Here is a 57,671-nt window from a genome sequence, read left to right as displayed (position 1 = left end):
AAAAATGGGAGAACGCTTTCTCCCAACCTTGTTAACCTTAAATCTAATACTATGAAAAAAATCACTTTGCAAATATAGTCATTCAGCTTGATTCTTCCAACATTATACAAGGATATTACAAATAGTTTAAAATTCTTTTGCATAGCTCCCGGACATTCATAAAAAACGAGTTGACAAGAAGACTTGGATTTAAATCCTTATCAACTTGTCAACCCGCCAAATATTCAGTGCCTGGTACCTAGTATCTAGTACCTAGTCACCTAGTACCTAGTCAACTAGTCACCTAGCCTCTGGCACCTAAAAATCATCAGTCTTTCAGTTTTGCCTTGATGAAGTCGCGGTTCAAACGAGCGATGTTGCTGATTGAAACGTTCTTCGGACATTCAGCTTCACAAGCACGGGTATTGGTACAGTTGCCGAAGCCCAGTTCGTCCATCTTGGCAATCATGGCTTTCGCACGGCGCAAAGCTTCCGGTTTACCTTGCGGCAACAGATTCAGCTGGCTAACCTTTGCTGATACGAACAGCATTGCCGAACCGTTCTTACAAGCAGCTACACATGCGCCACAACCGATACAAGAAGCAGCATCCATCGCTTCGTCAGCCACTTGTTTCGGAATCAGGATAGCATTGGCATCCTGAGGAGCGCCTGTACGTACACTGATGAAACCACCAGCCTGCATAATCTTGTCGTAAGCCGTACGGTCTACCATCAAGTCTTTGATAACCGGGAAACCAGCCGAACGCCACGGTTCAACGGTAATGACATCGCCATCGTGGAAACGGCGCATATAGAGCTGGCAGGTAGTAGCACCTGTTGCAGGTCCGTGCGGATGTCCGTTGATATACAGAGAACACATACCGCAGATACCTTCACGGCAATCGTGATCGAATACTACCGGTTCTTTACCAGACTCAACCAACTGCTCGTTCAAGATATCCAACATTTCCAGGAACGAAGTATCGCCCGGGATATCTTTCATCTGGAATGTATCGAAATGACCTTTTTCCTTCGGTCCGTTCTGACGCCAAATTTTCAGCGTAAATGATATATTTTTGTCCATTGTTTTTATTTTTAAGGTTACTAGGTACCAGGTACCAGGTAACTAGGTTTAAAATACAAATGACTTACGTTTGTTTATCAAAGCCGTCAACATTTTTATTATTTCACTGTTCATGCTGTCCAGCTCTTGATATTGTGCATCCGAAATATATGCAATATCCTTACAAATAAGAAGCTGCGTTTCCAATTCTTATGCAGATCCTAAAGCCATATATAGGAAATGAATCAACTCTTTATCATACCCTCTGCCGAATCCTTCTGCAATATTTGACGGAATCGATACGGCAGCACGGCGCATTTGGGAAGTGATTCCATATATTTCTTCTTTAGGGAAAGCCTGAGTTACCAAGTAAAGACACTTGACCATTTCCATACTTTTCTGCCAAACGACCAATTCTTTATGGGTCCTCATAAGCTTATACTATTTAAAACCTAGTCAACTAGTCAACTTGTACCTTGTCAACTGAAATTAATTAACTCTTATAATTTCTTGTCTGAACTTTAATAGCTTCGTAAACCAGCGGTTCCTTGTAGAGAACCGGAGCTTTATCATCCGAGCCTTGGTATTCCCAGCAAGATACATAGAAATAGTTGGCATCATCACGTTTAGCTTCGCCTTCTTCAGTTTGATATTCTTCACGGAAGTGACCGCCGCACGATTCGTTACGGTTCAATGCATCGTATGCAATCAGTTCACCCATGGTGATGAAGTCGTTCAAGCGGATTGCCTTATCCAATTCTACGTTCAGACCTTCTTTCTTGCCCGGAATGAACAAGTTGGTTTCGAATTCCTTGCGGATATCTTTCAGCTTCGCAAGAGCAGTCTTCAGTCCGGCTTCGGTACGTCCCATACCTACGTATTCCCACATGATGTGGCCCAGTTCCTTGTGGATAGAATCTACCGAGCGTTTGCCCTGGATTCCCATCAGGTGGTCAATCTTAGCCTGGACAGCCTTTTCTGCTTCCTCAAATTCCGGCAAGTCGGTAGAGAAGCGGGGAACAGTGATTTGGTCTGCCAGATAGTTCTGGATGGTGTAAGGCAATACAAAGTAACCATCGGCAAGTCCTTGCATCAAGGCAGAAGCACCCAGACGGTTTGCGCCGTGGTCGGAGAAGTTACATTCGCCGATAGCAAACAGACCCTTAATGGTAGTCTGCAATTCGTAGTCTACCCAGATACCACCCATGGTGTAGTGGATAGCCGGATAAATCATCATCGGGTTGTAATATTTTACGCCGTTGATTTCGTTTGCCAATTTGCCCGGGTTCACATCGGTGATTTCTTCGTACATATCGAAGAGGTTTCCGTAACGCTGGCGCACTACATCCAATCCCAGACGTTCGATACTTTCAGAGAAGTCGAGGAATACAGCCAAGCCGGTATTGTTGACACCGAAACCGTGGTCGCAACGTTCCTTAGCCGCACGGCTGGCAACGTCACGCGGAACCAAGTTACCGAATGCCGGATAACGGCGTTCCAAGTAATAGTCACGGTCTTCTTCCGGAATGTCACTGCCTTTCTTGGTACCAGCCTGCAAAGCCTTGGCATCTTCCAGCTTCTTCGGAACCCAGATACGTCCGTCGTTACGCAACGATTCAGACATCAAAGTCAACTTAGACTGCTTGTCGCCGTGTACCGGAATACAAGTCGGGTGAATCTGCACGTATGCCGGATTAGCGAAGAACGCACCTTTACGGTAGCAAGCCATTGCAGCCGAGCAGTTACATGCCATCGCATTGGTAGACAAGAAGTAAGTATTACCGTAACCACCGGTAGCGATAACTACAGCATGTGCAGCAAAACGTTCCAGTTTACCGGTTACCAGATTCTTGGCAATGATACCGCGGGCACGGCCGTCGATGATTACCACATCTTCCATTTCATAGCGAGTATACAGCTTGACTGTGCCTGCACCTACCTGACGGCTCAATGCCGAGTAAGCACCCAACAGCAACTGCTGTCCGGTCTGTCCTTTGGCATAGAATGTACGTGACACCTGTGCTCCACCGAACGAACGGTTTGCCAGCAGACCTCCATATTCGCGTGCGAAAGGTACACCCTGAGCCACGCATTGGTCGATGATGTTGTTCGAAACTTCAGCCAAACGATAAACGTTTGCCTCACGTGCACGATAGTCACCACCTTTTACAGTATCATAAAACAGACGATATACAGAGTCGCCATCGTTCTGATAATTCTTTGCAGCATTGATACCACCTTGAGCAGCGATAGAGTGAGCGCGGCGCGGAGAATCCTGAATACAGAAGTTAAACACACGGAAGCCCATTTCGCCCAAAGAAGCGGCTGCAGAAGCACCTGCAAGACCTGTTCCTACCACGATGATATCCAAACGACGTTTGTTGGCGGGGTTCACCAGTTTCTGGTGAGCTTTATAGTTGGTCCATTTTTCAGCTATCGGACCTTCAGGAATTTTAGAGTCGAGTATATTAGCCATAATTGTTTTCTTTTTTAGTTGACTAGGAACTAGTTGACTAGTTGACTAGGTTTTTTCATCCTTAATATAAAGTATCTGTAACCTAGTACCTAGTACCTGTAACCTAGTGCCTACATTATAAATTCTTCACAAAAAATACTACCGCAACCAGCATGAAGCCCAGCACGATAATCGTAGAATAAATGTTAGAGATGCACTTCCAACGGTTGATCCAGATGGTGTTGTTCCAGCCTAATGTCTGCATAGAGCTCCAGAAACCATGAGTCAAGTGGAACCACAAAGCGCACAACCAAACGATGTACAGAACGAAGAATACCGGATTAGAGAAAGTCTGTACAATGTAACCGTAACCGTCGGTTGCTTCCAGACCGCCCATCATCGGATTGCCTATCAATTCGGCAAACATCATGTTGTACCAGAAGTTGAACAAGTGCAACAGCAAGCCCAGGATGACAATCACACCCAAAGCCAACATGTTCTGAGAAGCCCATTCCACAGTTTTAGGCTTTGCACTCACCGCATAACGTTCGTTACCACGTGCGGCACGGTTCAACATCGTCAGCCAGAAAGCGTAAACGATGTGAATTACAAACAAGGCAGCTAACGCCAAGGTACCTATCAAAGCGTACCAGTTAGTACCCAAGAATTCACATACTGTGTTATAACCTTCCGCCGAAAACAGTGCAACAAGGTTCATCAACATGTGAAATGTAAGAAACAGGACAAGGGCGATACCTGTTACACTCATCACCACTTTCCTTCCAATAGATGAATTACTTAACCACATAAATGATTGAATTTAAATTATTTAATTGTTTGAACTAAAATATCCTCCAGTACGGTCTGTTACACGATGCAAAATTAGAAGATTTATTGAGATAACACAAGCGATTACGGAAATAATTCTTTAAATTCAATCAGATAATGTGTATTCTTTCCATAAAATAATCAGTTCATTGAACATTTCGCACTGTTTCTGTAGAGACGATGTGCACATCGTCTCTACTACATGGCATATACAAAATGCACAATTTCATACAGCGCATGGTTAAGAAGGAACCTTCTTCGGAACATTCAAAAAGGATAAGTTAAACTTTATTAATGTCCATTTTTCGTGACAAAATATAGTCCCAAACATTTCCATTAAGGCTGTTTATACATCTTTTTATGCCCGTTTTAGCGCAATTTCCTGACTACAAAACCGGCACATATCCGGCACATTTAGTTAACAAATCCTAATGCAATTCGAATACATTCCTATAAATCAACCGTTTACAAACAATCCGTCAGTAGCCGGCGCGGTTACAAGCCTGAGTTGAAACAGGCAGATACAAAAGGTAAAGCAGGACTTGCAAAGACCTGAGTTAGAACGATTTGAGTTTTTTAATTTATAAATTAAATTTGTTTTATTATGAGAAAAAAGTATTTAAGTGCACTGCTGTTCGGAGCGTTATTGTTCGCTTCGGCAAGTACTTTTACCTCTTGTAAAGACTATGATGATGACATCCAGAATTTAACTGAACGTGTAGATGCGGTAGAAACACTCGTCGACAATCTTCAGTCTCAAATTCAAAGCGGTGCAGTCATTACAGATGTTGCAAGTACAGGCAATGGAGTTGTTGTTACGTTAAGCAATGGCAACTCTTTTACACTTACCAACGGAACCAATGGAACTAATGGATCTGTTGTCGAAATTGGCGAAAACGGCAATTGGTTTATTGATGGTGAAGATACAGGCAGGCCATCACAAGGCGCTGCAGGAACAGGTTCTGATGCACCTACCATTTATTATGAGCCTGGAACTGAAGGCACAGAAGAAGGTTATTGGGTAAAAGTAACAGAAGAAAATGGTCAAACCACACGTGAAACAACTACAATAGCTTGGTTACCGGAAGGTGCAGTTACTGCCGTATGGAACACCAACACCCAAGAATTGATTATGAGCAACGTATTGGATGCAAATGGCGAATTGACTACAGTAATTATCCCACTGGCATCTGAACTGAAATCGCTTGTATTTGATGTAGACCATGAAAATGCGATCTATATGGATGGCGTTGAGTCTATGGAATACAGATGGATTCCTTATCGTGCCATCACTATTAACAATACTGCAACTACCGGAACTATCAATAATAATAGTTATACCGTCTTGGAGGACAATAATAACCATCAGAATCTGGCAACAAATGCAACTTTCATTGAACCGTGGCTGACATATGCTTATCACATGAATCCGACTTCTGCTATCATTAATGATGATGTAACTGTAAGTTTAATCAGTGAAGATAAAGACTTTGTCACTACAAGAGCATCTGAAGCCACTCCTGAAGTGAAATTCAGCACAACAAAAGTTGCTGATGGTATCATGTATGTAGATATTCGTATGGCTGGCTGTGATGTGATGAATCAGGCATGGAATTCAGAACAAAGCAATTCAATAGACGATACAGCAGAGGGCTATTTTGAAGTGACAAACAATAACGATAAAATTACTTCTTTAGCACTGCAGGCAAACTTGAACAAAGATGGTAGCGCAGATACTATTGTCACTTCTGACTATGCAGGAGTTTACTCTTCGCAAATCAAAATAAAGGCCTTGGCTTATCAAGAAAACAATAGCGACTTGAATTATACGATGGATGCCACACAACACAGTGTCCCCAATGTATCCAATGGTTCTCACTTGTATTATCAAGTAAAAGATGCTGTAGAAAATGCCCCAACAGTAAAAGTTGCTTACAATAACATACAAGGTGTCAACTTGAACAATTTGGTTGCTACACACTGGAGCAGCAATTCGGGTTCTTCTTTCGGCAAAAAAGGTGAAGAACAAATTTGGAATACCAGCGAAGAATTGAGCCAATACAATTTAGCATACAATTTTGAGCTTGTTACATTGACAATTGGAAGCAATGAGACTTCTGAAAGCAACAACTGCCAGCTAAGGACTGAAGGAGGAGCAACTTATTTACGTCCATGTGGTGTTAATGCGGACAGCGGTGAGCCGAGTGGCGTGCAAGGCATTGAAACAGTAGGACGTACTCCGTTGGTTCGTGCAGAATTGATAAACACCGAAAACAACGAAATCGTTGCCATCGGTTATATTAAGTTCTTGATTGTTGAAGATATTATGCCGAAATGGACTAGCGATTTCGATATTCAAGACTTGTACTATAGTTGTGCCGAACAAGACGATCAGCTGACATGGGCTGAAACTCAAACCGAATTACTGGGTCTCACAGCACAAACATCAAAAGAAACCTTTGACGCATTGTATCAGCTTGACGTTGATGCTTCGGGCAATGCTAAGCAGTTCGTAAGAAGCGGCGCAGCCGGTGCTTACACATTCGAAGAAGCTACATCATCAGAAATCTTAGGCACCATTGAAGAAATTGTAGATCCGGAACATCCGACAACGACTTGTCTGCAATGGACAGTTGACCAAGCTGATTTCATCCAGTTCAGACCTGCAAACGCATACGAAACTACCGTTGTAAGATGCGTAAGATATGTCGGTAAAATAGGCGGCAACACGAGTGATACAAGACAACCTATCTATGTGCCCATTTCTGTCACATTGCATTATCCGCAAGGAATCTTGAATAATAAGATTAATGAATACTGGTATGCTGAGAACTCACTCAACAACGGCACTCACGAAATCCATTTGAACGTTGAAGTCCCTGGAACTGAAAGCAATCCGGGTACGACTGCAAATGCTGATTGTGAATTCGTCAATGATTTCGACTATGTATTCCAAGTGAACGAGACACTGGGTCATGGCAATTGGAGTACTACTCCGTGGTCGGCTGGTTCAATAGTATACAATGAAAATGCTCCTACTTTCGGTGTCGCTTCAAACTTTGCTGACTTCCAAGATGACAAACTGGCATATATCTATTACTTCTCAGCTGAGAACAATGGCAAGCAAGTTACAGGCAACAGCGGTACAGAATATACTTTGGTAGTAGCCAACACAACACCTGCTGATTACGACCAAGTATACCAAGCAACCGGAGTAGAATATAATAATACCGCATTATATGCAAATACAATTGCTACCAACAACTTGATTGCTGTAATAGACCAAGAAACAGGCAAGGTTACTTATCAAGATACATATGTGGCAAAAGACATTTTGAACTACGTGAGCCATGCTGACTTGGAGAACACCTTCACTGCCAACATTGGTGTCGCAGCATTCAATGAATGTTCTAATCTGCTACCATTGGCTAATGACAAGTTCGACGCTCTCTTCTTGCGTCCGGTTGATGTAGAAGGCGGCGAACGTGACTACTTCGTTGATGGCGTAGATGCCGATGAACCTGAAGCATGGGCATACGTATTAGACTTGGTAAGACTGGAAGATTGGAGAGACCGTGCTTTTGTAAGCGATCACTTGGATTATTTCCACTATTATGAAGTAGAAAATATCAGTATCGATACAGACCAAATCAGGACAAACTTGAATAATCCGAATTTGACTGATGAAAGCCAGGCAGCAACATGGCCATTGCTGAACAGCATTTCTACAGCCGTCGGCTTTACTTATAACGGGCAAACGAGCACTCCTTCAGTTCCTGCAGCAAACGCATCATTGAGTGACTTAAGAACTCACTATGGCACTTTGCATTATTGGAATAATACAGCCAATGTTCAAGAATTCAAGGTTTATATTCCTGTAAAAGTAAGCTATAAGTGGGGTGACATTGACACTTATGTGATTTGCACAGTACAGCGCACAACTCAAAATTAAAAATTGAATTGTAACCATATCTAAAAAAACGGCTGTCTCAAAATAAGGTTTGAGACAGCTGCTTTTTTACATCCGTATCTAAAAGTAATTACACAAATAATCTTTTTCAATTCAAACCGACAAACGGAATATATCACCAAACGCTTACAACAAATGCAACTCTCTCGCCACATCCAGTGCACGGATGGAATTGCCGACATGCAACTTTTCTAAAATATTCTGCCGGTGACGGCTCACTGTATGGATGCTGATAGACAATCTGTCGGCTATCTCTTTGCTCATCTTTCCCTGAGCTATCAACAACAAAACCTCTCTCTCACGTTTCGACAACAAGTTCCCGCAAGACTGACAATCGATGCCGGTACGGCTACCGGTAAGCGAATCAACCAACACGTCAGGCAACAAAGCAGCACACAAAGTATACAGGCACAAGGCAAAAACCACATTACCCGTCTGTGGACTGATGACGTAATACATCCGGTGACAAACCGGCACATAACCTCGGACAGCCGTATGCATCCGCACATACATCTCCAGATAATACCGCCCATTCCTAGAGGCTGCTTTTTCACAAAATGAAAAAAACGGAGTTCCTGGGCATGCTTTCTCACCAGATCATCGGGCTGTATACGGTCGAATATTTCCTTTTCCCATATCGAATCGGTCTCATGACTGGTACCCGACGGTGACACACCCAGCACATCACCCACCCCACCATAATAGATATAGCTACGGTTTGCCTGCAAGTCGCTGAGCACGGCTATCGCAATCTCTATCTGGGCATACATCCGAGCAGCCTGTATGTATGCCGCCAGACTGTCGGACAGCAGTGTGTCGCGTCCGAAATCTTGCCTTTGCAGCGTGCGGTCGAGTTCTTGTTGCGCATCCATTGCAAGAAAAAAATAGTTATTAATAAGCATTGCGTCTCCCAGCCGGAAGCCTTACCTTTGCAAAGGTAAACATTATATTCATTCAAAAACCGATATGAGAACAATCTTCTGCACACTTTTCGTGCTGGCTGCATTGACCTGCCAGGCACAGACACTGGAGAAAATGCAATGGTTCAACGAACCGGAGCAATGGAAAATTGAAAACAAAGCATTGACAATGTCGGTCACTCCGCACACCGACTACTGGCGCATCTCGCACTACGGATTCACCGTCGATGATGCACCGTTTTATTATGCCACCTACGGAGGCGAGTTTGAAGTGAAAGTCAAGATTACAGGAGACTACAAGGTGCGCTTCGACCAGGCAGGGCTGATGCTCCGCATCGACAAGGAAAACTACATCAAGGCAGGAATCGAGTTCGTGGACGGGAAATTCAACCTGAGTACCGTGGTCACACACCACACGAGCGACTGGAGCGTCATCTCGCTCGACAAGCCTGTACCCTACGTATGGATTAAAGCAATACGCCGCAAAGATGCCGTCGAAGTGTTCTACTCGTTCGACGACCAGACCTACACCATGATGCGCAATGCCTGGATGGCAGACAACACCCCGATGATGGTAGGCGTAATGGGTGCCTGCCCCGATGGCGAAGGCTTCAACGTGACATTCGAGCACTTCCAGGTAAAACACCTGCCCGACATGCGGCGTATGGAGTGGCTGAAACAGAACGCCGAGTGATTCTCCGTATCATAGCCGAACGCAGAGGCACTCCTGCACCTCTGCGTTCCGTTTATCGGAGTGCATTTATCCAGTCCGCAATGTCTTTCAGCACTTCCGGAGCGCAAGTCTCTTCTATGCGGTAATAATCCAATGACGTAGCAAGCTGGCAATGCTGGAACAGATGGTTCAGTCCGGGATATTCCTTGATGAGGTTCTGCCGGTTGCCGTCCGCCAAGTATTTCCTGATTGCCCCCAAATTGCTTTCCGCCAGCACCTGCATGTCGTAGGTGCCGTTGATAGCCATTACAGGCACAGTGGTATTCATAATGTCGGATGCCGGGTCGTAATCAGCGAAATAGTCCAGCCAGGCATTCTTGGGCTGCAGCTTCATTTCTTCACGCACCTGCTTTACGGTCCGGTTTGCCGGCTTGCCGTAAAGCCGCAACTGGGCATTCTGCTGCTCTGCCAACAGGCTGTCGCCTTTGATTCCCGGTCCTGCCATGCTGACGATAAAGTCGGCAACGCTATCGGCACCCAGCATGAAAGCAATCATTCCGCCTTCGCTATGCCCCAGCACACCGACCTTGCCGAATCGGCGGCTGTCCTTCAGCCAGGCAATGCCGGCTGCCGCATCATCCGCAAAATCTCTTGAAGTGGCTCCTTTGACGTTTCCTGTAGAACGCCCTACGCCCCGGTCGTCATACCGCAGGGAAGCGATGCCGTTCTTTGCCAGATAATCGGCTATGACCAGAAAGGGCTTGTGCCCGAACACTTCTTCATCCCGGTTTTGCGCACCGCTTCCGGTCACCATCAATACCACCGGCACTTTCTTGCCTTCGGAATAACCTGCCGGACAGGTCAATGTGCCTGAAAGCGTGGCACCGGCTGCATCGTTGGAGAAGCTCACTTCTTCGGTCTTATATTCCAGACTTCCCTTAGGCTCCTGCGGACGAGCAGGAGCATCCTGTTCTCCTGTTGTCAGATTCAAAGGAAAGGACATCCCGTGCTGGACAAAAGTGCCTTCCACCGTTCCCTCCTTCCACTTTCCGGTATAAACCACATTGATTACCGGCACCTGCAGGCTTACGGAATCATCGGCAAGCCAGTCCACTTTTACAGGAATATCCTTGGCACCTTGTGCCGGTACGTCCATCTTCACCACATCTTTTCCAGCCGGGTCTTTTTCGAAATGGAAAACGATGCCGAGTTTCTGAGAACCTGCGTTCAAATCGCCATGCCACGAGCCGGTGATATGCTGGGCACGAACCATACACGTTCCTATCAGGAACATCACAATCAAAGAAATTCTTTTCATAAGATATTTAGTTTAAATTGAATATCCGTAAACATCCCATGTAGGGGTGTATTGCATACGCCCGAATGCGTCCACTTATCCACGCGGATGTCTTCAAGGCGTATGCGATACGCCCCTACAGCCAATTGGACAAATACAGAATTTAGTTTAAAACGTCATCAGTCCACCAGCTGCAGCCCCACCCCCTTCACCGTCTTCAGCTGCACGCTCTCGTCGGCAGCGAGCAGCTTGCGCAGGCGCGACACGAAGACATCGAGGCTGCGCGAGGCGAAATAGTCGTCTTCGGTATTCCACAGGCGCGAGAGGATGACTTCGCGGCGCACCACCCTACCCTTGTTCTCGCACAGCAGGCGGAGCAGGTCCGCCTCGCGCACAGTGAGGGTTTCCGCTTCCCCGTCCGCCTTTAATAAGGTAGAGCGGTCGGCGTTGAACGTGTAGAGCCTGCCTATCGGGAAGAGCGTCTCGTGGGCTTCCGCCTGCCTGCCCTGCGTCAGCCTGAGCAGGGCGGTGACGTGGGCATGCAGCTCTTCGGGCAGGAAAGGCTTCTTGATGTAGTTGTTCACGCCCAGTTCATATCCTTTCACCACGTCTTTGGGCGACACCCTGCCCGAAGTGAAGAGGATAGGCGTGCGCTCGTCCGTCTCGCGGATGCGGCGCACCATTTCGTAGCCGTCCATTACGGGCATCTCGATGTCGGACACGATGACATCGGGCTTCCACGTTTTCCATATCCGCAAGCCCTCCTCGCCGTCTGCGGCGGTCTGTATCTCGTAGCCGCCTATCATGTCTTCCAGCCCGCCGCGGATGATGTAGCACAGGTTGGCATCGTCTTCTACCAATAATAGTCTTGTCATTTGTTTAATTTTAGGAGTTAAGAAGTTAAGGAGTTAAGTAGTTAAGAAGTTAAGCCAATAGTCAATATCGGCAAGTAAATTGCAGAAGTATTGACTTAACTTCTTAACTACTTAACTCCTTAACTACTGTATTAGGAAACACCAGCGTGAACTCGCTGTACTCGCCTTCGATACTCTCCAGCTTCACCGTGCCGCCATGCGCCTCCACGATGCGGAGCACGTAGTTCAGCCCCAGCCCGAAGCCCGGTGCACCTCCGCCCCGGCTCCGGCTTGCCGCCGAGGCACGCTCGTATTTCTCGAATATCTTCGCCTGGTCCTTCAACGGAATGCCAAAGCCGTTGTCGCGCACCGAGACCGCGATGCTTCCGTCGGCACGTTTCGCCGAAGCGAAGGTTATCTCCACCTCACTGCCCGAATATTTCACGGCATTGTCTATCAGGTTGCTCAGTGCCTCGCGCAGAAACTCCTCGTCGGCATACACCGCCGGAGCGTCCAGCTTCCATACATAGCGTATCGGCTTCTCCGCCTTCGCCTGATACTTTGCGGCAAGGTCCTCCAGCATCGGGCGCAGCAGGCATTCCGTCTTGTCGAGCCTCAGCTGGCGGTGCTCCAGTTTGGCGAGCGTCAGCACCTTGTTGGTCAGGCTGATGAGGTGCTCGCCCTCCTCGCGCAGGATGCGGAAATACTGCGCCCGCTTCTCCGGCTGGCTGTCGAGCCGTCCGGTCTCGAGGATGCGCGTGCCCATCACGATGGAGCTGAGCGGCGTCTTCATGTCGTGTATCATCGCGTACGAGAAGTCCTCGCGCAGCTTCGCCACCTTGTCCTGCCGCAGGATGATGCGCACCTGCCACACCACGCACACCACCGCCACGGCGATAATCAGCACCGTGGCTATCAGCACCAGCGTCATGCGCCGCGCGATGACCCAGTAGGGGTTGGTGATGATGCCCTGCACGAAGCGTGCCTCATTGAAGTCGAGCATCAGCGAGTCGGTCTTCAGGATGCCCTCCCGATGCAGCTCTTTCCCCACGGAAGAACGGAGCACCCGCCCCGTGGAGTCGGTGATGCACGAAGCCACCTCGGCACGGATACCGGCGGAGTCGAGCATGTGGGCGTAAATCGAATCGAGCACGGGGAGCGACACGTCCTGGTGTATTTCCGTATAAATATAATCCTGCAGGCCGGTATGGATGCTCGACATCAGCCACCGGTTCGGCATGTTCCGGAAGACGGAAGTGGCGGTGTCCACCTCGAATTTCATCGACAGCGTGGTGTCTTTGCCGAATTTCCGCTCCTTGTATACCGACATCCGGTGGAACGCCTCTTCCAGCGAAGCATCGCGGAACACCTCGTCCGCCTTCATCCGCAGGCTTTCCCTCGCCAGCCGGTAGCTGTTCGCCAGCCACACGTATTGCAGCTCCGCTATCGCCAGCAGGGCGATGAGGGCTATCCAGCGCAAGTGTCTTATCTCTTTCATTGGATTGATTGTTGAAACGCAGATTTTCGCAGATTCACGCAGATTGAAAAATAGAAAATAATCTGCGGAAATCTGCGTGAATCTGCGTTTTGTCTGAAAAGTCAGTTACACTTCCGGTTCCGGTTTTTTCCGCTTTGCCTGCGCGATGCGCTGGTTGTAGAGGGCGTTCATCTCGTCAATCAGGGCGTTGAGGTTGGTGACGAACGTGGCGGTGGCGTCCGTAGGATGCGCCACGCTCTGCACGAACGCCACGGTGGCGATGTAGTCGTACAGCTCGTCCATGCGCAGGCGCACCGTCTTGCTTTCGTCCAGGCGGCTGGCGGCACGCTCCTCGGTGCGCTGCTCGGTCAGCGAGGCATACTCTTCGTTCGCCGTTTCCAGTTCCGTGAGGATGTTGGTCAGCGCGAGCGTCTCCACGTTGGGCGCGTTCTCCGCCTTGCGTGCATCGGTCAGCAAGCCGCATATCTGCACCGTTTCCTGCTGCGAGGGCGAACGGTAGCAGCCCACGTAAGATTTCAGCACATTGTAGAGGGAGGTTGCCGCCGATTTCTCCGCCGCCACGGGCGAAGACTTCTTGTTGCGGATAGAGTTGAAAAGATAGACCACGAGGTCATCGCGCTGCTTGTCTACGTCGGCAAGTTCCGCCGTGCGGTCGCTGATGCGGCTCTGCGCCACGATGTCGTTCATCGTTCCCAGCAGCGTTTCGTATTCTTCCTGCACCTCCGCCTCGATGCCCAGTGCCGAGCCGCCGTCGGGTTCGAGCGTCCCTGCCTGCTCTACGAGGGTGAGGACACGGGTAGAGAAGTTGGTGTATTCGGCGTTGTTCAGTCTTGTAATGCCGAACTCTTTGATTTTTACGATTGTTTTCATCTTCAAAGGGGATTAAATTTGACAATATAGTTGATTAATTCACCTCCAAAGTTAGTTTTATTTTCCGATAAACCGCCTCCAAAGTGAAGAAAAGTATGTTCCGCCTCTTCAAAAACGGCTTTAAAAAACGTGCAAAACATGCGCCGACCCCTCGGCGGAGGCTTTGCAGACGTGTAAAATGCGTGCGGAGGGGTCGGCGGGAACTTTGCAAGTGTTGCAAAACGTGCGGCGAGGGGTCGGCGGAGACTTTGCAGATGTGCAAAATGCGCGCGGAGGGGTCGGCGGGGACTTTGCAAGTGTTGCAAGGTGTGCGGCGAGGGGTCGGCACACGTTTTGCACGTTTTCCAAGGTCGGAGCGGAAAGTAATTGTTGAATATTCATCAGATATAGAAGTCAATCTATTTGATACTTCCGGCAAATCATATTAAATTTGCCAGCATAATTTAATTATCATAAATAAGTCTGTATATGATATTTGTTTTACTTGTTCTATTATTATTCATCGTAGGTTATGTTGTTATTACAAAGAAGAAAAGCAAAAGTAACGTTCCACCTCAATCGAGCACTCCTGTTATTGATGCGAAAGTGAATGCACCAGTAAATGAACCATGCATTGACGACAAAATTGCAGAATCTCCGAATAATGCAGCAACTCAAACAGAAGCGGCAGATATTGTAAAAGAGCCTGTTCCATCATCCGTCATAACATCGGGAGAGAACGAATATTACAAAGAATTGCTTTTGGATAGCAAATGGATACAAAAACGGGACAATAGAAAGAGAATAGATCATTACGTCTGCCAAAATTGTTATAATACAATAAAGTTGGACAATATCGATGAGATATCTAAATACGTAGATTTCCCGGATGTTGCCGACATAGTAATATCTGCGTTTAAATCGCAACAAAATGATGCTGAGAATTTGGAAGAACAATCATTAGGTAGTTATAAGCTTTATAAAATGAGTGAAATGACCAATTACATACCTAAGTATGAAGTCTATCTAAACAATTATCACTTAGGGCTTTTTAGCTGTTCACAAAACAGGAAAACAATAGCTTTAGCCAGTACAATTAATATTATTTCCAACAAAAACTTATCTGATAATGATGTAGATAGGGTCAGCTTTAAAAGCATCAAATGCAAGCCTTTTAAAACTAAGACTAAAAATGGATATAAAGATTGTGATACCATTTTCATACAATATATGAAAGGCAATACAACCAATGATGCTATTTACCTTACCTATTGTTTTGGCTATATCACAGGCGTCGACTATAATCAAGGACTTGCAATGTTGACCAAAAATGATTTTGCAATCATATTTCCCTTATTCAAACTGAATAGTTCCGAGACGTTGGAAGTGCATCATAAAAAATATTCACGCTCGCATTTGCCTTGGGATGTCAAAGATGAAGATTTAATCACGCTTTGCCATAGTTGCCATATGGAAGCCAACAAAAAGGCTATACCTGTAGAGTAATCATTTAGACACCAAAGGCATTACAAATAAAAGGAGGAATATTATGAATACAAACGAAGAAATGCTGACCGACATCAGCGCTGAACTGGATAAGGAGTTCGGTGCGCCCGGCACGCCCGAACGTGCGAAGTTCGACGAAGAAGCGTATGCGTTCTACACGAATTGTGTTTTATCGGATAATGCACGCCCTGGGGATGAGGGTTGAGGTGGTCAAGCCGATTGTGTGACAAATCGTAGGGGCGGGGTCTGCCCGCCCGAATGCATCTACAGCGGATGTCTTCGGGCGAGCGGACCTCGCCCCTACCGTGCTTTCATATCGCATACTCCCCCGTTAACGTTACGTTAACCTTGCGTTAACCACCGATGCGGAGGCGGCTCTTTACCTTTGCGACATCAATCAAAAACGACAGAACGACATGAAAACATTCTTTTTCTTGCTGATGTGCGGACTTTGTACGGCTACACTCTCCGCCCAAAGCCTTACGGGGACGGTGACCGATGCCGACCGCCGGCCCGTGGAAGCCGCTACGGTGGTGCTGCAAACCGCCGACTCTACCTATATCGATGCGACCTTGACCGACAGCTTGGGGGCGTTCCGCTTCGGGCAGCGTCCCGAGAGGTACCGCCTCATCGTGGAACACCTTATTTATAATACCTGCATCCGCGAAGGGAGCGGGACAGACGCGGATACCCTCGTGCTGACGCCGCGCGACTATGCGCTGGACGAGGTGACGGTGCGCGGCGAGCGTCCGCTGGTGAAGGTGGAGGGCAGCCGCCTGACTTACGACGTGGCGCAAATCGCCGCCAGCCGCCTCGTGACCAATGCCTACGAAGCCTTGCTGCAGCTGCCGGGCGTGGTGGAGAAAGACGGCGTGCCTGCCCTTGCCGGAAGCGGAAGCCTGGGCATCGTGCTCAACGGCAAGCCTTCGTCGATGACCGCCGAGCAGCTCATCGCCCTGCTGAAGGCAACGCCAGCCTCGCGCGTGGAACGGGCGGAGGTGATGTATAGCGCGCCGCCCCAATACCATGTGCGCGGCGCGGCGGTCAACCTCGTGCTGAAAGGTTACAAGGCTGGCGAAGGCGGCCTGCAGGGCGAGGTGAACGGCAACTACGTGCAGAAGGACGAAGCCGGAGGCAACGGGGGCGTGACGCTGGCGTGGCTCTCGCCGCGGTGGGACGTGGACGCGATGTACCACCTGAGCGACTATTATTACCGGCAGGGAATGGACTTCCGCGCCCTGCACACCGCAGACGGAGAGACGCACGACATCCGCCTGTCTGAAGATGACAGCGGACGGAGCCTGACCCATACCTTCCGCACCGCCGCCACCTACAAGCCCACGGAGGACGACCGCCTCAGCCTCAGCTATACCGGAAGCCTCAAGCCCGACGGGAAATCGACGGCAGACGCATGGGGCAACGTGACGGACTCGCACAACGGCAAGCGGAGCGATACGCAGCTGCATAACGCCGCGCTGAACTATACCTCCGGCTTCGGGCTGAGCGCAGGCGCCGACTACACCTATTACAAAGACGAGAGCACGCAAGACTTCACCGACACCGAAGCCGAGCCGTCCGCCTTCCGAAGCGACTCGCACCAGCGCATCGACCGCTGGAAAGTATATGCCGACCAAAGCCATTCGCTCGCAAAGGGCTGGACGCTGAACTACGGCACGGCGTTCACCTACGTGAACAACCGCAACTCGCAACGCTACGACCTGCCCGAGATGAGCGGCATGAACAGCGAAAGCCGCATCGATGAATATACCTACAACGTCTATGCCGGATTCGACAAGGCGTTCAGTCCGCAATGGAACCTCAGCGCGTCGGCAGCAGTGGAATACTATAAGATGACGGACTACCGGAAGTGGGCGGTCTACCCCACCCTTTCGCTGAACTACATGCCTTCGGCGGCACACATCTTCCAGCTTTCGTTCAGCTCGGACAAGACCTATCCCGACTACTGGACGCTGAGCGGCAGCACCAGCTACCTGAACGGCTATCAGGTGATAGAAGGCAACGCCAGCCTGCACCCCTACACCGACTATACCGCCACGCTGACCTACATCTGGAAGAGCAAGTACATCGTGCAGGCGGAATACAGCTACGTGCCCGACTACTTTATGCAGATGGCATATCTGGACTCGAACGAGCTGCGTGCCATTTATAATTACCAGAACTGGGACTATCTGCAGCTGCTCACGTTCACCGCCGTCGTCCCCTTCCGCGTAGGCACGTGGTGGGACAGCCAGCTGACGCTGAACGCCCAGCTGAAGCACGACAAGGCGAGCCGCTACTACGACGCTCCCTTCGACAACAAGCGGTGGGCAGGCATCGGGCAGTGGACCAACACCTTCACCCTGAGCAGCCGCCCCAATATCCGTCTGGAAATCTCCGCCTTCGGGCAGACAGGAGCCATACAGGGCAGTTACCGCCTCGGTGCCGTGGGCTATGTGGATGCCGCCCTGCGCTACACCTTCGCCGGCGACAAAGCGATGCTCCAACTGAAAGGCACCGACCTCTTCAACGGGATGAACCACCTCGACATCGAGTCGCGCAACGGCACCCAGCACTTCGACATGCACGTGAAGAACTACGCCCGCAGCCTTACCGTCTCGTTCAGCTACCGCTTCGGCGGGTATAAGAAGAAGGAGGCGAAAGAGGTGGATACGTCGCGGTTCGGGATGTGAGGTTTCAAACAGATAAACAAAAGAGGCTGTCTCTAAATGAAAAACAACTTTCATTTAAAGACAGCCTCTTCCCGAATGATAAAAGAAAGACACGTCACAAACGGACGATATCCATTATTTTGTCCAGCGCACCGGCGTTGTCTTTTACATAATCGCCTGCCGCCTTACCCGAAGCAGAAAGAAAGGCTTCATCGGACAGGAAGCGATCCATCAGGGTTTCGAAACCGGTAGCATCGGTTATCTCAAAACCGCCACGGCAGGCTTTCAATCCCTGAGCTTCAAGGAATTTCTGATTGTTAGGTCCGAAAACAACAGGGATGCCATAAACAGCCGCTTCGAGCGTATTGTGTATGCTCACGCCGAAACCACCGCCAATGTATGCCACCTCGCCATACCGATAGATAGACGAAAGCAGTCCGAAACAGTCTATGATAAGACAGTCTGCACGGCACACGTTCTCTGGCGTCGCCTGCGTGTAACGCACCGCAGTGCGGTGCAGCTTGCTTTCGATTTCGGACAGATGGTTTTCATCAATGACGTGGGGAGCAATGATAAGCTTCATCTCCGGATGGGCATTGAAATAGGGAATGAAAATATCCTCATCGGGTGCCCACGAACTGCCAGCCACCAGCGTATAGCGATTGCTGCCCTTGAATGCTTCTACCAACGGAAGTTCTTTCGCCTGACGGCAGATGTCCAGCACGCGGTCGAATCGTGTATCACCCACAATGGTGGTAGCGGTGACACCTATCCCTGCAAGCAGGCGCACAGACTCTTCATTCTGCACAAAGAGATGGGTAAAACATTTCAGCACGTCCCGATATGCTACACCGTACCACCGAAAGAACACTTGCTGCGGACGGAAGATGGAACTGACGCTGTAGACCGGCACCCCACGGCGATGAAGCGCACCAAGATAGTTTTTCCAAAACTCATACTTGATGAAAAATGCGGCGCAAGGATGTGCTGCATCGAGAAAACGGCGCACATTGCGCGGTGTATCAAGCGGTAAGTAGCACACCACATCGGCACCCCGGTAATCCTTGCGCACCTCGTAGCCCGAAGGCGAGAAAAACGTCTGCAAGATTTTGTATTGAGGATAATTCCGGCGGATAAGCTCTATCAACGGGCGTCCTTGCTCGAATTCACCCAATGAGGCGGCATGAAACCAGATGTACTTCGCCTGCGGATCAATTTTCCGTGCCAGCACATCGAAAGCTTCACGCTCACCCTTTACCATCCGCGCCACTTTCTTATTGAACAGCGCAATCAGACGGACTGCCCCTACGAACAGGCAGATTGCAAAATTGTATATCATCACACCGGTTATTTAAGCACCTCCACCGCACGGCGCATACGCCTGATAGTCTCTTCCTTGCCCAGCAGTTCGGTAATGTCGAACATATGCGGTCCCTTGCATTCGCCTACCACGGCAAGACGGAAAGCATTCATCACATTGCCCAAGTGATATCCCTTCTCTGTAATCCAGGCTATCACAATGTCTTCCGACGGTTTCGAAGTGAAATCACCGATACCTTCCAGCACACCGGCCAGCTCGTCCATAATACGGGGCGTATCGGCATTCCAGCGTTTCTTCACATCTTTCTCGGCATAGGTTTCAGGAGCCACGAAGAAAAAGCGTGCCTGCTCCCAAAGTTCTTTCACAAAATTGACACGGCCTTTCACCAGTGAAACGACCTTTGTCAGATAACTATCGGTATAATCGTGCACTGCCACTCCATGCGCTTCCAGCACAGGTTTGAACAGGGCAGCAATCTCCTCGTCACTCTTGCGCAGAATATATTCATGATTGAACCAGATGCCTTTCTTGTAATCGAATTTAGCCCCCGCCTTGCTACAGTGATTCAAGTCGAAAAGATTCACCAGTTCGTCCATCGACATCAATTCCTGGTCATTACCCGGATTCCAACCCAACAAGGCAAGGAAGTTAATGACCGCTTCGGGCAGATATCCCGATTCACGGTATCCCGATGACACTTCACCAGTCTTGGGGTCATGCCATTCCAGTGGGAATACAGGAAAACCAAGACGGTCGCCGTCACGCTTACTCAATTTTCCATTGCCTTCGGGTTTCAGCAACAAGGGCAGATGTGCAAAACGGGGCATCGTATCTTCCCAGCCAAAAGCACGGTAAAGCAAGACGTGCAAGGGAGCGGAAGGCAGCCATTCCTCACCACGGATAACATGGGAAATTTCCATCAAATGGTCATCGACAATATTTGCCAGGTGATACGTAGGCAGTTCGTCTGCCGATTTATACAGAACCTTGTCATCCAGAATAGAAGAGTTGATTTTCACATCGCCGCGGATGAGATCGTCCACGTGCACATCTTCATCGGGTTCAATTTTGAAACGAACCACATACTGTTTTCCTTCGGCAACAAGACGGTCTACTTCCTCTTGCGGCATCGTCAGCGAATTACGCATCGACATACGTGTAGAGGCATCATACTGGAAGTTAGGTATTTCCTTTCGTTTGGCATCCAGTTCTTCGGGCGTGTCAAAAGCAATGTAGGCTTTTCCACTGTCGAGCAACACTTTCACATATTTCTTATAGATGTCGCGACGCTCCGACTGACGGTAAGGTCCATAATTTCCTCCGAAACTGACCCCTTCGTCAAACTGGATACCCAGCCATTTGAACGATTCGAGTATGTATTCTTCCGCTCCCGGAACGAAGCGGTTCGAGTCGGTATCCTCGATTCGGAAAACCAAGTCCCCCCCGTGCTGACGGGCGAACAGATAGTTGTATAAGGCAGTGCGCACACCACCGATGTGTAACGCTCCCGTAGGGCTGGGAGCGAAACGAACTCTAACTTTTCTTTCTGCCATAGTGATTTTATCTAAAAAATACAGCGCAAAATTAAGGTATTTTTCCCGTTTTTTTCTTATTTTGCAGGCAAAATATCCGAATCTTATGAAAAGTTTCCAAACCGAAAGACAGTTCTCATATAAGAAGTTCTTCTATAAATGCGGCATCTTCCTTGCTGCAGTGGCCATTATCGTATACTTCCTGCCGCGGGAAGGACAATTCAACTATCAGTTTGACATCAATAAACCGTGGAAATACGGCCTGCTCCAAGCCTCGTTCGACTTTCCCATCTACAAGGGAGAAGACGAAGTGCAACGCGAACAGGACAGCATTATGAGAAGCTACCACCCCTACTTCCAGTTATCGGAAACCATGGGTGAACGGATTATCAGCCAGTTCAAGGAAGACTACAACAGAAAACTCCGGCAAATCATCCCCGACCCCACGTATCCACATTACATCGAACAAAAACTGAAGGAAATCTATCGGAAAGGAATTATGCCTGTCGAACAACTGGCGCGTCTGCACAAAGACAGTATCCTGAGCATACAGATTGTCTACCAGAACACTTCCATCCTGCAAAGCATCAGCGAAATCTACAGTACGAAACGGGCTTATGAAGCATTGGTCAATTCGGACACCGTACACTTCAGCAAGACCCTGCTGCAACGATGCAACCTGAACAATTACCTGACCGTAAACCTTATTTACGATGCCAACAAATCGGAAACGGCAAAAAAAGACTTGCTCTCAGGAGTATCATTCGCCAAAGGCTTCGTAATGAACGGACAGAAAATCATCGACCGGGGTGAAATCATCAACCAGCAGACCTATAACATCTTGAAATCCCTGCAACGGGAATGGGACAAACGGAACGAAACCACTACCGAAAAACGCCTGACCCTATTCGGGCAAATCCTGTTTGTATCCATTCTCATCGGATGCTTTATGATATACCTCGCCCTGTTCCGCCGCGATTATTACGACAAGAAAGGAAGCCTTAGCATCCTGTTCTTCCTGATTATCTTCTTCCCTGTCATCTCATCACTGATGGTATCACATCCGTTTATGAGCGTGTACATCGTACCATTCACAATGCTGCCGATGATTGTACGCATCTTTCTCGACTCGCGCACAGCATTCATGGCACACATCCTGTCTATATTGCTTTGCTCCATCTGCCTGCGTACGCCGCATGAATTCATCTTGCTGCAGACCATCGCAGGCATGGCAAGTATTTATAGCCTGCGCGAACTGTCGCAACGCTCACAGTTATTACGCAGTGCCCTGATTGTTGTCGTTGCCTATTCAGTATTATATTTCGCGCTCGACCTGATCCATGTCAACGACGTTTCGCAACTGAACACGAATATCTACATCAATTTCATCATCAACGGCATATTGCTGCTGTTTACCTATCCGTTGCTGTTCATCCTCGAAAAGACTTTCGGGTTTACATCCAACGTCACACTAGTGGAACTCTCGAACATCAACAACAAACTGATGCGTGAAATGTCGGAAGTAGCTCCCGGTACATTCAACCACTCCTTGCAGGTGGCCAACCTCTGCGCCGCAGCTGCCAACCGTATCGAAGCCAACAGCCAACTGGTGCGTACCGGAGCAATGTACCACGATATCGGCAAAATGCTGAATCCTGCCTTCTTCACCGAGAACCAGTCGGGCGTGAATCCACACGACCAGCTAAGTTACAAACAAAGTGCCCAAATTGTAATCAGCCATGTAACCGACGGCGTGAAACTTGCAGAAAAGAACAACCTGCCCGAGGTCATCAAAGACTTCATCCGCACCCATCATGGAAAAGGATTAACCAAATATTTTTACATCTCGTACCAGAACGAACATCCCGATGAAGAAGTAGATAAGGAAGCATTCCGCTATCCGGGTCCGAACCCTTTCACCAAGGAACAGGCGATTATGATGATGGCAGACTCGGTAGAAGCTGCCTCGCGCAGCCTGCCTGAATACACCGAGGAAAGCATCTCGAACCTGGTAGACAAAATCATTGACAGCCAGGTACAGGACGGCAACTTCAAAGAATGCCCCATCACCTTCAAAGACATTGCCACGGTGAAAAGCGTATTCAAAGAAAAACTGAAAACGATGTACCACACCCGTATCAGTTACCCGGAACTGAAGAAATAAGCAAACAAATGCCAATCCATGGTGAGCATGATGTAAGACAACCCCGTTGTCACATCATGCCACCATCAATAGCTGCCTGAAGAAGTTCCACGCTTCAAGAACTCTTCTTCAGGTCTTTCCAGCAATTCGATAGCCTTATTCATACTGTCACTCAAACGATTGATAACCTGGAAATATTCATTCATATCCCAAAGGTCGCGGGCGATAAGGGCTTTCAGCTGGGCTTTGATAAGAGGCATCGCCAACTGATATTCTTTCTCCTTATAAACAACTCCCAATGTCTCTCCCAAAGCTTTCAACTCGTCCAGCATTTCGGGAGTAACTTCAAACTCACGGTCAAAATGACGGAAGTCTTTATACTTCTTCAACCATTCTGTCCGACGAGCATCCACCCATTTCAAATTTTGCTGCACAATGGCTCCTTTATCGCGCAAAGCCAGGTAATAATCAGTATACATCGTGGTATCCACCGGCACAAAATAATCGGGCATAATACCTCCGCCACCATAAACCGTACGCTTCAGGCGCAAAGTCTTATATTTCAACGAATCGGGAAAATGAATACTGTCAGCACTCAGCATTTCACCACGGTTGTAACGGTCTATCAAGTCACGGTTATACTGTTCGATACTTTCATAAGGTTTCTGGATACAACGTCCCGAAGGTGTATAATAACGAGCCACAGTAAGACGAATCATCGAACCATCGGGCAAGTCAATGGGACGCTGCACCAATCCTTTGCCAAATGTACGGCGACCAACCACGACTCCTCTGTCCCAATCCTGTATGGCGCCGGTAACAATCTCGCTTGCTGAAGCCGAAAATTCATCCACCAATACCGCCAGCCGTCCGTCGAGGAAATCTCCGTTTCCTTCAGCATCAAACTCGGCACGCGGATTACGGCGCCCTTCGGTATATACAATCAGTTGTTTCTTGCCCAAAAATTGATTTACGACCTCTATGGCAGCATTCAAGTATCCTCCACCATTGCCCTGCAAGTCGAGAATCAAGTCTTTCATACCCATTTTCTGCAGGCGATGCAAAGCATCTACAAACTCTTTGCCCGTAGTAGCTCCGAAGCGGTTGATACGGATATAGCCGATACGGTCGTTCACCATATACGAAGCATCCAGACTATAGACAGGAATCTTGTCGCGCGTAATGGTAAACGGAAGCAACTCTTTCACTCCACGGCGCATCACCTTCACATTCACCTTTGTTCCACGTTTGCCGCGTAAACGGCGCATCACATCATCTGTACTCATCTTTACACCGGCTATCACTGTATCATTGACTTCGATGATGCGGTCGCCCGCCAAAATACCGACCTTTTCAGAAGGACCTCCCGACACTGGCTGAATAACAAATAAAGTATCGGTAGCCATATTGAACTGAATGCCGATACCATCGAAATTACCCTGTAAGGGTTCATTCAATTCTCGCACCTCTTCGGGATTGGAATATGTAGAATGAGGGTCAAGTTCTTTCAGCATGCTGACAATTGCATCTTCTACCAGTTTTCCTTCATTCACTTCGTCTACATACAGATTGGCTATGGCAAACTCTGCCAACTGTAATTTACGGGAAGGAGAATTTAAAAGTTTGTTGCTCTGTGCACCTGCTGAAAGTGCAAACAGCACACAAAGCCATGTTATCAAGCAACGGTATTTCATCATAATCTTCATTCTTCATTAATATCAAGTTCTGCCGGCAAGAACGGTGTGACATCCTTGCCATAATGCAACAGTTCGCGCACGATGGTGGAACTGATTGCGGTCAGTTCGGGCTCGGTAAAGAGCAAGATGGTTTCCACTCCCGACAATTTGCGGTTGATGTCGGCTATGGTTTCTTCGTACTCGAAATCGTGTACCGTACGGATGCCACGGATAATGAACTTAGCATCGCGCATACGGGCAAAGTCTACCGTCAATCCATCGTATGCCTCTACACTCACACGTGGGTTACCGGCATACAGCTTCTCAATCATCCGCACACGCTTATCGGTAGGGAAATACGTCCGCTTCTTCTCGTTCACGCCGATACCGATGATGATTTCGTCCATAAAGGTCAAGGCACGTTTCACTACCGAATAATGCCCGATGGTAAAGGGATCGAATGTCCCTGGAAATATTGCACGCTTCTTCATTATCAACCATTCATTATTACTGAATCAAATCTTCCTCCACCACCAGGTTGTTGATGATGAAGTTCTGACGTTCCATCGTATTCTTTCCCATATAAAATTCCAGCAATTCACCTACGGCATCGGTCTTACGAAGAGAAACCTGTTCCAGACGCATATCCTTGCCGATAAAATTCCGGAACTCATCGGGCGAGATTTCTCCCAAACCTTTGAACCGGGTGATTTCCGGATTCGGACCAAGTTTCTCGATCGCAGCCAGTCTTTCTTCTTCCGAATAGCAATAAATCGTTTCGTATACACCTTTCTTCCGGTTCCGTACGCGGAACAAGGGAGTCTGGAGAATATATACATGTCCTTTCTTAATCAGATCGGGGAAAAACTGGAGGAAGAACGTAATCATCAGCAGACGGATGTGCATGCCATCTACATCGGCATCGGTAGCTACAATTACCTTATTATACCGGAGACCGTCCAGCCCGTCTTCGATGTTCAAAGCCGCCTGAAGCAAATTGAACTCCTCGTTTTCGTAGACCACTTTCTTAGTCAGCCCGAATGAATTAAGCGGCTTTCCACGCAAGCTGAAGACAGCCTGTGTATTGACATCACGGCTCTTCGTAATAGAACCGCTTGCCGAATCTCCCTCGGTAATGAAAATAGAACTTTCCAGACGTGGGTCATTTTCTTCATCTTTCGGTGCTTTCTGGTCGTTCAGATGCACCCGGCAATCGCGCAACTTGCGGTTATGCAGGTTGGCTTTCTTTGCCCGTTCGCGGGCTATCTTGGTCACGCCGGCTATTGCCTTCCGCTCTTTTTCCGACTCTTGAATCTTCTGCAGCATCACATCCGCCACATCAGCATGCTTATGCAAGTAATTGTCTACATTCTCCTTGATAAAGTCGCCCACGAACTTATTGACACTAATGCCTGAAAGGGGATATGGATTCCCGTCCGAATCTTTTTCGGGAGCCATCACCAACGAACCTAACTTGATTTTGGTTTGACTTTCGAACGTCGGTTCAATCACATTGATGGCAATTGCCGCCACCAATCCATTACGGATATCCTGGTATTCCAGATTCTTGCCGTAAAATTCCTTGATGGTACGGGCAAGGTGTTCCTTGAACGCGCTCTGATGAGTACCTCCTTGCGTGGTATGCTGGCCGTTGACAAACGAATAATATTCCTCACCGTATTGAGCGGTATGCGTAAAGGCAATCTCTATGTCCTCTCCTTTCAGGTGCACAATCGGATACAACCCCGAAGTGGTCATATTATCGTTCAGCAAATCCTCCAATCCATTCCGGCTCACGATACGCCTTCCGTTATAATAAATGGAAAGCCCTGTATTAAGATAGGTGTAATTGCGGAGCATCGTCTCGATAAACTCAGGACGGAAATGATAATTCAGAAACAACGTATGGTCGGGTTCGAAGAAAATGAATGTTCCGTTCTCCTCATCTGTATCTCCAGTCCTGTCACTTTTCAGTTCTCCCCGTTCGAATACGGCCTCACGCATCTGTCCGTCGCGCACGCTTCGTGCAACAAAGCGGGAACTTAACGCATTGACCGCCTTGGCACCGACTCCGTTCAGTCCGACACTCTTCTTGAATGCCTTCGTATCGTATTTACCTCCGGTATTCAACATCGACACGGCATCGACCAGACTACCCAACGGAATGCCTCGTCCATAATCGCGGACAGATACACGCAGGTTGTCTTCCAGTTGGATGTCGATGCGCTTTCCGGCTCCCATCTTGAACTCGTCAATGCTATTGTCTATCACTTCTTTCAGCAAGACATAGATACCGTCCTCGGCCTGCGAACCATCGCCCAAACGTCCGATATACATACCGGGACGAGTGCGCACGTGCTCCATATCGCTCAGGTGACGGATATTCTCCTCCGTATAAGAAACGGTCGGTTGTATCGATTCGTTCTCTTCTGCCATGGTTTAAAGTTTTTAGTCAGTTGACAAGGTAACAAGTTGACAAGGTTTTAAAATCTTATGCGATACTATTTAGAACCTTGTCGCCTTGTCCACTCGTCACCTTGTCAACTTAAATGAATTATAACATCTTCCTGTAAGCCCTGCGGCGCTTATGTTGTTCGGGATTGAATACACTCCATTGCGACTGGACTTTCTTGTTGTCTTCCAGTTCGGGATTGCTTTCACCGTATTCAAACCCTAACTGCTGGTACACCGGTATCAAGTCATAAAACAACAAAGCATTCACACCTTTGCTTTGATACTCCGGCTTCACTCCCACCAGCAAGAGGTCCAGTATCTTCGGTTTCTTGATGAACAATGCCTTGAGCAGGTGATACCATCCGAAAGGCAGCATCTTCCCTTTCGCTTTCTGCAAAGCTTCAGACAGCGAAGGCATCGAAATACCTGCGGCTATCAGATTTCCTTCCTCGTCTTCGATAATCGACACCATACGCAGGTCTATCAGCGGCAAATACATCTTAATATATTGGTCGATCTGACCTTGCGTCATCTTCGAATAGCCATACAGTGGAGCGTATGCCTCATTTATCAGGTCAAAAATGCGTTGCCCGTAATTCTTTTCCTTTATTTCCTTCCGTTTCAACTTCTTTATCTTCAGCTTATACTTCTGAAGTATGATTTCTGAAATACGCACAAACTTTTCAGGAATGGCTTCGGGCACTTTCATCTTAAATTCCACCCAGTCAGCATCCTTCTCGAAACCCAACTTTTCCATGTGTTTCTGATAATAGGGATAATTATAGATGGTAGACATTGTCCCCAGCTGGTCGAACCCATCAATCAGCATTCCTTCTGCATCCATATCAGTAAAGCCCAGCGGACCTACGATGGATTTCATTCCTCGTTCTTTCCCCCATTGTGCCACAGTATCAAGCAATGCTTCTGATACTTCTTCATCATCGATGAAGTCTATCCATCCGAAGCGCACTTCTTTCTTCTGCCACGTATCGTTAGCACGATGGTTGATTATCGCCGCCACTCGCCCTACGACCCTATCATTCTTATAGGCAAGGAAGTAATCGGCTTCGCAAAACTCGAACGCCGCATTCTTCTTCGGGTTAAAGGTATTCAACATATCATCGTACAAATCGGGAACGGAATAAGGGTTTCCCTTGTATAATTCGTAATTGAAGCGAATAAAGGTCTTCAGCTCTTTTTTCGAGCTTACTTTCTTAATGATAATGGCCATCTGTTCGTTAAAGTATGTATTTCAGGGCGTAAAGATACAAATTTTTATCCGAAAGCATAAGGAAAGAAGAATACTTTTTCCAGAACGAAGAACGGGACGCCACAAAACAAAATACCAAACAGACAGGAATAATCTTATTTTACAGACAAAAAGAAAGCAAAACAAACAATCCGTACACTTCATTTATACATAATGAAAGCAGACAAGCGTCATTTCCGTTTTTCCAAATACATCCAGAATCGAAAAAACGCGCAACGCACTGACTCCCCCCCGTAAATTCCAGATTCTCGCAGCCTCATTGCCACCAGTTTTCGGGCAAGGAAAGAATCATACCTGTCACCTCACCATAATTCTTCGTCCCCGACGGGATACGGTTTCCTTTCAGGTACCAGTTATAGACAGCATCCTGTACCGCACCTATCCACGGGCTATACCGTTCTCCCCAATAAATTTCTTTCGCGCGGAGTTCCCGCATAATGTCGGGACGGATATGGTTTGCCCATTCTTTACAGCCGGCTTCGCCCAATATCCGATAAGCGTCCCTATATATATAAGGTAGCAAACCGAAGTATCCGCAATAGCGCACGTACCTATTTGCGGAGCGGACGCAAACCTGATACGCCCAGAAGTTGGCTTCCGCCTCGCTACTTACACCTAATAAATGGGATAATTCGTGCGCGTATGTAAACGGATATTGCACCGGAAGCAATTCGTGATTGACGTGCGACTCATCGAAGAAAGGTCCCATATAGCCCAGTACGCCGACTTTCGAATACAAACCATTTACCAAAGACCGTTTCGGACTCTGATAGTCTTTCGGAACGGTCAGGGCGAAATATCCCGGCACTTGCCGGTAAATCCGTTTCACCTCACGCCGGATATCAGCTTCGGGCAAGAATGCTTCCGGACTATATGAGGCGTTCAAGCTATCGGTATAGGCTTCGAGGAAACGATGAAACCGCGCTTCTTCATACGAAACACGCGCTACGCCCGAACGGGAAAAGAAATCATTCCGGAAGTAATTCATGCCCCAGCCCCAATAGAACCAGACGTAAACCCACACCAACACTTCCACTTCACGCCCTAAGATGTGCCATCCGCTCCGTTTCTTCCGCCGTGCCACAAAAGGATAAACCAGCAGGAAGCCTCCAATCCCGATAACCGTCACTTCGCAAAGCGAGAACGGAACTACCGAAGCCATACCCGAAAGGCAAACGGAAAGCCCAGGATATACCTCCCGTGCGTACCATTCTCCGGCACCGGGTATCCAGCGGAACATCCACACACCTATCAGAAGCAGAGCCAGTACCGCCCAACGAATATATCGGAATCGAATGTATTTCATGAATGCAAAGTTATCATTTTCGGAATTAATTCTTTACTTTTGCGGAGAATTTTAATAACAGAAAATGAGGCACAAATCTTTATGTTTCCAACTTTAAAACGCAGATTAACGCAGATTCTCACAGATAGGGGAAATAATAATCTGCGAAAATTTGCGCTAATCTGCGTTTCATAAAGACATCTGCTTACTTGACAAAACAATAAGACTATGGTTCTGAACTACATCTGGATTGCTTTCTTCGTGCTGGCTTTTATTGTTGCCACAATACGGCTGGTATTCTTTGGTGACGCGGAGGTATTCCCCGACATCATCAACTCCACCTTTGCCTCTTCCAAGTCGGCATTCGAGATTTCCCTCGGGCTGACCGGTGTACTGGCACTTTGGATGGGCATCATGCGCATTGGCGAGCAAGGCGGAGTCATCGCCCTTTTCTCGCGCGTACTTAGCCCTTTGTTTTCCAAACTCTTTCCCGATATTCCCAAAGGGCATCCCGTAACGGGAAGCATCTTTATGAACATGGCGGCCAATATGTTGGGATTGGACAATGCCGCCACGCCCCTCGGACTCAAGGCAATGGAAGGCTTACAAGAACTGAATCCGAAGAAAGACACTGCTACCAACCCGATGATTATGTTCCTGGTGATAAACACTTCGGGACTGACCCTGATACCTATCAGCATCATGGTCTATCGCGCCCAGCTGGGGGCGGCACAACCCACCGATGTATTCGTGCCGATACTCATCGCCACCTTTATTTCCACCCTTGCCGGTATCATTGCCGTGGCTCTTTACCAGCGCATCAACCTTTTGAACCGCACGATTCTGCTCTTTTTAGGAGGAGCAATCGCATTCATAACAGGCATCATCTGGTTCTTCAGCACCTTGTCGCAAGACCAAATCGACCTCTACTCTACCACCTTTGCCAATGTTTTCCTATTTGTGATTATCATCGGTTTCATCTTGGCGGGCATCCGCAAGAAAGTGAATGTGTACGATGCATTCATCGAAGGAGCGAAAGAGGGATTCACCACCGCCGTGCGCATCATTCCGTATCTGGTGGCGATACTGGTGGCTATCGGCGTGTTCCGTGCTTCGGGGTGTATGGATTACTTGACTCAAGGCATCGCCTCACTGGTAGAGATGTGCGGGCTGGATAGCGATTTCGTAGGCGCGCTTCCTACGGCTCTGATGAAACCGTTAAGCGGAAGCGGTGCACGCGGATTGATGGTGGATGCCATGAATACCTACGGAGCCGATTCGTTCGTAGGACGGTTGGCATGTATCTTCCAAGGCTCTACCGACACCACGTTTTATATCCTTGCGGTGTACTTCGGAAGCGTAGGCGTAGCAAAGACCCGCCATGCCGTACCTTGCGGCTTGCTTGCAGACTTTGCGGGCATCCTTGCCGCGATATTCGTTTGCTATTTATTCTTCTGATTTAATAAAACGCAGATTTTCGCAAATTCTCACAGATGACTATCTGTTTATTTCATATAAGAAATCCGCGTTAATCGGCGAAAATCTGAGTTTCAATACGATAACTTAAACAAGCCAACTATGATTACGTATCAGACCGAGGGGGTGGAAATGCCCCACATCAAGAAAAGAGAGACTACAGAATGGGTGAAAGCCGTCGCCCAAACGTATGGGAAGAAGGTGGGAGAAATAGCCTACATCTTCTGCTCCGATGAGAAGATATTGGAGGTGAACCGCCAATACCTGCAACACGATTATTACACCGACATCATCACCTTCGACTATTCCGAAGGAAACCGCATCGCGGGCGACCTCTTCATCAGCCTCGACACGGTGCGCACCAATGCCGAACAATTCAATGCCCCGTATGACACCGAGCTGCACCGGGTCATCATCCACGGCATCCTGCACCTGTGCGGCATCAACGACAAGGGTCCGGGCGAGCGCGAAATCATGGAGCAAGCCGAGAACAAGGCACTCGCCCTGCTGGCGGAGATGGAAAGATGAAACTCACCACAATATAGTAGAACAAAATTGGTTTGCGAAAAATAGAATGGAACACAGAGACACAAAGGCACAGAGTTCTATTTTTTGAGAGAACAAAGCTCACGTAGAAAAGATTTGGTTCGGCGTTCTTTGTCCTTTCTCTATTTATTTCTCCGTGGCTCTGTGCCTCTGTGTTCATCTTTTAATCACACACCACTCTTAATGGAACGCAGAGATGCAAAAGCGCAGAGAGTGGTGTTTATACAAACGCATAGAGCCATGTCCACCTATGCAATTAATCAACTCTCCAGTCCTATGCAGTCAGGACCGCAATCCTAACACATCAGGACTCCAGTCCTTGCATATATAGGACTGCAGTCCTTGCCTATTAGGATTTAGGGAGGACTGGCATCCGAAGGACCGAGCAACTATATGCATCGGGCGACGCAAGTAAATCTCTTTCTCTTTTTCCCTTATTCCATAGCTTAACCCGCCTTTTTTTCGTATTTTTGTGCCGTATATTAAAACGAAAAGACGAATGGATTTTAACTACGACGTGATTGTAATCGGGGCGGGACATGCCGGATGCGAAGCTGCGGCGGCATCAGCCAACCTTGGCTCGAAGACCTGCCTCATTACGATGGATATGAACAAGATTGCACAGATGAGTTGCAACCCTGCCGTGGGCGGGATTGCCAAAGGGCAAATCGTGCGCGAGATTGACGCGCTGGGTGGCTATATGGGCATCGTGACCGACCGCACCGCTATCCAGTTCCGGATGCTTAACCGCTCGAAGGGACCGGCCATGTGGAGCCCCCGCGCCCAGTGCGACCGGGCGAAGTTCATCTGGACCTGGCGCGAGATACTGGAAAACATCCCCAACCTGCATATCTGGCAAGACACAGTAGAAGAACTGCTCGTGGAAGACGGAGAAGTGAAAGGTGTGGTCACCTGCTGGGGTGTCACCTTCCACGCACGGTGTGTCATCCTCACCGCAGGCACGTTCCTGAACGGGCTGATGCACATCGGACGCAAGATGCTCGCCGGAGGACGGTGCGCCGAACCGGCTTCGTATCACCTGACCGAATCCATCACCCGGCACGGCATTACCGCCGGACGGATGAAGACAGGTACCCCCGTACGCATCGACGCACGGAGTGTAGACTTCTCGCTCATGGAGACACAAGACGGGGAAAACGATTTCCATAGCTTCTCTTTCATGAGCGAACCGCGCCACCTGAAGCAATTGCAATGCTGGACATGTTATACGAACGAGGAAGTACACGCCATATTGCGGAGCGGGCTTGCCGACTCTCCTCTCTACAACGGGCAAATCCAAAGCATCGGTCCGCGCTATTGCCCCAGCATCGAGACCAAAATCGTGACTTTCCCCGACAAGCCGCAACACCAGTTGTTCTTGGAACCCGAAGGCGAAACGACCCGCGAGCTTTACCTGAACGGCTTCTCGTCTTCGCTCCCGATGGACATCCAGTTTGCCGCCCTGCGTAAGATACCATGCTTCCGCAACGTAGTGGCTTACCGTCCGGGCTATGCCATCGAATACGATTATTTCGACCCCACCCAGCTCACGCATACGCTGGAATCGAAGGTCATCAAGAACCTGTTCTTCGCCGGACAAGTGAACGGCACTACCGGATACGAAGAGGCAGGCGGGCAAGGCATCATTGCCGGCATCAATGCACACCAGAACTGCACCGGAGGAGAGCCGTTCGTATTGGGAAGGGACGAGGCTTACATCGGCGTGCTGATAGACGACCTTGTGACAAAAGGCGTGGACGAGCCGTACCGCATGTTTACTTCACGCGCCGAATACCGCATCTTGCTCCGTCAGGACGATGCCGACATGCGCCTTACCGAACGGGCTTACCGCCTCGGTCTTGCCAAGCGCGACCGCTACGACATGCTTTGCCGCAAGCGGGAAATGATACAGCATCTGGTAGAGTTTGCCAAGACCTACTCCATCAAAGCCGATAAAATCAACGACACGCTGGAGAGTCTGGGCACGGCAAGGCTTGCCCACGGATGCAAGTTAATCGACCTGCTGAGCCGTCCGCAAATCACCATCGAAAACATCGCGCCGCACATCCCCGCCTTCCAAGCCGAACTGGATAAAGTGACCGACCGGAAAGAAGAAACCCTCGAAGCCGCGGAGGTGCTGATAAAATACCAAGGCTACATCGATCGCGAACGGATGATAGCCGACAAGATACACCGGCTGGAAAGCATCAAGATAAAGGGACGGTTCGACTATGCCAACCTGAACTCGCTCTCCACCGAAGCACGTCAGAAGCTTATCAAGATAGATCCCGAGACGCTGGCACAGGCAAGCCGCATACCGGGCATCTCGCCCAGCGACATCAACGTGCTCCTTGTCCTGCTGGGCAGGTAAAGCACAATGTTTCACGTGAAACAACAAGTTTAAGAAACAATCATAAAACACTGGCTATGAACAAAGAAACATTAAGAAAAAATCTAAGAGAAATCCCAGACTTCCCCAAGCCGGGAATCTTGTTCTACGACGTAACCACGCTCTTTAAAAATGCGGAGTGCCTGCAAGGACTCATCGACGAATTGTACGAGATGTACAAGGACAAAGACATCACCAAAGTAGTAGGCATCGAGTCGAGAGGCTTTATTCTGGGCGGAGCCTTGGCAGCACGGTTGGGTGCCGGCTTCATCATGGCACGCAAGCCGGGCAAGCTTCCCGCCGAAGTCATCGAAGAGACCTACGCCAAAGAATACGGAACCGATACCATCCAAATCCATCGCGATGCCATCGATGAAAACGATGTAGTGCTTCTTCACGATGACCTACTCGCCACGGGAGGCACCATGGCGGCTACTCATCGGCTGGTTAAGAAATGCGGAGCTAAGCAAGCCTACATCAACTTCGTCATTGAGCTGAAAGGGCTGAACGGGCGTAAGGCATTCCCCGAAGACGTGGAAGTGACTACCCTCTTGCAATTATAATCAGCAGGGACTAGTTAACCAGGTACTAGGGACTAGGTTTTAATACCTCCGTTGATGTGGCGAAGAAAGCTTTAGTATCTAAGACCTAGTACCTAGTCTACTAGTCACCTCAAACGAACTACGAAAATGGAAGAACTGAAGACCAACGAATACTTGCGGGGAATCGTAATGAACCTGCCAACCAGCCCGGGCATCTACCAATACCTGAATGCAGAGGGAACCATCATCTATGTGGGGAAGGCAAAGAACCTGAAGCGCCGTGTCTACTCGTATTTTTCGAAAGACCACCACTCGGCAAAAACCCGTATTCTGGTGAGCAGGATAGCCGACATACGCTACATCGTGGTAAACACGGAAGAAGATGCGCTCCTGCTCGAAAACAACCTTATCAAGAAATACAAGCCCCGCTACAACGTCTTGCTGAAAGATGACAAAAGCTATCCTTCCATTTGCGTAAGCAACGAATACTTTCCGCGTGTATTCAAGACACGGAAGATTGTGCGCGACGGTTCCACCTACTTCGGACCTTATACCCATTTCCCTTCCATGCAAGCCATGCTCGACCTTATCAAGAAACTGTACCCTCTCCGTACTTGCCACCTGGCTCTCACACCCGAAAACATTCAGGCGGGCAAATTCAGGGTCTGCCTGGAATATCACATCAAGAATTGCAAAGGTCCCTGCATAGGAGCGCAATCGCACGAAGAATATATGGCAAACATTGCATCCATTAAAGAACTGCTAAAGGGAAACACGCAAAAAGTGAGCCAAGGGATGATGCAGGAAATGATGCGGCTTGCCGACGAAATGCGGTTTGAAGAAGCACAGCTCATCAAAGAGAAATACGAGCTGATTGAGAATTACCGGTCGAAAAGCGAAGTGGTAAGTTCGGTGCTGCACAACATCGATGTCTTTTCCATCGAAGACGACGAGCAATCCGCCTACATCAACTATCTGCACATCGCCAACGGGTGTATCAACCAAGCCTTCACGTTCGAATACAAAAAGCGACTGGAGGAAACAAAAGAAGAACTGCTGGAGATGGGCATCGTAGAAATGCGCGAACGCTACAAAAGCCAGTCGAAAGAAATCATCGTGCCGTTCGAGTTAGATTTGGAAATGGAAGACGTAACTTTCACCATTCCCCAGCGGGGCGACAAGAAGCATCTGCTGGAGTTGTCCATCCTCAACGTAAAGCAATACAAAGTAGACCGACTGAAGCAAGCCGAAAAATTGAATCCCGAACAACGCAGTGTCCGTCTGCTAAAGGAAATCCAGGAACAACTGCACATGGACAAGATGCCCCTGCACATCGAATGCTTCGACAATTCCAACATCCAGGGAGCGGATGCCGTAGCGGCTTGCGTGGTATTCAAGAAAGGACACCCCAGCAAACAGGACTACCGCAAATACATCATCAAGACAGTAGTAGGTCCCGATGATTATGCTTCGATGCAAGAAGTGGTACGCCGCCGCTACACACGCATTCTGGAAGAGCAAGGAGAATTGCCCGACCTGATTCTAACCGATGGCGGCAAAGGACAGATGGAAGTGGTGCGACAAGTCATCGAAGACGAACTCAGTCTGCATATCCCGATAGCCGGACTTGCCAAAGACAACAAGCACCGCACTTCGGAAATTCTCTTCGGCTTTCCACCCAGAAACATCGGGCTCAAGCAAGGGACTCCCCTCTTCCACTTATTGGAAAACATACAGAATGAAGTCCACCGCTTTGCCATCACTTTCCACCGCGACAAGCGGAGCAAAAGCCAGATTGCCTCGGCACTGGACGGCATCAAGGGCGTAGGCAAAATGCGTAAGGAAGCGCTGCTGAAACATTTCAAGAGCGTGGCACGCATCAAGAAAGCCTCGCTGGAAGAACTCGCCGAAGTGGTAGGGATGAGCGTGGCGCAAACCATCAAAGAGACTTTGTGAAACGAGTCTAACAATACACAGAGCTTTTCGGAAATATTTTCCAAAAGCTCTGTGCCTGTATACTTTCTACCGTATCTGAAAAATCCGATTGGGCTTCATTATTCCACATTCAACACAACTCGACGGTATGCCGTCAATGCTGGCATACCATTATCTGTAACTTCCAGAATCAAATGAATACTTTTACCCGAAGCATCTGTCGGAATTTGTAAGGTACATTGAGCAGAAGAATCTCCATCAAGTAGCATACTCCCTTTATAAGTGCTGGGGGCTTCATAAATTGTCCACTTGTAATGCAATTCATTCCCATCTACATCTTTCGATGCAGAAGCATCAAAGCACAAAACATCTCCTGCTTTTACCCTACGGAATACACAATGTAAAGATGCATCCCCATCCAATACCGCCAACGGATGATGATTGGCATCCTCAAACTTATCTGTAGAAGTCCACAGCATACGTGCCGCAAAATCATTCCATATCTGCTTCTGCCACTTATTTATACTTCCAACACCTTCGGATGTACTTGCATACACACCATAAGGGTCGTACTGCGTTTCGTCTTTTCCGCTCTTTTCTATAAAATCCATACCCCGTACACCCATTGTTTTTTTCTTAGAAAACCGGCCTCCCCAGCCTCCATACTCCAAACTATCCGGAACGTTCAGTCCATTGGCATACACATATAGAAAAGAAGGGCTATCACCTTCCGTTGCCCACATCCGGTCGGGATAATATACACCCAAAGGCATACAGCATTGAATATGCTCGTCTGTCCACTCATCAGATGGTGCCCATCCATACACTTCCTTATTCCGGATATATACAATCTCTGGAAAATTATGAGCAATCCACGCGCCGGCATCATCTTGCCCTAAGACATCATAAATACGTAGCTTGTTTATGAAACGTTCAAGTTCTTTTTCGGTCCGGGTATGTTTTACCTTCCATATAGCTTGTGCTACTGTATTCATTCCACCCCATGCTGCAACCCAAACCGGACGTTTGTCTCCAGCCTTATCTACAGCTGAAATTATCAGTTCAGAGCCAGGAGAATCTTTGCCTTCTCCTACTCCATCCATATTCGATTTTGCTTGTCCCCGTTTAACCAATGACAACAGATAATCTAAATCCGGATATCCTGCTGCATGCTTTTTCAAGCGTGGCAAGACTTCTCCAAACTTCCGAACGACATCTTCCAGTTTCTCTGTCTTATCCGGATCGTCCATCCATACCTGTGAACTGATCAACCCTTCAATATCGATTACATTCGAGCATACCAACAAATGAATCATCGATTGGATGTCATCAGGGTCAGTGCCCCCTAAATCTGTCGTTACAATCAACCGGCACTTTTCTTCTGGTGACAATGTCTGTGCTGCGCTACACAATACAGACAATAGCATACAAACCCCAACAAATAAAAACTTCATGTTCATAACAAAATCAATTTTCTGTAAACTAAAAAAACAATTACCCCTTCCGCAAATATAGAAGTTCTTCATGTTTCATACAAGTTTCATACCAGAGAATTGAATAAGAATCATTATCTTTGCGAAAAACCTAAAAACCGATATGAGAGTAGTAATCCAACGTGTAAGCCATGCATCAGTCACCATCAACGGGACGTGCAGATCGGCTATTAAGGAAGGCTTCCTCGTCCTGCTTGGCATCGAGGAAGCCGACGGACAAGAAGATGCAGACTGGCTATGCAAGAAAATCGTCAACCTGCGTGTATTTGATGACGAGAACGGAGTGATGAACAAATCCATTCTGGAAGCAGGAGGCGATATCATCGTCGTCAGCCAGTTTACCCTGATAGCTTCTACCAAGAAGGGGAACCGTCCTTCGTACATCCGCGCCGCCAAGCACGAAACCGCCATTCCTCTCTACGAATACTTCTGCAACGAACTGAGCATCGCCTTAGGCAAGCAGGTAGGTACCGGAGAATTCGGAGCCGACATGAAAGTAGAATTGCTGAACAACGGTCCCGTCACGATATGTATGGATACGAAGAATAAGGAATAAAAAAACAATCCAGTTGACAAGGTAACAAGTTGACGAGTTAACAAGGCTCTAAATACCTTGCATAACAATTCAAGACCTTGTTCCCTTGTCAACTCGTTAACTTGTCAACTAAATAATTATGACAATCGAAGAAGCACAGAAAACAGTCGATAACTGGATAAAGACCTACGGCGTACGCTACTTCAGCGAACTGACCAATATGGCGGTACTGACCGAGGAAGTTGGCGAACTGGCACGCATCATGGCACGCACCTATGGCGACCAGTCGTTCAAGGAAGGCGAGAAACACGACCTGGGCGACGAGATGGCAGACGTACTTTGGGTGCTGCTCTGCCTTGCCAACCAAACGGGCGTGAACCTGACCGAAGCTTTCCGGAAGAACCTGGAAAAGAAAACAGCACGCGATAAAGAAAGACATCAAAACAACCCAAAATTGAAAACGACATGAGCAAGAACGAAGAATTTGAAAGCGAACTCTTCCAGAACTTGGATATGGAAGACAAAGAGCACCTGAACCAACCCAGCAAGTATGACATGGCATTGGGAAAATACAACACGGCATTAAAAGACGAGGACATCGCGGCAAAGACCGCCCACATTATCGAGAAATACGCGGCGGAAAACGACACGCCCGAAGTAAAGAAGTTCCTCTTCCATTGCATCGACCTCACCACGCTGAAATGTACGGACAGCGAAACCAGCGTCATGAAATTCACCGAACGGGTCAATGCCTTCGATGACGAACACCCCGACCTGAAAAACGTAGCAGCTATCTGCGTCTACCCCAACATGGCGGAAATCGTGCACGACACGCTGGAAGCCGACAACGTGAAGATAGCCTGCGTATCGGGAGGCTTTCCTTCCTCGCAGACATTCACCGAAGTGAAAATAGCAGAGACCGCCATGGCGCTCCACGCCGGAGCCGACGAGATAGACATCGTGATTCCGGTAGGCAAGTTCCTCAGCGGCGACTATGAAGGCATGTGCGACGAGATACAGGAACTGAAAGACGTGTGTGGTGAAAAGCACCTGAAAGTAATCCTCGAAACGGGCGCATTAGGCTCTGCCGAAAACATCAAGAAAGCCTCTATCCTCGCCATGTATTCAGGAGCCGATTTCATCAAGACTTCTACCGGAAAAGAAAAGCCCGCCGCCACTCCCGAAGCAGCTTTCGTGATGTGCCAGGCAATCAAGGAATACTTCCTGGAGACCGGACGCAAAGTAGGATTCAAACCTGCCGGAGGCATCAACACGGTACATGATGCAGTGGTATATTATACTATCGTAAAAGAACTGTTGGGCAAGGAATGGCTTACCAATGAACTGTTCCGCCTCGGGACCAGCCGTCTTGCCAACCTGCTTCTTTCCGACATCCTGGGAGAAGACACAAAGTTCTTCTAAGCGGTTATCAGTCTCCCCTCTTCCTTTTCCATATCATGATGTGTTTATTGGAATGTTTGTTTAAGCTACACGTTAATATGTTAATATGATGAAGAAATGAAAACCGATAAGAAAGACAAAGAACTTGACATAGCCTATTTCTTGTCGTTCTGCATTGAACAGTACAAGAACAAGCATCAAATGAGTGGTGAAGAAGTCGCTACCTTGTTTGAACGATATGGCGTATTGCCTTATTTGGAAGACAATTTTGAGGTGCTTCACACGCAAAGTCATCAATGGCTAATGGATGAGATAGAAGAACTGATAGACAGACGAAAAAGCGAAGCGAAGAAATGATACTTTATCACGGCAGTATAGAACAGGTGAAGAAGCCTGAAATAAGAAGAACCAACAGGGCGTTAGACTACGGAAGCGGTTTCTATACGACAACTTCAGAAAGGCAGGCTACGCTTTGGGTAAAACGCAAATTGGGACAAAAAAGCGGCACAGGTTACGTCAATGTCTATGAACTGGACGAAACATATCGCACACAGTTAGACGTTCTCCATTTTACGTCACCTACAGAGCAGTGGTTAGATTTCGTAATGGCTAACCGCATGGACAAGGACTTTGAACATCATCATGACATCGTGATAGGTCCTGTGGCCAACGACCGTGTGTATGCCGCTTTTGCCTTATATGAAGGTGGATTGTTGAACAAAACGGAGCTAATCAATGAGTTGAAGACATACGTGCTTGTTGACCAATGGCTGTTCCATACGGAATGTTCCCTGCATTATCTCATATTTAAAGAAGCAAAGGAGGTGAAAGGATGAACTTAGAAATTACCAACCAAAATCTGTATTTACTGTTGCCGGGAAAAGTAAGCCGGGTAGCACAGATATACGCCAATGACCAAAAGATACCACTTCGAACAGCTCTTTACCGGTTTTATAGTTCGGATACTTACAAAAGACTGGCAGAGGAAACTACGAAGCTTTGGCACTTGGGCCCCGTAGCTCTCTATGCGGAATTCTCAGATGAATTGAAAAGAAAACATGAAATACGAATGATTCCAAAGTAAACAGTAGCTGCATAGGCAAAGACAACGGCTGTCCTGCCAGTCCCGATGAACCAGTATTGCTGTTTTAACGTGCCAGGACTGCAGTCCTTATATACTAGGACTACAGTCCTACCTATCAGGACTGATGGAAGGACTGATATGCATCCGGCAACGCAGCTGCCTGTATGCACGAAGCCATGCACCTGATGCAGGGGAATAAGCCTGGTTCTTCCCTTTTGCATCATCGTATACAATCCAAAAATGAATGGCGGAATATAAATTCCGCAAACATCCCATGTAGGGGCGTATCGCATACGCCCGAATGCGTCAACTAATCCACGTGGATGTTTTCGGGCGTATGCGATACGCCCCTACAGTTTATTGGGAAAATACGGTATCCATATTGCGAAAAGCCCCATGCGGCTTCTTTGTTCATTCGTTCATTTTTATTACATTTGCAAAAACCTATAAACAATGTAATAATATGAAGCTCAGAAACCTCTTGCTGGCAGGCTTGTTGTGCCTGCTTCCCTTCTCTCTTTTTGCAAACCCTATCAAAGGACTATTGGAACGAATCGAACCGGGAGCATCTAAAAAATTCATCATTCAGCTCCAGAAGAACGCAGATACCGACTTCTTCGAATTGGACCAAAAAGGAAACAAAATTGTGGTACGCGGAAACACCTACGTAAACATTGCTTCCGGTCTGAACTGGTACTTGAAATACTATGCCGGCATCCACCTTTCGTGGAACAACATGACGGCAGAACTGCCCGCTTCTCTCCCACCCGTCACCAAGCCCGAACGACATGAAACCAACCTGAGCCTGCGCTACGACTTCAACTATTGCACCTACTCGTATACCATGGCTTTCTGGGACTGGGCACGCTGGGAAAAGGAAATCGACTGGATGGCACTGCACGGCATCAACCTTCCGCTTGCCGCCGTGGGACAGGAATGTGTATGGCGCAACATGCTTGCCAAACTGGGCTACACAAAAGAAGAAACCAACCGCTTCATTGCCGGTCCGGCGTTCCTTGCCTGGTGGGCGATGAATAACCTCGAAGGATGGGGCGGGCCGAATCCCGACAGTTGGTACACGCAGCAGGAAGCCTTGCAAAAGAAAATCCTGAAACGGATGCGCGAATACGGTATCGAGCCGGTACTGCCGGGATACTCGGGCATGGTTCCTCATGACGCTCACCAGAAACTGGGACTGAACGTGACCGAACCGGAATTGTGGAACGGTTTTACCCGTCCGGCATTCTTAATGCCTACCGACAAGCGGTTTGCCGAAATCGCCGCCCTCTATTACGAGGAACAAGAGAAACTCTTCGGCAAAGCCAACTACTATTCAATGGACCCTTTCCACGAATTAGAGAATGCCGGAGAAGTTGATTTCGATGCAGCCGGCAAGGCGGTAATGGATGCGATGAAGCAGGTCAACCCGAAAGCCGTCTGGGTGGTGCAAGGCTGGACCGAGAACCCGCGTCCGGAAATGATGAAAAACCTGAAGAACGGCGACCTGCTTATCCTTGACCTCTTCAGCGAATGCCGTCCCATGTGGGGCATCCCTTCTATTTGGAAGCGCGAGAAAGGATACGAGCAACACGACTGGCTGTTCTGTATGCTGGAGAACTTCGGAGCCAATGTTGGGCTGCACGGGCGCATGGACCAACTGCTGAATAACTTCTACCTTACCAAGAACAACCCGCTTGCCGCCCACCTGAAAGGCATCGGCCTGACCATGGAAGGCAGCGAAAACAATCCGGTGATGTTCGAATTGATGTGCGAATTGCCGTGGCGTCCCGAGAAAATCACTAAGGAAAGCTGGCTGAAAGAGTATCTGGCTGCCCGCTATGGAGCAAAAGACGAAAAGATAGAACAGGCATGGATGATTCTTGCCGACGGCATCTACAACTGTCCCTTCGGAAACAACCAGCAAGGACCTCACGAATCCATCTTCTGCGGACGTCCCAGCATGAACAACTTCCAAGTATCGAGCTGGTCGAAGATGGAAAACTATTACGACCCTACCTCTACCGAGGCCGCCGCACGCCTGATGCTGGAAGTAGCCGACAAATATCGAGGCAACAACAATTTTGAATACGACTTGGTAGACATCGTGCGTCAGGCACTTGCCGACCGTGGACGTATCGTCTACAATCAGGCTATTGCCGACTTCAAGAGTTTCGACAAGCGCAGCTATGCACGCCATTCGAAAGAATTCCTCAACCTTTTGCTGGCACAAGACCGCCTGCTTGCCACCCGTAGCGAATTCCGCGTAGGACGCTGGATAAACCAGGCACGCAGCTTGGGCAACACACCCGAAGAAAAAGACCTGTACGAATGGAACGCCCGTGTGCAAATCACTACATGGGGCAACCGCGAGTGTGCCGACAAAGGCGGCTTGCGCGACTATGCCCACAAGGAATGGAACGGTATCTTGAAGGACTTCTACTACAAGCGTTGGGCGGCATGGTGGGAAATGCTACAAGGCGTATTGGACGGCGGAGAGATGCAGGACATCGACTGGTACGCCATGGAAGAGCCGTGGACCTTGCAGCACAATCCGTACAAGGCTGAAGCGGAAGGCGACTGCATCGACACCGCCCGCGAAGCAATGTCGCTTCTCACCACAGATTACACAGATTAATATAATTGAAACGCAGATTTTTCGCAGATTAAGAAGCTGTTTTGAATTTCTCCAAAAAGTTTTTCTTGGCTTGATGCATCCGTTTTCGTGTGTGCTTTGGGCGATTTTTTGGTCCTTTCCGCTCCTGTTCTTCGTCAGATAGCCCGCTATCTTCCTCATCACAGAAGCGAAAATGCCTCAAAAACTCATCCCAAATCATCGCACGATAAATTCAAAACAGCTTCTAACGCAGAATAGACAGACAAATAAAATGACAATCTGCGAAAATCCGCGTTAATCTGCGTTTCAATTTAATAGAACCATTTATATGAAACAACGGCTTCTCTCTCTCGATGTCCTGCGGGGCATCACCGTATTCGGCATGATTGTGGTCAACAATGCCGGAGGGGAATATTCGTATGATTCCTTGCGGCATTCCGTATGGAACGGACTGACACCGTGCGACCTTGTGTTCCCCTTTTTCCTCTTCATCATGGGAATATCCACTTACATCGCACTACGCAAATTCCAGTTCCAACCCTCTCCTGCCGTCCTACGGAAAATCATGCGGCGTACCCTGCTCATCTTTCTTATCGGCTGGGGCATCTATTGGTTTGAGTTTGCTTGCGAAGGTGACTTTTTCCCTTTCTCCCACATCCGCATCTTAGGCGTTCTTCCGCGTATAGCCTTATGCTACGGCATTGTCTCGCTGCTTGCCCTTTACGTACGCCCCAAAGGACTGGCGTGGATAGCCGGTATCCTGCTGTTAGGCTATGCGCTCCTACTCCAGTGGGGAAACGGTTACGCAATGGATTCTACTAACATCCTTGCCATCTGGGACACTAAGGCCTTGGGTTACGAGCACCTGTACCATAAAAGCCCCGTCGACCCCGAAGGGCTGACCAGCACCCTCGCTGCCATCGCCCACACGATTATCGGTTTTCTCTGCGGACGGCTGATTATGGAGACGCAAGACTTAGGACAGAAAATTGTGAAGCTTTTCGTTGCCGGATTCCTGCTGGCTGCTGCCGGATTCCTGCTAGTGGAATGGTTGCCGCTAAACAAGCGCATCTGGTCGCCCAGCTATGCCCTCGCCACGTGTGGAATGGCGGCGATGCTCCAGGCTACGCTGCTTTACTTCATCGACGCACAAGGGAAGAAACGCTGGTGCCGCATCTTCGAAGTATTCGGGGTCAATCCGCTCTTCCTCTACGTGCTGAGCGAGCTGACCGCAGTGGTGCTCAACGTCACGGAGTGCAAGCCCGCCGTCTACGGAGCCATCCACAGTGTCATCGGCAATCCTTATGTAGCCTCCGCCGTCTACTCCCTGCTCTTCGTGAGCGTAATGGGAGCCATCGGATATCCGTTGTACAAGAAAAAGATATATATTAAAATATAAGGAGTTAGAAGGAGTTAAAGGAGTTATCACTCCGCTTCGCTCCGTTAGGAGTTAAAAGACAATACCGTTGCAAATGTGAGCCATAACAAGACTATTGGCTTTTAACTCCTAAGCCCGCTAAAGCGGGCGATAACTCCTCTAACTCCTTCTAACTCCCTAAAAAACATCAACGCCATGAAACGATTCAACCCCAACAGCCTTTGGGTTTTGCTGCTGACGGCATTCCTGCCGTCATGCACATCCCCAACTATTCCGGACAGATTGAGCTGTATCGACACCCGTGTGGGAACAGCAGCCAGCACCACCCGCACAGCCGGCATGTTCGGCAAGCATACCGAAGAATACGGACAGACATTGCCTGCCGTGCTCGAACCGAACGGCATGAATTTCTGGACACCGCAGACGCAAGACACCGAACAGAAGTGCATCGCTCCTTATTATTATCGCGACTCCCTGTTTCAAGGCTTCCGCAACTCGCACTGGATTGTAGGAGGCTGTACGCAGGATTATGGTTCGATGACCCTTGCGGCACTGAGCGGCACGCTGCGCTGCACTCCCGAAGCACGCGCCACACGCTTCTCGCACGACAATGAGACCGCAACCCCCTCCTACTACGCCATAACCCTGCCCGACGAGCACCTGAAGGCGGAAATGACCGGACGCTCGCGTGCCGCTATCTTCCGCTTCACTTACGAACAAAAAGGCAACGCCTACTTAGTGGTCAACCCCAACAGCGACGAGGGCGAAGGCTACATCGAAATCGATACGTTGAACCGACGCATCTACGGCTACAACCCCGTGCACCGCATCTACCAAGGCTGGGGCGAAGCGGCAGGCTACAGCGGACACTTCGTCATCGAATACCAGAACCAGTCCACCGCCTTCGGCACTTTCCGTGGCGACAGCCTCTTCGCTAATCAGACCCACATCCAGTCGGGACAAGGCATCGGCGTGTACGTGCAGTTCGCCGTGACGGAGGGCGAAACGCTGCTGGTGAAAGCCGCCTCATCGTTCACCGACCGCGAAGGCGCCCTGCGCAACCTCGCCGCCGAAATCCCGCACTGGGACTTCGACCGCACGCGCCAGGAGCTTTCCGACATCTGGGAGCGGCACCTGGCAAGCATCCAGGTAAAGACCGGTGACGAGACCGCCCGGCGGAAGTTCTACACCGCCCTCTACCACGCCTCGTTCCTGCCCCGCGCCTTCAGCGATGCAGACGGACGCTACCCTTCGTTCGCCACCGGCAAGCCCATCCGCCAATTGCCTGAGGGTGAGACTTATTACGAAGACTACAGCCTATGGGATACCTACCGCGCCCTGCATCCGCTCCTTAACCTGCTCTACCCCACCCGCGCCGGACAGATGATGCAATCGCTCGTGCATAAATACGAAGAAGGCGGCTGGCTCCCCATCTTCCCCTGCTGGAACAGCTATACGGCGGCGATGATAGGCGACCACTGCATTGCCGCACTGGGCGACGCCTACGTGAAGGGCATCGGCGGATTCGATATCCGTAAGGCATACGAGGGAATGCGCCGCAATGCCTTCGAAAGCCCCTCTACGCACGAAGAATACATCAATGGCATGGGCAGACGAGCCTTGCCTTCATACCTCCGGTATGGCTACATCCCGCTGGAAGACAGTGTACCCGATGCTTTCCACAAACGCGAACAGGTGTCGCGCACGCTGGAGTACGCCTACGATGATTTCGTGCTGGCGCAAGTGGCGGAACGCCTGGGAAAGACAAAGGATTATGAGACCCTGATGCGCCGTGCGCAGAACTACCGCAACGTCATCGACCCCCGCACCGGATACGCGCAGGGGCGGCACGCCGACGGCACTTTCCTCGCCGAGGACAACGCTTTCCGTTTCGCCCCGTTCATCACCGAAGGCGCGCCCTGCCACTACACGTGGTACGTGCCCCACGACCCCTACGGCCTCATGGAATGCATGGGAGGCGAGGAAGCATACGTGGCGAAGCTCGACTCGATGTTCAGCCAAGGGCGTTACTGGCACGGCAACGAGCCTTGCCACCAAGTGGCGTTCATGTTCAACTACGCCCGCCAGCCGTGGAAGACGCAACGCGCCGTGCGCCACATCCTACAGACCGAATACCTCGACGCGCCCGGCGGCCTTTCGGGCAACGACGATGCCGGGCAGATGTCGGCATGGTACGTCTTCGCCGCCCTCGGCTTCTATCCCGTCTGCCCCGGTACGCCCTACTATGCTCTGGCAAGTCCTTCATTCCAGGAAGCCGTGCTGACGTTGGAAAACGGAAACACATTCCGCCTCCTGGCACCCGAAGCCTCTGCTGAGAACATCTACATCCAACGCGTCACCCTCGACGGCAAGCCTTATACCAAGAACTACATCACCCACGAAGACATCCTTCGGGGCGGCACCATGGAGTTCGAAATGGGTCCGGAGCCTGTTCCCGGCTGGGGAAACAAGCCGGAAGACTGTCCGCCAAGAGCCTTCTGAGAGGTAGAAAATGCGAGGCGAGGGGTCGCCGCGCATTTTCCGACACCCCGAAGGTCTCCGGCGAGGGTCCGGCGCGCATTTCTATAGTGATTTAAGTAAGTATGCAAAATAAAAAATAAAATGATATTATCAGAAACACAGATTTTCGCAGATTAGCGCAGATTACTTTAATTTACGATTTGACAATTTACTATTCGAGCATTAAATCGTACTTCATAAATCGAAAAATAGTAAATCAAAAGAATCCGCGCTAATCTGCGTTAATCTGCGTTTCTGAGCTGACACATTATATAAACTAATTCTCAACATCTACTTATAACCGAATTATTCACCTAAAAACCAATTTTGATATGACTGGAATCTTTAAGACAAACCGACTGCTGCTTTTCGTGCTGGGCATCTGCCTCCTCGGTTCGTGCCAGACGAAGCAAACCAATGTGTACAATATCCTGGACTACGGAGCCACGGGCGATGGCACCACCGACGATGCCCCAGCCCTGCAACGCGCCATTGACGCCTGCTCGAAGGCAGGAGGCGGCACGGTGCTCGTCCCTGCCGGACATACCTTCTTGTGCAGCCCCTTCCGGCTCGCCTCGTATGTCGACCTGCATCTTGAACCCAATTCGTGCCTGCTGGCGAACCCTGACGAGAGCGCCTACACCGAAAGCGCATTCGGCGAAAACCGGGGCGAAGGGATGATGTGGATTAGCGGCAAAGGACTGAAAAACGTGTCCATCACCGGAACGGGAACCATCGACGGCAACGGCGTGGCATTCATGGGCAAGGAACTGGAAGACTCGTACGAACTGAAGCCCGTGACCGACTTCGACCCGCGCCCGCACGTGCTGACACTGACGGATGTCGAGAAGCTGGTCATCCGTGACGTGACCATCCGCAACAGTGCCTACTGGACCGTACATCTCATCGGCTGCCGTGACGCTTCGATAGACGGCATCAGCATTCTGAACAACCTGAAAATCCGCAACGGCGACGGCATCGACGTGGACCATTCGAAAGACGTGCGCATCGCGAACTGTTTCATCGAGTCGGGCGACGACTGCATCTGCCTGAAGAACCGCCGCGAATTCGAGCAATACGGTCCCTGCGAGGATGTAGTGGTGAGCAACTGCACAATGACCTCGCGCTCGTGCGCCATCAAGATAGGGTCTGAAAACATGGACAGCATCCGCCGCGTGCTCTTCACCAACTGCATCATCAAGGACAGCAACCGAGGCATCGGCATCCAGAACCGCGACGAGGGTACGGTGACCGACGTGACGTTCTCGAACATGATAGTGGACTGCCGCTTCTTCTCCGACGTGTGGTGGGGAAAGGCTGAAGCCATTTACGTCACCTCCTACCCCCGCGCCGTAGGCAACCACAAGGATGCCGGCTGGCGTTTCCCGAAAGGAGCGACAAAAGGCGCATGCGGCGAGGTGAGCCACATCTACTTCCATAATATCCGCTGTACGAGCGAAAACGGGGCGTTTGTAGGCGGCGACACACCCGAAAAGGTAAACCACATCTACTTCGACCAAGTGTCGCTCTCGCTGCAAAAAAAGACCGCCTACGAGGGTGGTATCTACGACAAGCGTCCGTGCGACGGCGAGGGCTTCGTGCGTGGCAACACGTACGGCTTCTACATCGACACGGCTTCGGACATCCGGCTGCAGTCGTGCAACGTAGCATGGGGCACTCCCCGCCCTGACCATGCGGCAGACAATGTGAAAACGGTCAATGCCACGGGAGTGAAGGTGATGCCGTAAGCACCGTCAAGTTATACCTAAAGTTTCCGAAAACACGAATGCCCGTATTGGCAATCACAAACGCTTACATCAGCAAATGTAAACGCTTGTATCGGCCAATACGGGCATCTGTATAAGAAGCCAAAAAGAGGCGGTGCATGATGTACCGCCTCTTTTTATTGAAAAAACATATCAAAATTCAGCCTACGGCTGTTTGTCCTTTTTACTCGGTAAACCAACGCGGGTCGCCGATGCCGTTCAACTCATCCAGCAAGAGCGTGAAGTCGCCGTTTTCCGGATCGGTAAACACTTCTGCAGAAGTCGCTTCAGGCGAAGTCACATCTACATCGAAGTCATTGCTGCTGAACACGCCGTCAGTAGTCTTGAAAGAGTTGACAACCGTAACCGTGCCATCGGTACGGATGCCTCGTCCCGGAGTCAGACCGAAGAGAGTATTTTCTACGTTGACATTCGTGCTGTTTCCATTCGCATCTACCAGGTAACGGCTGGCGTTGTTCGGTGCATTATAGAAGGTCACTCCGTTGAAATTCACTTCTGACAAGGCACATTTGCCTGCCTGGATAAAGTTATGCCCTACATTACTGAACGTAGAATTTGTTACGTTGATAGCACCAATGGTATACGCTGCATTGTCCACACGGAATACGGCATAGCCACCTGAACCGATGTTGGTAACCACACAATTGTCAATCGTGATAGCGTTGAAAGTCACAGCATCCGAAGCCTGCAGACGTACGATGCTTCTGTTCATGTTATCTATCATACAGTTAGTCAGCGTAAAGTCGCCGATAGCGGCACCGTTGCTTTCGTTTACCAGATACTGGCAGCCGTCGTCTACAATCGTCACTCCCTCGAAACGGATATATCCGTGCGTACCTCCGATTTCAAGCGACTTCTGGAAACTCAGCACAGGACGTTCGCCCGGTAATGCAAAGAACGTAACAGACATGCCTTCAGGTATTGCCAGCCCAGTCGCTTCGCCTGTCTCCTCATCTACTCCATGTACCTCCATCGCAGCACCGCCCGGAATACCCAGCGTCAGGCTGTAGCTTGATGCGCCTCCGGCAGCGGCTTGCGCCTGTGCAGCGAGGTCGTCAATCAGCACTTGGTCAATCAGCGTAACGCCTTCTTCCAGCGAGATCTTCAAGTCAGCGTCAGGCATCGGCGGTGTAGTGGTAGCACCGATTTCGCCACGCTTCGTCGTTCCATTATAGATAACAAACCAATATTCGGTCTGCGATTCCAGCCCGCTGATGGTGCATGCGCTTGCCGCGCGGTCGTCTGCTGTTATCTGATAGGTTTGAAGAGCCGGTTCACCGGCATCGAAATCCTCCTCAGAAGCGTACACGTCAATATGTGTAACCTCGGCATCAGCCAGCCAAGTCAGGCGCACCGTGCTTTCAGTCAAGTCTGCCGATGCCACAGAATTGAAAATCTGTTCACCATCGGTTTCAAACGAACGGCGGTCCCCATCTTCGAAATAACTCCACAATGAAGGAGGCGTACCATTATTCGAGAAAGCTTTCATACGGAGAAAATAAGTAGTTTCACCGGTCAGCCCTTCCAGGATGTAAGGCGATTCGCGTACCGTATCAATCCGGGAACCTTGATGATAGTCTTCTTGATAAAGACTGTCTGTACTCAGTTCCAGGATGTAATAATCCACGCTTGAAAGACGGTCGAAAGTTACTTCGGCTGTAGTTGCCATAGCCGAAACCTGTATGTCCTGTGCCCCGAACAGACGGTTATAGCTGCTGTCGGTGCCCCAGTCATTGTCATCCACGCAGGCGGTCATTCCTGCAGAAAGAAGACCTGCCATGAATAGATATTTATAGTTGGTTTTCATATTCATATCATTTTAAAATTGGAGATTAATTAAATCCGTAAGAGTTCTTCAAGTGCCCGTTAGAATCGTTGATAGTCGTGGTATGAATAGGCCACACGTGACGGTTAACCACCGGTCCGGCAGCACCTTGGAAACCAGCATATTTATCGTAGCTGATAAGGCCGCTGCTGATGTAATTGAGCGCATCGTACGTGCTGTTGTCATCAGGAATCACCCCGTCTTTCTTCACATTGCCCCAGAAGCTGACGCTCTTATAATCGTTGGTACTCTCCGGTTCTTCATACCAGCATACACTGGAATAGTCTACCAGATACCAAGGGTCGGCACCTGCACTTTCCTTATAATACAGGTCTGCCACATACTCATCATTTTCAATGGCGTGTTTGTAAGAATCAAGCATTTCCACGGTCTTATCTATCAGCAATCCCCAGCGGATAAGGTCGTACTTACGTACAGCTTCACCTGCCAACTCCCAAGCACGTTCATCCACGATAGCGTCGAAGAACGACTCCTTACTTCCGGCTGCCTGGGCTACGTATTGTGAAACCTTTTCGGCATTCCCGTTAAAGGCACGGCTGCGCACTTCTGCCAGAGCTTCCATAGCCGACTTACCACATGTCCCGCTACCGTTAGGCCCGTAAAGTTCGTTTACCACTTCGGCATACATCAGCAATACGTCAGAATAACGCATCACTACCCAGTTGATGCCATAACCGGTCTTTGTACTTACAGCAGCATTTTGGGCACGCCACTCTTCCGTCATCTTACGTACATCCCATTTTGCCACATAAATGCCGAAAGGAGCATTCGTAAAGGTCTGCGTAGCAGTCACATCACGCAATTCGTACGGTGCACAAGTTATGTCACGGCGCACATCTTCCGGATCGAACGACATAAAGAAAGGAGCAGTCAGCTTCACTTTTCCTGATGAATTGCTGAAGCCAAACGGGCTACCCGCCGTATTGATACGCACACCTGCCGTATACCCCATCTCACCTGAATAATTCAGTCCGTGTGCCACTTCGAAGATGTTCTCGTAATACGTCTGGTCCAGCGTCAACTGGTTGATGCGATACCATTCATCTTCATAACTGGGATTCAGTTGGTGTCTGCCACTGGTGATGATGGCATCCAAGCAGTTCAAGGCAAGTTCATACAGTTCGCGGCGTTTCTCATCACCCGGGCGCATCGTCGGATAAGTAGGGTCACTGTATCCCAACTGGCCTTCACGCTTCTCGCTCAGGTTTACATAACCTTCTTTGGGTGTCTCACGGATGGCATAACCGGCTTCAGCCAATGCAATGCGGGCAGCCAGTCCGTATGCGAAACCTTTGGTACAATGCTCAGAAGTATAACCTGCCTCTCCTACCCACGGCAACAATTCGGCAGCTTCCTGCAAATCCACCAGCAGAGAGTCCATGATGACATCACGGTCGGTCTTTTCCAAATAAAGATTGGAACCGTCACTTTTGGTGGATTCCATCTTCATGGGCACATCACCGTAATGCTTGATTAAGTCGAAATACACCATGGCACGCAAGGTAAGCGCTTCACCCAAATAGTAACGCATGTTTTCATTTTCACGGATTTCGGAACCGCGTATGCCCTCGATAACCAAATTGGCATTCTCGATAATCTCGAACATTTCGCTCCAGTTATTTGCCAAACGGTTCCAATTGGGAGCATTGTAGCTGCAAAGACCGCGTTCGGAATCTGCCGTAGTAGTTTCTTGCGTCAAGGCATCTACCAGTTCAATGTCGCTGTTGGTAGAAAAGTTCAACGGAATACGGCATCCGTAAGTGTGGTCTAACACAAGTCCGGCATATACTTTGTTCAAAGCTTGTTGGGTATATCCTTCCGTATTGTATACCGTTTCGGGAAACATTTCAGAAGGAGACGTCTGGTCCAAGAAGTCGGAACAAGATGTCAATGTTGTGGCAAAGGCCAAGCCTGCCAGTGCCCATGTCTTATATATATTTTTCATATTTCAATCCTTTTTTCAGGTTTTTAGAATGTAACGTTGATACCTCCAACAATAGAGAAGCTCTTGGGATAAGCCGCATAATCCACACCCGGAGTCATCGGAGTGCTGGTACAGCAATCCACTTCAGGGTCTACTCCCGAATAACCTGTAAAGCAGAACAAGTTATATCCTGTAGCATAGATGCGTACATTTTGCATCAGCATCTTCTGGCTCCATGCTTTCGGCAAGGTATAACCGATAGAAACGGTCTGCAAGCGCAAGAAAGACGCATCTTCCACATCCCAGCTGGTAAGGGGACGTCCGGTTACGGTAGCCGGGTTATAAATAGACTTTCCGCTGTTCACGCCATTGATATAGTCATAATAAGCCTGTTCGCCATGAGCGGCAATGTAGTCATTGGCAAAATTACGGTTCATCATATTTTCGCCTGTAACGGGGTCTACGCGCGACCAACGGTTGGCCATTGTAAAGTTATTGTTCACATTATAGTGTTGGCGTGAGCCTTCATAATAACTTGAAGCGGCTTTTGTTCCGTTGATGATTTGACCTCCCAATTGATAATTAAAGAATACCGTAAAGTCAAAGTTCTTCAGAAAACGGCCGTTCAGTCCGAAACCACCAATCACGGGCTGAATGGTATTGCCCAAACGGACTTTATCATTGGCATCGATAACACCGTCGTTATTCACGTCTTTCAGCTTCATCGAACCCGGTTCCAATGAACCTGTTACAGTACCTAATCCATGAGTTACAGGATTTCCTTCCGCGTCTGTACGGATTGCCCATCCCGTGCCGTTCCATTGCAAATCATCGGTTGTATACACACCATCGTAAATATAGCCGTATACTTCACCCAGCCGTCCGCCTTCTTCCAGATAGAATTCTTCCTGACTGATAACACCCGAACCAGACCAACGGCTGCTTTCCCAAGTAGCCCCGCCAGGATACTTGTCAATCTTGCCACGGTTATATGCAATGTTGAAGCTGAAGTTCAATCCCCAGTCGTTTTTATCGGCAATCACAATGTCCGTCATAAACTCGATACCCCTGTTAGAAGTCTGCCCTACATTCTGATACTGATAACTGTATCCGGAAGCCCCCGGAAGCGTCTGGCGCATCAGCAAGTCTTTTGTCGTATTCCAATAAGCATCGATGCTACCGGTTATGCGGCTATTGAAGAAACCAAAGTCAATACCGATGTTGCGGGTTATGGTAGTTTCCCATTTCAAGTCAGGATTAGAAAGCATGTCACCGCGTTGCAACATCGAAGCTGCCGATTCACCGAAATAAATGGTACGGTCGCTCGTGCTACCCAGCGAATAAGTCGTATACATGTATTTGGCATCAATGCGGTTGTTACCTGCTGTACCGAACGAAAGACGGAGTTTCAGGTTGGAAAGCCAGTCGCTCGCTTTTTTCATGAATGATTCTTCGCTAATGCGCCATGCTAAAGCTACAGAGGGGAATACGCCCCAACGGTTGCCGTCGGTGAATTTGCTGGAACCATCGGCACGGACCGTAGCGGTCAGCAAATAACGGTCAAGCAATGAATAGTTGATACGTCCGAAGAAAGAAGAAGTATTATCCTTAATACCAATATAAGTTTCAGTGGGCAATGCCGTTCCGTTACCCATAGAGGCAAGCACCTGGTCTACCGTATTGTCGGTCGGGAAGCCTACCGAAGTCATATTGGTATCATCATACCATGAACTGGTCATTTCCTGACCAATCATTACGTTAAACTTATCTTGTTTTGCCAACAGGTTCTTATGGTCGTATGTCACCGTATTCGCCAAACGCCATTCCTTTTGGACACGCTTGGTCAGATATGCCTGAGGCTGACCAGAATAACCGAACTTCGAATTGGCGGTAGCTTTGGCTTCCCACACCTGGTCCGTGTTATTATAACGCCATCCGTATCCGTATTCCGAACGGAATTTCAAGCCTTCTATCGGCTCCCATGTCAGGCTGGCATTGGCATTGTTCTGCAGACGGGTCTGCTTCTTATAAGTCGCGTTAATACGTTCCAACGGAGTAAAATCCGTATTACCGGTATCCTCGTCCACAAAATCTTCCGAAAGACGGGTTATCGGACGATAGATGGTACTGCGCGCCACGATTGAGTATGCCTTACTGCTCTCCTGTGTATCAGCACCACCACTCAAACCGTCAATTTCCGTATACGAGAAACGGTCGTTCAAGTCAAGCGTCAACCACTTGTTCAACTTGGTCTGCAACTTTACGGTAATATTGTTACGTGCATAGCCCGACCCGATCATGACGCTCTTTTCGTCATTGCGTGAATAGCTGACCGCATATTTGGTTTCTTTCGTACCGCCGTTTACACTCACGTTGTATTGCTGCTGGTTACCCGTACGTCCGAAAAGCTCTTCCTGATAGTTAGTCCCTTCTACCGATTTCCAGATGTCCAAATCCTGATACAAACCGTAATTCGTTCCGTCCTGGTTCAGTTCCTGCTGGTACATCACATACTCATACGGGCTTAACACACCTACTTCGCCTACCCGCTTGCGTATACCGAAAGATGCACCGAAATTGACTTGCGGCTTCCCTTCGTGTCCGGACTTCGTAGTAATGATAATAACACCATTGGCTCCTTTAGCACCGTAAATAGCGGTAGAAGAAGCGTCCTTTAACACATCGATGCTTTCGATATCTGCCGAAGCGATATCACTGATACTGCTTACCGGAAATCCGTCCACAATATATAAAGGAGAGTTATCCTGCGACAAAGAACCACCTCCACGCACACGGATTTTCACTTCAGCATCGGGAGATCCTTCCGTGGTTGTGATAGATACACCCGGCATCTTACCAGTCAATGCTTCCGACACATTGTTTACAGGTACGGCTGCCAATTGTTCCGCGTCAACCGAAGCGATTGAACCGGTCAAGTCCCTCTTTGACATTGTTCCGTATCCGATTACCACCACTTCGTCCAGCAGCTGGGCATCGTCTGCCAATGTAATGTTAAATGTAGTTTGGTCATCCACCTTGATTTCCTGAGTAGCATACCCGATATACGACACCACCAGCGTACTTCCTGCTTTCACGTTCGGAATAGAAAACTTACCGTCGAAATCGGTAATCGCTCCCGCAGTAGTACCTTTCACTAATACGCTTACTCCAATCAGCGGCTCACCCGTGCCGTCTACAACCGTACCGGTCACCGTCTTTCCCTGAGCAAACATAACGAGACACAGCATAGCCAGCAATAGCGTAGCTCCTGCCCTACGAACTAAATTTGCTAAATCCATAAACTAAATATTAAGTTGAGTATTAAAAATAAATCCAGTCCTTGCGTCTACTCTGAAAGGACACGAAGAGAAAATATCTTGGAAGAAAGTGCATTCTCCCCCTTTTATCTGTCCGCATGTGCCTTTCATAATAGTAGGCTTAACTTCGTTCCACATTTGGGTAACAAAATTATAGCAAATATTATGAAAGAAGGTGAAATAGTTGGTTATTTGTGTGGAAAAATTAATTTAAAAAGAGCAGAATCAGATAGATATTCCACACACTTGTACTCCTAGATACGATTGTGCCCTGCCAAGAATACATTTTTATTACCGCACGGTTCCCTCCGCACGAGAGGCCGTCCGAAACGCAACTAGTTTCATAAGCCTATGAAGCTAGTTGCAATGCCCAATGCAGCCATATCCATCAGCCACCGGATAAGCTTCATTTCGACTGGCATTTTGAGGACATTCATTCAGAAACTGTTTTGAATTTATCGCCCAAAGCACACACGAAAATGAGAAGCTGTTTTGAATTTATCGCCCAAAGCACACACGAAAATGAGAAGCTGTTTTGAATTTATCGTGCGATGATTTGGGATGAGTTTTTGAGGCATTTTCGCTTCTGTGATGAGGAAGATAGCGGGCTATCTGACGAAGAACAGGAGCGAAAAGGACCAA

At 48.8% G+C, this 57,671-nt stretch carries 41 protein-coding genes and 1 pseudogene; 20 read left to right on the top strand and 22 right to left on the bottom strand.

Annotation, left to right across the window (positions count from 1 at the left end; genetic code table 11):
* Window positions 1–307: 307 nt before the first annotated feature.
* The 4 genes and pseudogenes from B5F25_RS10690 to B5F25_RS10675 form a co-directional block, all read right to left on the bottom strand.
* Window positions 308–1,063 carry a succinate dehydrogenase/fumarate reductase iron-sulfur subunit gene (locus B5F25_RS10690; RefSeq protein ID WP_087249503.1) on the bottom strand — a complete coding sequence of 252 codons (756 nt, stop codon included), beginning with the start codon at window positions 1,061–1,063 and terminating at the stop codon, window positions 308–310.
* Between the two features lie 48 nt (window positions 1,064–1,111).
* Window positions 1,112–1,474: pseudogene (locus B5F25_RS10685) on the bottom strand (four helix bundle protein).
* A 61-nt stretch (window positions 1,475–1,535) separates the two neighbouring features.
* On the bottom strand, window positions 1,536–3,518 hold the full coding sequence (locus B5F25_RS10680) for a fumarate reductase/succinate dehydrogenase flavoprotein subunit (RefSeq protein WP_013618091.1): 1,983 nt from the start codon (window positions 3,516–3,518) through the stop codon (window positions 1,536–1,538).
* A gap of 115 nt (window positions 3,519–3,633) precedes the next feature.
* Window positions 3,634–4,305, bottom strand: a complete 672-nt coding sequence (locus B5F25_RS10675) for a succinate dehydrogenase/fumarate reductase cytochrome b subunit (protein WP_087213311.1) — start codon at window positions 4,303–4,305, stop codon at window positions 3,634–3,636.
* Window positions 4,306–4,929: 624 nt separating this feature from the next.
* Between B5F25_RS10675 and B5F25_RS10670 the strand changes: the two genes are divergently transcribed.
* The gene (locus B5F25_RS10670) at window positions 4,930–8,277 is read left to right on the top strand and encodes a PL29 family lyase N-terminal domain-containing protein (RefSeq protein WP_087249501.1); all 3,348 of its coding nucleotides are present in this window, start codon (window positions 4,930–4,932) and stop codon (window positions 8,275–8,277) included.
* A 144-nt stretch (window positions 8,278–8,421) separates the two neighbouring features.
* Here B5F25_RS10670 and B5F25_RS21730 read toward each other — a convergent pair whose 3' ends face one another.
* Together B5F25_RS21730 and B5F25_RS21725 are read right to left on the bottom strand one after the other, a co-directional pair.
* A complete protein-coding gene (locus tag B5F25_RS21730; protein WP_239414031.1) occupies window positions 8,422–8,559 on the bottom strand; it encodes a LuxR C-terminal-related transcriptional regulator in 138 nt (45 codons plus the stop codon).
* A 14-nt stretch (window positions 8,560–8,573) separates the two neighbouring features.
* Window positions 8,574–9,167 carry a hypothetical protein gene (locus B5F25_RS21725; RefSeq protein WP_158100036.1) on the bottom strand — a complete coding sequence of 198 codons (594 nt, stop codon included), beginning with the start codon at window positions 9,165–9,167 and terminating at the stop codon, window positions 8,574–8,576.
* A gap of 94 nt (window positions 9,168–9,261) precedes the next feature.
* Between B5F25_RS21725 and B5F25_RS10660 the strand changes: the two genes are divergently transcribed.
* The gene (locus B5F25_RS10660; protein WP_022040565.1) at window positions 9,262–9,909 is read left to right on the top strand and encodes a DUF1349 domain-containing protein; all 648 of its coding nucleotides are present in this window, start codon (window positions 9,262–9,264) and stop codon (window positions 9,907–9,909) included.
* A gap of 52 nt (window positions 9,910–9,961) precedes the next feature.
* Here the strand turns inward: B5F25_RS10660 and B5F25_RS10655 are convergent, their stop codons facing one another.
* From B5F25_RS10655 to B5F25_RS10640, 4 genes are all read right to left on the bottom strand, one after another.
* Window positions 9,962–11,206, bottom strand: coding sequence for an alpha/beta hydrolase (locus B5F25_RS10655; RefSeq protein WP_087249497.1), 1,245 nt, complete (start codon window positions 11,204–11,206; stop codon window positions 9,962–9,964).
* A 158-nt stretch (window positions 11,207–11,364) separates the two neighbouring features.
* Complete coding sequence (locus B5F25_RS10650) at window positions 11,365–12,060, bottom strand: response regulator transcription factor (RefSeq protein WP_087209103.1); 696 nt, start codon at window positions 12,058–12,060, stop codon at window positions 11,365–11,367.
* A gap of 103 nt (window positions 12,061–12,163) precedes the next feature.
* Window positions 12,164–13,537 carry a HAMP domain-containing sensor histidine kinase gene (locus tag B5F25_RS10645; RefSeq protein ID WP_087249495.1) on the bottom strand — a complete coding sequence of 458 codons (1,374 nt, stop codon included), beginning with the start codon at window positions 13,535–13,537 and terminating at the stop codon, window positions 12,164–12,166.
* A gap of 105 nt (window positions 13,538–13,642) precedes the next feature.
* Window positions 13,643–14,407, bottom strand: coding sequence for a DUF6261 family protein (locus B5F25_RS10640; protein WP_087249493.1), 765 nt, complete (start codon window positions 14,405–14,407; stop codon window positions 13,643–13,645).
* 468 nt (window positions 14,408–14,875) lie between these two features.
* Between B5F25_RS10640 and B5F25_RS10635 the strand changes: the two genes are divergently transcribed.
* The 3 genes from B5F25_RS10635 (at window position 14,876) to B5F25_RS10625 (ending at window position 18,582) form a co-directional block, all read left to right on the top strand.
* Window positions 14,876–15,892, top strand: coding sequence for a hypothetical protein (locus tag B5F25_RS10635; protein WP_087249491.1), 1,017 nt, complete (start codon window positions 14,876–14,878; stop codon window positions 15,890–15,892).
* Window positions 15,893–15,935: 43 nt separating this feature from the next.
* On the top strand, window positions 15,936–16,097 hold the full coding sequence (locus B5F25_RS10630) for a hypothetical protein (RefSeq protein ID WP_013618787.1): 162 nt from the start codon (window positions 15,936–15,938) through the stop codon (window positions 16,095–16,097).
* Window positions 16,098–16,308: 211 nt separating this feature from the next.
* Window positions 16,309–18,582: an outer membrane beta-barrel family protein gene (locus B5F25_RS10625; RefSeq protein ID WP_087249489.1), complete on the top strand. Its 2,274-nt coding sequence runs from the start codon at window positions 16,309–16,311 to the stop codon at window positions 18,580–18,582.
* A 94-nt stretch (window positions 18,583–18,676) separates the two neighbouring features.
* Here the strand turns inward: B5F25_RS10625 and B5F25_RS10620 are convergent, their stop codons facing one another.
* Complete coding sequence (locus B5F25_RS10620) at window positions 18,677–19,900, bottom strand: glycosyltransferase N-terminal domain-containing protein (RefSeq protein WP_087249487.1); 1,224 nt, start codon at window positions 19,898–19,900, stop codon at window positions 18,677–18,679.
* Window positions 19,901–19,908: 8 nt separating this feature from the next.
* Window positions 19,909–21,435: a glutamate--tRNA ligase gene (gene gltX, locus B5F25_RS10615; RefSeq protein ID WP_087209130.1), complete on the bottom strand. Its 1,527-nt coding sequence runs from the start codon at window positions 21,433–21,435 to the stop codon at window positions 19,909–19,911.
* A gap of 85 nt (window positions 21,436–21,520) precedes the next feature.
* Here gltX and B5F25_RS10610 point away from each other — a divergent pair, with 85 nt between their 5' ends.
* On the top strand, window positions 21,521–23,578 hold the full coding sequence (locus B5F25_RS10610; RefSeq protein ID WP_022040554.1) for an HDIG domain-containing metalloprotein: 2,058 nt from the start codon (window positions 21,521–21,523) through the stop codon (window positions 23,576–23,578).
* Between the two features lie 65 nt (window positions 23,579–23,643).
* Here B5F25_RS10610 and B5F25_RS10605 read toward each other — a convergent pair whose 3' ends face one another.
* The 5 genes from B5F25_RS10605 to B5F25_RS10585 all read right to left on the bottom strand — a co-directional run bounded on the left by B5F25_RS10605 (window position 23,644) and on the right by B5F25_RS10585 (window position 30,263).
* Window positions 23,644–25,254 (bottom strand): S41 family peptidase, encoded by a 1,611-nt coding sequence (locus B5F25_RS10605; protein ID WP_087249511.1) that lies wholly within the window; start codon window positions 25,252–25,254, stop codon window positions 23,644–23,646.
* A 5-nt stretch (window positions 25,255–25,259) separates the two neighbouring features.
* Window positions 25,260–25,724 carry a pantetheine-phosphate adenylyltransferase gene (coaD, locus tag B5F25_RS10600; protein WP_087209133.1) on the bottom strand — a complete coding sequence of 155 codons (465 nt, stop codon included), beginning with the start codon at window positions 25,722–25,724 and terminating at the stop codon, window positions 25,260–25,262.
* A 16-nt stretch (window positions 25,725–25,740) separates the two neighbouring features.
* Entirely contained in the window at window positions 25,741–27,669 is a 1,929-nt protein-coding gene (locus B5F25_RS10595) for a DNA topoisomerase IV subunit B (protein WP_022040551.1), read from the bottom strand.
* A 118-nt stretch (window positions 27,670–27,787) separates the two neighbouring features.
* Window positions 27,788–28,918: an N-acetyltransferase gene (locus tag B5F25_RS10590; RefSeq protein WP_087249485.1), complete on the bottom strand. Its 1,131-nt coding sequence runs from the start codon at window positions 28,916–28,918 to the stop codon at window positions 27,788–27,790.
* A gap of 295 nt (window positions 28,919–29,213) precedes the next feature.
* Window positions 29,214–30,263 (bottom strand): DUF3810 domain-containing protein, encoded by a 1,050-nt coding sequence (locus B5F25_RS10585; protein WP_087249483.1) that lies wholly within the window; start codon window positions 30,261–30,263, stop codon window positions 29,214–29,216.
* Between the two features lie 207 nt (window positions 30,264–30,470).
* Here B5F25_RS10585 and B5F25_RS10580 point away from each other — a divergent pair, with 207 nt between their 5' ends.
* The 5 genes from B5F25_RS10580 to uvrC all read left to right on the top strand — a co-directional run bounded on the left by B5F25_RS10580 (window position 30,471) and on the right by uvrC (window position 37,151).
* Window positions 30,471–31,700 carry a spore maturation protein gene (locus tag B5F25_RS10580; RefSeq protein ID WP_087249481.1) on the top strand — a complete coding sequence of 410 codons (1,230 nt, stop codon included), beginning with the start codon at window positions 30,471–30,473 and terminating at the stop codon, window positions 31,698–31,700.
* 120 nt (window positions 31,701–31,820) lie between these two features.
* Complete coding sequence (gene ybeY / locus B5F25_RS10575; protein WP_087249479.1) at window positions 31,821–32,246, top strand: rRNA maturation RNase YbeY; 426 nt, start codon at window positions 31,821–31,823, stop codon at window positions 32,244–32,246.
* A gap of 517 nt (window positions 32,247–32,763) precedes the next feature.
* Window positions 32,764–34,635: a tRNA uridine-5-carboxymethylaminomethyl(34) synthesis enzyme MnmG gene (gene mnmG, locus B5F25_RS10570; RefSeq protein ID WP_087249477.1), complete on the top strand. Its 1,872-nt coding sequence runs from the start codon at window positions 32,764–32,766 to the stop codon at window positions 34,633–34,635.
* 56 nt (window positions 34,636–34,691) lie between these two features.
* Entirely contained in the window at window positions 34,692–35,216 is a 525-nt protein-coding gene (locus B5F25_RS10565) for an adenine phosphoribosyltransferase (RefSeq protein ID WP_087249475.1), read from the top strand.
* Window positions 35,217–35,342: 126 nt separating this feature from the next.
* Window positions 35,343–37,151 carry an excinuclease ABC subunit UvrC gene (gene uvrC / locus B5F25_RS10560; RefSeq protein WP_087249473.1) on the top strand — a complete coding sequence of 603 codons (1,809 nt, stop codon included), beginning with the start codon at window positions 35,343–35,345 and terminating at the stop codon, window positions 37,149–37,151.
* Between the two features lie 98 nt (window positions 37,152–37,249).
* On the opposite strand, the gene B5F25_RS10555 is transcribed toward uvrC, so the two are convergent.
* Entirely contained in the window at window positions 37,250–38,590 is a 1,341-nt protein-coding gene (locus tag B5F25_RS10555; protein ID WP_239414030.1) for a nucleoside hydrolase-like domain-containing protein, read from the bottom strand.
* A gap of 136 nt (window positions 38,591–38,726) precedes the next feature.
* Here B5F25_RS10555 and dtd point away from each other — a divergent pair, with 136 nt between their 5' ends.
* The 6 genes from dtd (at window position 38,727) to B5F25_RS10520 (ending at window position 44,278) form a co-directional block, all read left to right on the top strand.
* Window positions 38,727–39,179: a D-aminoacyl-tRNA deacylase gene (dtd, locus tag B5F25_RS10550; protein ID WP_087249471.1), complete on the top strand. Its 453-nt coding sequence runs from the start codon at window positions 38,727–38,729 to the stop codon at window positions 39,177–39,179.
* Between the two features lie 118 nt (window positions 39,180–39,297).
* Window positions 39,298–39,627, top strand: a complete 330-nt coding sequence (locus B5F25_RS10545; RefSeq protein ID WP_022040543.1) for a nucleotide pyrophosphohydrolase — start codon at window positions 39,298–39,300, stop codon at window positions 39,625–39,627.
* A 44-nt stretch (window positions 39,628–39,671) separates the two neighbouring features.
* Window positions 39,672–40,580, top strand: a complete 909-nt coding sequence (gene deoC, locus B5F25_RS10540; RefSeq protein WP_087249509.1) for a deoxyribose-phosphate aldolase — start codon at window positions 39,672–39,674, stop codon at window positions 40,578–40,580.
* Window positions 40,581–40,676: 96 nt separating this feature from the next.
* On the top strand, window positions 40,677–40,916 hold the full coding sequence (locus tag B5F25_RS10535) for a DUF3791 domain-containing protein (protein WP_013618368.1): 240 nt from the start codon (window positions 40,677–40,679) through the stop codon (window positions 40,914–40,916).
* Window positions 40,913–41,395 (top strand): DUF3990 domain-containing protein, encoded by a 483-nt coding sequence (locus B5F25_RS10530; protein WP_087209154.1) that lies wholly within the window; start codon window positions 40,913–40,915, stop codon window positions 41,393–41,395. Before B5F25_RS10535 ends, B5F25_RS10530 begins: the two co-directional genes overlap by 4 nt.
* A 711-nt stretch (window positions 41,396–42,106) precedes the next feature.
* Complete coding sequence (locus B5F25_RS10520; protein WP_087249469.1) at window positions 42,107–44,278, top strand: alpha-N-acetylglucosaminidase; 2,172 nt, start codon at window positions 42,107–42,109, stop codon at window positions 44,276–44,278.
* Between the two features lie 28 nt (window positions 44,279–44,306).
* On the opposite strand, the gene B5F25_RS21720 is transcribed toward B5F25_RS10520, so the two are convergent.
* Window positions 44,307–44,477, bottom strand: coding sequence for a hypothetical protein (locus tag B5F25_RS21720; RefSeq protein ID WP_162608482.1), 171 nt, complete (start codon window positions 44,475–44,477; stop codon window positions 44,307–44,309).
* A 108-nt stretch (window positions 44,478–44,585) separates the two neighbouring features.
* On the opposite strand from B5F25_RS21720, the gene B5F25_RS10515 reads away from it, so the two are divergent.
* The 3 genes from B5F25_RS10515 (at window position 44,586) to B5F25_RS10505 (ending at window position 49,903) form a co-directional block, all read left to right on the top strand.
* A complete protein-coding gene (locus B5F25_RS10515; RefSeq protein ID WP_087249467.1) occupies window positions 44,586–45,656 on the top strand; it encodes a heparan-alpha-glucosaminide N-acetyltransferase domain-containing protein in 1,071 nt (356 codons plus the stop codon).
* Between the two features lie 174 nt (window positions 45,657–45,830).
* Window positions 45,831–48,137, top strand: a complete 2,307-nt coding sequence (locus B5F25_RS10510; RefSeq protein WP_206423544.1) for a GH92 family glycosyl hydrolase — start codon at window positions 45,831–45,833, stop codon at window positions 48,135–48,137.
* A gap of 350 nt (window positions 48,138–48,487) precedes the next feature.
* A complete protein-coding gene (locus tag B5F25_RS10505; RefSeq protein ID WP_087212445.1) occupies window positions 48,488–49,903 on the top strand; it encodes a glycoside hydrolase family 28 protein in 1,416 nt (471 codons plus the stop codon).
* Between the two features lie 202 nt (window positions 49,904–50,105).
* On the opposite strand, the gene B5F25_RS10500 is transcribed toward B5F25_RS10505, so the two are convergent.
* From B5F25_RS10500 to B5F25_RS10490, 3 genes are read right to left on the bottom strand one after another with little or no spacing between them, the layout of a single operon-like run.
* Window positions 50,106–51,749 carry a DUF5123 domain-containing protein gene (locus tag B5F25_RS10500; protein WP_162614398.1) on the bottom strand — a complete coding sequence of 548 codons (1,644 nt, stop codon included), beginning with the start codon at window positions 51,747–51,749 and terminating at the stop codon, window positions 50,106–50,108.
* A gap of 25 nt (window positions 51,750–51,774) precedes the next feature.
* Window positions 51,775–53,733: a RagB/SusD family nutrient uptake outer membrane protein gene (locus B5F25_RS10495; RefSeq protein ID WP_022040533.1), complete on the bottom strand. Its 1,959-nt coding sequence runs from the start codon at window positions 53,731–53,733 to the stop codon at window positions 51,775–51,777.
* A gap of 23 nt (window positions 53,734–53,756) precedes the next feature.
* On the bottom strand, window positions 53,757–57,011 hold the full coding sequence (locus tag B5F25_RS10490; RefSeq protein ID WP_087249463.1) for a TonB-dependent receptor: 3,255 nt from the start codon (window positions 57,009–57,011) through the stop codon (window positions 53,757–53,759).
* Window positions 57,012–57,671 lie beyond the last annotated feature (660 nt).

The sequence above is a fragment of the Bacteroides sp. An19 genome, from assembly GCF_002160215.1.
GTDB lineage: Bacteria > Bacteroidota > Bacteroidia > Bacteroidales > Bacteroidaceae > Phocaeicola > Phocaeicola intestinalis.
Note: the sequence above shows the minus strand (reverse complement) of the source record. Positions and strands in the feature narration are given on the sequence as shown.

Coding starts and splice junctions, on each gene's coding strand:
- B5F25_RS10690 (WP_087249503.1), bottom strand. CDS start 1,063: ATGGACAAAAATATATCATTTACGCTGAAAATTTGGCGTCAGAACGGA.
- B5F25_RS10680 (WP_013618091.1), bottom strand. CDS start 3,518: ATGGCTAATATACTCGACTCTAAAATTCCTGAAGGTCCGATAGCTGAA.
- B5F25_RS10675 (WP_087213311.1), bottom strand. CDS start 4,305: ATGTGGTTAAGTAATTCATCTATTGGAAGGAAAGTGGTGATGAGTGTA.
- B5F25_RS10670 (WP_087249501.1), top strand. CDS start 4,930: ATGAGAAAAAAGTATTTAAGTGCACTGCTGTTCGGAGCGTTATTGTTC.
- B5F25_RS21730 (WP_239414031.1), bottom strand. CDS start 8,559: ATGAGCAAAGAGATAGCCGACAGATTGTCTATCAGCATCCATACAGTG.
- B5F25_RS21725 (WP_158100036.1), bottom strand. CDS start 9,167: ATGGATGCGCAACAAGAACTCGACCGCACGCTGCAAAGGCAAGATTTC.
- B5F25_RS10660 (WP_022040565.1), top strand. CDS start 9,262: ATGAGAACAATCTTCTGCACACTTTTCGTGCTGGCTGCATTGACCTGC.
- B5F25_RS10655 (WP_087249497.1), bottom strand. CDS start 11,206: ATGAAAAGAATTTCTTTGATTGTGATGTTCCTGATAGGAACGTGTATG.
- B5F25_RS10650 (WP_087209103.1), bottom strand. CDS start 12,060: ATGACAAGACTATTATTGGTAGAAGACGATGCCAACCTGTGCTACATC.
- B5F25_RS10645 (WP_087249495.1), bottom strand. CDS start 13,537: ATGAAAGAGATAAGACACTTGCGCTGGATAGCCCTCATCGCCCTGCTG.
- B5F25_RS10640 (WP_087249493.1), bottom strand. CDS start 14,407: ATGAAAACAATCGTAAAAATCAAAGAGTTCGGCATTACAAGACTGAAC.
- B5F25_RS10635 (WP_087249491.1), top strand. CDS start 14,876: ATGATATTTGTTTTACTTGTTCTATTATTATTCATCGTAGGTTATGTT.
- B5F25_RS10630 (WP_013618787.1), top strand. CDS start 15,936: ATGAATACAAACGAAGAAATGCTGACCGACATCAGCGCTGAACTGGAT.
- B5F25_RS10625 (WP_087249489.1), top strand. CDS start 16,309: ATGAAAACATTCTTTTTCTTGCTGATGTGCGGACTTTGTACGGCTACA.
- B5F25_RS10620 (WP_087249487.1), bottom strand. CDS start 19,900: ATGATATACAATTTTGCAATCTGCCTGTTCGTAGGGGCAGTCCGTCTG.
- gltX (WP_087209130.1), bottom strand. CDS start 21,435: ATGGCAGAAAGAAAAGTTAGAGTTCGTTTCGCTCCCAGCCCTACGGGA.
- B5F25_RS10610 (WP_022040554.1), top strand. CDS start 21,521: ATGAAAAGTTTCCAAACCGAAAGACAGTTCTCATATAAGAAGTTCTTC.
- B5F25_RS10605 (WP_087249511.1), bottom strand. CDS start 25,254: ATGATGAAATACCGTTGCTTGATAACATGGCTTTGTGTGCTGTTTGCA.
- coaD (WP_087209133.1), bottom strand. CDS start 25,724: ATGAAGAAGCGTGCAATATTTCCAGGGACATTCGATCCCTTTACCATC.
- B5F25_RS10595 (WP_022040551.1), bottom strand. CDS start 27,669: ATGGCAGAAGAGAACGAATCGATACAACCGACCGTTTCTTATACGGAG.
- B5F25_RS10590 (WP_087249485.1), bottom strand. CDS start 28,918: ATGGCCATTATCATTAAGAAAGTAAGCTCGAAAAAAGAGCTGAAGACC.
- B5F25_RS10585 (WP_087249483.1), bottom strand. CDS start 30,263: ATGAAATACATTCGATTCCGATATATTCGTTGGGCGGTACTGGCTCTG.
- B5F25_RS10580 (WP_087249481.1), top strand. CDS start 30,471: ATGGTTCTGAACTACATCTGGATTGCTTTCTTCGTGCTGGCTTTTATT.
- ybeY (WP_087249479.1), top strand. CDS start 31,821: ATGATTACGTATCAGACCGAGGGGGTGGAAATGCCCCACATCAAGAAA.
- mnmG (WP_087249477.1), top strand. CDS start 32,764: ATGGATTTTAACTACGACGTGATTGTAATCGGGGCGGGACATGCCGGA.
- B5F25_RS10565 (WP_087249475.1), top strand. CDS start 34,692: ATGAACAAAGAAACATTAAGAAAAAATCTAAGAGAAATCCCAGACTTC.
- uvrC (WP_087249473.1), top strand. CDS start 35,343: ATGGAAGAACTGAAGACCAACGAATACTTGCGGGGAATCGTAATGAAC.
- B5F25_RS10555 (WP_239414030.1), bottom strand. CDS start 38,590: ATGAACATGAAGTTTTTATTTGTTGGGGTTTGTATGCTATTGTCTGTA.
- dtd (WP_087249471.1), top strand. CDS start 38,727: ATGAGAGTAGTAATCCAACGTGTAAGCCATGCATCAGTCACCATCAAC.
- B5F25_RS10545 (WP_022040543.1), top strand. CDS start 39,298: ATGACAATCGAAGAAGCACAGAAAACAGTCGATAACTGGATAAAGACC.
- deoC (WP_087249509.1), top strand. CDS start 39,672: ATGGAAGACAAAGAGCACCTGAACCAACCCAGCAAGTATGACATGGCA.
- B5F25_RS10535 (WP_013618368.1), top strand. CDS start 40,677: ATGAAAACCGATAAGAAAGACAAAGAACTTGACATAGCCTATTTCTTG.
- B5F25_RS10530 (WP_087209154.1), top strand. CDS start 40,913: ATGATACTTTATCACGGCAGTATAGAACAGGTGAAGAAGCCTGAAATA.
- B5F25_RS10520 (WP_087249469.1), top strand. CDS start 42,107: ATGAAGCTCAGAAACCTCTTGCTGGCAGGCTTGTTGTGCCTGCTTCCC.
- B5F25_RS21720 (WP_162608482.1), bottom strand. CDS start 44,477: ATGATTTGGGATGAGTTTTTGAGGCATTTTCGCTTCTGTGATGAGGAA.
- B5F25_RS10515 (WP_087249467.1), top strand. CDS start 44,586: ATGAAACAACGGCTTCTCTCTCTCGATGTCCTGCGGGGCATCACCGTA.
- B5F25_RS10510 (WP_206423544.1), top strand. CDS start 45,831: ATGAAACGATTCAACCCCAACAGCCTTTGGGTTTTGCTGCTGACGGCA.
- B5F25_RS10505 (WP_087212445.1), top strand. CDS start 48,488: ATGACTGGAATCTTTAAGACAAACCGACTGCTGCTTTTCGTGCTGGGC.
- B5F25_RS10500 (WP_162614398.1), bottom strand. CDS start 51,749: ATGAAAACCAACTATAAATATCTATTCATGGCAGGTCTTCTTTCTGCA.
- B5F25_RS10495 (WP_022040533.1), bottom strand. CDS start 53,733: ATGAAAAATATATATAAGACATGGGCACTGGCAGGCTTGGCCTTTGCC.
- B5F25_RS10490 (WP_087249463.1), bottom strand. CDS start 57,011: ATGGATTTAGCAAATTTAGTTCGTAGGGCAGGAGCTACGCTATTGCTG.